Source organism: uncultured Caldilinea sp. (assembly GCF_937128415.1).
Lineage (GTDB): Bacteria > Chloroflexota > Anaerolineae > Caldilineales > Caldilineaceae > Caldilinea.
Genome location: NZ_CAKZMJ010000007.1, coordinates 1 through 45,000, shown reverse-complemented (window position 1 = coordinate 45,000; position 45,000 = coordinate 1). Strand labels below are relative to the sequence as shown.

Sequence of the window (45,000 nt, the reverse complement as noted above, 5' to 3'; positions counted from 1 at the left end):
GCAAATTCCGTCATCTACTTGTGACGAAAGCCGCGCACGCCGGCATCGTCACCTTCGATCTGGCCGGACCATTGGAAGAGCATCTGAGTCGCGCGCTCGACATGGAGCCGCTGCAACAGCCTGGACTGTATCATCAGATGCGCCGCGCCTATTTTGAGCGCGTCGAGGCGATCGAGTTCACCGTGGCGCACGACGACGGCAAACGCATCGAAGACCTGCCGCAGGCGGAGATCGTGCTGGTCGGCGTCTCCCGCGTCGGCAAGACGCCGCTCAGCATGTATCTCTCCATCATGGGCTGGAAGACGGCCAATGTGCCCTTTGTGCCCGGCGTTCCACCGCCGCCGGAGCTCCTGCAAATTCCCCCGCACAAAGTGATCGGCCTGACCATCGAACCGGCGCAGTTGATCGCCCATCGCCGCTACAGAGCCTCGCGCTCGGGCATCCCTGAAGAGGGATACGTCGACCGCGCTTCAGTCGTTGAAGAGCTGCGCGCCGCCAATCACTTCTTCTACAAATATGGATTTCACGTGGTGGACACGACCGATAAGCCGATCGAAACGAGCGCAGAAGAGATCATTGGCCTTGTCACACACCGAAAGGCGGCTTCCTGAAGCGGTGTGAAGCCAGAAAAAGGGGAAATTTCCTCTAAGCCGGGCTTTTGTCCACAACCTGCTTCGCCGTCCAGTAGGGGGCGAGACGGCCGATCAACTCGACGGGCAGACGGCCGACGATGTGGGTGCCATGCTCATCATGGCTCTCAGACTCGACCACTCCGTGTTCATGCATCAACGCCACCAAATCTCCGCGCTCGTAGGGAATCACCATGTCGACGGCGATCATGCGGTGGCTGAGGGCGTCGTCGATGGCCTGGAGGAGGCGATCAAGCCCTTGACCGGTGAGGGCGCTGATCGGCACGGCGTTGGGATTTTCCGCCAGCGCCTGCTCGATGCGGCGGGCGTGCTCGGGGTTGGAAAGGTCGAGGCGGTCCACCTTGTTGAGCGCCGCCACGATCGGCTTGTCGGCGGCGCCCAGGTCCTCAAGGATTTCCTCCACGGCGGCGATCTGCTCTTCCATGTTGGGATGCGAGACGTCGACGACGTGCACCAGAAGGTCCGCCTCGTTGACTTCCTCCAGCGTAGAGCGAAAAGCGGCCACCAGCGTCGGCGGCAATTTCTGGATAAAACCGACCGTGTCGGAGAAGAGCGCCAGGCGGTCGCTTGGCAGCCGCACGCGTCGCGTCGTTGGATCGAGCGTGGCAAAGAGCTGATCCTCGGCCACCACGTCGGCGTCGGCGATGGCGTTGAGCAGCGTGCTCTTGCCGGCGTTGGTGTACCCGACCAACGCAATTAACGGCAGGGCAGATTGTCGGCGCTGGCTGCGATATTGTTCGCGATGCTTGCGGATTTCGGCCAGCTCCTGCTTCAAAAAGGCGATGCGGCGATTGATCTCGCGGCGATCCACCTCCAGCTGCGTCTCGCCGGGGCCGCGCACGCCCACGCCGCCGGTCGCGCCGCCGGCGCGGCCGCCCGCCTGCCGCGCCAGGTGCGTCCAGGCGCGCGTCAGCCGCGGCAGGCGATATTCATACTGCGCCAGCTCCACCTGCACGGCGCCCTCGCGCGTGCGGGCGTGGCGGGCGAAAATGTCCAGGATCAGCGCCGTGCGATCGATGATTTTGATCTCTTCGCCGAGCGCCTTCTCCAGCTCGCGCTGCTGGCGAGGAGAGAGTTCTTCGTCGAAGATCACCATGTTGGCACCCAGCTCCGCAACGGCGGCGCGCAATTCTTCGAGTTTGCCCGCGCCGATCAGCGTGGCCGGGTTGGGCGCCTCCAGCCGCTGCGTCAATCGACCGACGACGCGTACGCCGGCCGTTTTCGCCAGCAAGGCCAGCTCATCCAGGGAATCTTCCAAGGAGAGCAAGGAGGGATGGTTCTGAAGCTCGACGCCGACCAGAATGGCGCGCTCCTCCGGCGGCGCCGTCACCACCAGGCCGGCTTCGTCGCGAATGATGCGATCTCGCCCCCGATAGTCGCTCGACAAAGGATTATGATGGGAGTGGGATGAACTTGATGAGCTCATGAACCTCCATTCTGTAGGTTAGACATTTCCAGCGCCTCGATGCGGTTGCGCATTTCGGCAGGCAACTCCGCCTTTTGCTTCGTCCGATAATTGTAACTCACGATCACCCCATCGCCTTCGGCGGCCACTCTGTCGTGACGAGCGCTCACGATCCGGAAGTGCATCGTGAAGCGATCGGAGCCGATCTCGCCGACGCGCGTGCCGACCAATACGCGATCCGGGTAAGTGAGTGGAAATTTGAATTTGCACGACGCCGAAGCCAGAATGGGGCCGACGCCGCTTTCCGCCATTGCCTCCATGAGGCCGGCGCGCTCGAAGTAAGCGATGCGCCCACTCTCGAAATAGCGAAAGTACACGATATTGTTGACGTGCTGAAACGCATCCATCTCACCCCAGGCGACAGGAATTTCAATCACCACCGGAAACTCGGCGAGCAGCGCGTGCATCAAAGGCTTTGCGTTGTCGTCTATGGGGTTTGGGGTTGCGTGTTCCGTCGGCATAAATGGGCCCACCTTATAAGCATAAAGAACGTGCGCGGTTTCGTCAACCGACGCCCAGAGGAAACGCGTGGCTTCTGAGGGACGCAATCGAGCGGATTGCATCCCTCAACGTTCAATTCGGGCGATTTCTTCAGGCCGTCACGCGCACTGCGTTCGAGCGGGCGACATCGACATCGTCCGCCGCCGACGCATCGGCGCCTGCGACGTCAGTCTTGTCGGCGCCGGAGACTTGCTTCGCCTGTTGCTGCTCCGCCTCCGCCAGCGTCCGTTCGCCGGCTTCGTAGCGAGCGCGCGCTTCGGCGAATTCCTCGTCCGACATCCCCAGCGGTTTATCAAGGTCGCCAAGCGCCTTGTGCAACCCAAACTTCAAGGTGCGCACCGCCTGTTCCAGCGGACGCTCGCTGTGCACCTCGGCAAAGGTGGAAACCGCTGCGTCCGGCGATAAAGGCGCCAGGCCGTACCGTTGCGCAAGCTGCTCTCGATGATGCGCGATCCACAGATAGAGGTCGGCCTCGGTGCGAGAAGGGAAGCTCTCCAACAACCTGTGCCGACGGATCGCCTCGACGACCGGCAGGTAGACGTTGTCGTACCAGCTCGCCACCGCCTCCTCCCAGGAGAGACGATGGTCGCTGCCTTCGCGCGCCAGGTCGAGGTTGCGCAGGTATTGATGCACCTGAATGTGGCGCAGCAAAATCTGATAACGCCCCGGCTCCGTAAACTCAATGCCGTGACCAGGGCGAATTTCATCGAGCTTCGTTTCTTTAAGGAACTCTGCGCGCTCGATCTTGATGATCCATTGATCGCGCTCGAAGTCTTCCATGTGGAGAGGCACATCGGTCGGGATTTCGGTCACATAGGCCTCGATGTGCGTCAGCCCGTTGGCGCGGGCTACGCTGACGCGGTGGTTGCCGTCGCGGACAAAGTAGACGTCGCCGATCTTGTACACTTCAATGGGTGGAAAGCCTTCCAGCGAGTTCATCACGGCGTCGACGCGCGCCCATCGCTCCGGGCTGACGCCCGCGCGCGGCAGGAAGGTGCGCGTGAAATCCCGGTAGCGCCCAACGCTGCCCACGATTTTATCCAACGGGATCATCTGTGTGCCCATCTCGATCTGCTGTCGCGATTTGATCCGTTTCGCCACCTCGTCGTAGCTCAGCAGATCGACTTTGCCGCCCGTCATCTTCGCCATCAGGTCGGCGATTTGCGCTTTGCTCACATTGCGGCGGAACTTTTCCAACGACTCATATTGAACTGCCTGTGCATCCGGCATAACCCGTTTCCTTTCCCTCCTGGGCTAAACAGCCCTCATGGCGCTTGCGATGAAAATCAATCGCCATCGCAGTCGCCTGCAAACCAGCAGATCAATTAACTCCACAAGTATAACAGAGGTTCCGCCAAAAACAAAGTGTGTTTCTGACAATAAGCTTGCAGTCGCCAGACGGAATCTGTCATAGGATTGCCGTCGGGGCGCGTCGAAGGTCTTCGCCCGTCAACCCGTTGGCGCAGGCGCGCTGACCAGGGCGACGCATTCATCTGCGCGCAGCGCCATGCAGTGGACGCCTTGCACGACGCCTTCTTTGGCGGGCGTCTCGCCGGCGCGGAAGCGAATAATCTTCCCCAGCCTCGAGATGATGAAGACGTCGCTGTCCTCTTCAACGGCTGCTGCGCCGACGACGGCGCCGGCTTTCATGGCAACCTTGCCACCGGCGCCGGGCGATTTGTTTGCGGTGAAGCCGCTCATCAGGCGGATTGTGCCTTTGCCGTCCTCACTCAGCAGAAAGACGCCTCCCTCCGGCTTTGTGGCGACGACCGAAACCACACGATCTCCCGGCTCCACGCGGATGCCCAGGCAGCCGCGCATCGGCGCCAGGCGCTCGGCGAAGCGAATCGCCAGCCCCGCGCGCGTGACAAGGAAGAGATCATCGGCGCCGCTGCTCCAGCAGGCGGCGGCTGGCGCGCCGCCCTCGCGCGGGTCGAGCAGCACGACGCCCGGCTGCAGGCTGGCGCCCATGTACTGACGGGCGATTCTCCGCACCTGGCCGCGCTCGGTGACGAGCACCAGAAAGGCGCTCTCTGCGCTCCGATCCGGCAGCACAACGGCCAGCCGTTCGTCCGGGCGCATGGGGAAACGCGCCAGCAACGATTCTCCCTTGCTGCGCACCTCTCGCTCGGGGATGTCGGCGACGGCGACGCGGAAGACCCGCCCCTGATTGGTCAACAACAGCAGCGAATCGCTTGCATCCGCCACTGCCAGGAAGGCGGGCGCATCGTTGGCCGGCGCCTCCAGGTCAAAGACGCCCATGCCGCCGCGGCGTTGACGGCTGTAAAGATGGCGCGGGGTGCGTTTGGCGAAGCCGCCGGCGCTGACCGTGATCACGTTGACGGTGGTCGGCGCTTCATCCGGCTCGAACGAGGTCTCACGGCGCTCGCCGCTTGTTTCCGCCGCCTCGAATTCGGCGAGCCGGGCTTCCAGCGCCTCGATGTAGGCAATCACTTCAGGCGACGCACCGCTCAGGTCAGGCCGTTCCATGCAAACACCTCCAGACGGATGGGCATTTTCACTCCTCTTCGCTCATCACGATCAACACTTCTCCGCCAACTTCGACGCGGTCGCCAGGGCGCAATTTGCGGCCGCGCCGCGTTTCGACCTCGCCGTTCACGCGCACTTGACCGCTCTGGATCAGCAGTTTCGCCTGCCCTCCTGTGGGCGTGATGCGGGCCAGTTTAAGGAATTGCTCCAGCTTAATCGTCTCTTCCACGTTTCGTCACTCCATGGCGCGTTGAAATGTACGTGCGCTGAACCAGATGCTCAGGACAGCGGTGGCGACCAGCACGGCCAGACACAGGAGCGGATCCAGCGCGTCGCCGCCGAAGAGCCACCTGCGCATTCCCTCCACGGCGTAGGTCGTGGGGTTGACCACCGCAACGACCCGCATCCAGACCGGCATGGCGTCGAGCGGATAGAGCGCTGAGCTGAAAAAGAGCAGCGGCAAGTTGAGGAGGAACAGGATGGTGTGGTAGCCGCCGATCGAGCGGCTGCGCAGCGCCATCGCGTTGGCGAAACCGACCATGGTCACCACAAAGGCTGTCAACACGAGCGCAGCGCCCAGCGCGCTGCCCGGCGAGGCCGCCAGCCGCGCGCCGAAGAGCAGGGTCACCAGCACGATCAAAATCGACTGCGTCACCGTCTTGACCAGGCCGCTGGCCGTCGCCGCCAGCAAAATGCTCAGCCGTGGGATCGGCGCCACCATGTATTCTTTCATGACGCCTTTGATTTTTTCCTCCAGCAGTGGCATGCCCGCGTTGATGGCGCCGCTCAGCGCCGTGAACGCAATGATGCCCGGCGCAATGAACGACAGATAATTGAGCCCGGCGATGGCCTCCGTCGTCACCAGCCTTTCCATGCCCAGCCCAAAGGTCGCAGCAAGCAGGATGGGCGCCGCCAGGGTGCCCCCCACTTCCTGGCCGTTGTGCAGAAATTTGTGCATATGTTTGGTGAAAATCACCCACGTTCCCCGCCACAGCTCGGCCCCATGCCGGTGTTTGACCGCCGAACTTGTGATCAAGGTCTCTTGTTGCAATTGATGGTGCATTCTGCGCGCTCCTGAACGGAATCAATGATTGCTTTGTCCTTACGTATAGATTTTGTCCTTACGTATAGATATAGTGTAAACGGGCGCTGCAGCTTGCGAAAAATGATCGAAACCCCCGCGCGCTCGGCGCCTCTGCTGCAAGACTTTGCCCGGTCGCCGCGCTCTTTTGAAGTGATTGCATTGGGAAGGCGCATGATATAAAGTAGATAGTGCAAGTGTGAAGCGGAAAGATCGAGCAAAGGAGGAGAAACTCATGAATGCATCATCTCGTCTCAGTTTCACCCAAATTCAGTGGGGAATCATCGTTCTGACCGTCATTACCGCGGTGATCCATATCTGGCTGGGCGCCGGCTTTTTGGATTCCGGCGGCCTGCTCTTCGTGCTCAATGGACTGGGCTATCTGGGGCTGCTGGTGCTGTTGCTTGCCCCCATCGCAGCGCTGACGCCCTATCGCACCTGGATCCGCTGGGCGCTCATCGCCTACACGGCAGTGACCGTGATCGCATGGGTTTTTATCGGAACGCGCTCGCTGATCGCCTATATCGACAAAATCGTGGAGATTGCGCTGATCGTGTTGCTCTGGCTGGATGGTCAGCGGCAACGATGATTCCCTCTACCTTTTCCACTTTGCCTTGAGCGCGTCGATGCGCCGAATGGACGCGTCGATGCGCTCAAGGCTGAGCCTGCCGTCCTGCACCGCAGTCGTCAGGACGTCGATCACGCGGCCGGCGACGTCAGGGTCGTAGGTCAGGTTGTTGCCGATGGCGATCACATCCACGCCGGCTATTACGCTCTGCACGACCGCCTCCTCGAAGCCGTAGACATGGGCGATGGCGCCCATCTGCATATCGTCGGAAACGATCACGCCGTCGAAGCCCATCTCCTCGCGTAAAAGGCCGGTGAGGATGGCGGGGGAGAGCGTCGCCACGTGGTCGGGATCGAGCCGAGCGTTGAAGACATGCGCCGTCATGATCGAGTCCACCAGCCCCTCTGCAATCAGGCGACGATATGGCTCCAGCTCTACAGCTCGCCACGCGTCGGTCACGTCGACGAAACCCAGATGCGAGTCGTCGCGGCTGCTGCCGTGGCCGGGGAAATGTTTGAGCGTGGTCGTGACGCCGTGCGCCCGGTGGCCGCGGATAAAGGCGGCCGCCTGGGCAGTCACCACATCCGGATCCGCCGAAAAACTGCGCCCCAGCGCGCCGATGATGGGGTTGTCGGGGTTGAGGTTGAGATCGACGACCGGCGCAAAGTTATGGTTGACGCCGACCGATCTGAGCGTGCGCGCCATCTGCTCGGCGACGGCGTAGGTGAACGCCGGATCGTTGCGCTCTCCCAGGGCCTGGGCGGAGAGCGTCGACGGGAAGCCATGGCGTTCATCGAGGCGGGCGACGAGGCCGCCCTCCTGATCGACGGCGACGATCAACGGCGTTTCGGCCATCGCCTGCAGTTCGGCGGTGAGTGCGGCGACCTGCTGTGGGGATTCGACGTTGCGCAGGGGGCTTTGCAGCGCCGCGTCGTAGCTGAACAAAATCACGCCGCCGAGGCCGCGTTCGCGCACATCGGCCACAATCGGGTTGGCGGAATCGAGCCTCAGCCCGCGGAAGCCGACGAGCACCATCTGCGCCAGCTTGCGCCGCAGCGTCCTTTCCTCTGGAACCGGAGGCGCGGCGGTGGGCGTTGGACTTTCGGGCGAAGCGGTTGTAGTCGGCGGCGCAGGCTTCGGTTGTTGAGGAGAGGGCGCCTCCTGTCTACAGCCCCCTGCAAGGCTCCAGGCAAGGACTGCGCCCGCAGCTAAGACCTGCCGGCGCGTCCAGGTGCGACGATGCGCGCATCTGTTGTGCGCGGCGGAAAGAAATTCACCCACCGATGATCGGATCATCCACCACCGGCAGATCCCAGTGGGCCAGCAGAATCTCGAAGCGGCGGCGCTCCTCGCGTTGGAAAGTCTCCTGGTCGGGGTACAGCTCGCGTTTGATCGCCGCCTCACCCTCCGGCGGTTCGTGCGCAGCCAGCACGTTCTTAAAGACGATGGTGACGCGGTAGTCCCAGCGCCCATCCTCGGTCGTGTGATAGCGCGGCCGCGTGCAGGTGACGGAGAGGAAGCGTCCACGCTCCACCTGCTTCAACAGCACGGGCAGGTGGTTCTTCTTGAAGAGTTCAATAAACTCTTCGGCGTGCCCCCACTTCGCCTTGTAGTAGTATTCGATCACATAGGGTTTGTTGAGCAAATCCTGGGCATGATCCGACATTTTTCCATCCATCTCCCTTGTCTCAAACGCTGCAATCCGCCGCTCCGAGCGGCGCCTACGGAATCATGATGGTTTCTCGTAGGTGCGGCTGCAAGCCGCACACCCCTCTCAACCTCCTTGACACGGCGGGCAATTGGCGAAGTCTGGGCGATCGCATAGCCAAGGGTCAACCAATTCATCTGGGACGGGGCAGCGGTCATCTTCACCACCTCCACCATCTCCCCCGCCACCTCCGCCGGAGGAGCCGCCGCCAGGAGGCGCCGGAGACCGCGGACAGGGCGGGCCGACGTCGATCGGCGCACTGGCGTCGGAGACCCATCCGGCGAACTGGCCGTTGACGCGATAGGCGATGCGCGCGACGGCGATAGCGTCGCACTGCACGCGGAAGGGTTCGGCCTGCCAGACGAAGAAAGGGCCGTCGCGGGTCACCTGCCCGGGTTCGGCCACGAAGACGCGATAGGGCAAGGTCTCGCCCTTGAAAAAGAGCAGCAGGTCAAAGTACCAATCCAGGCCGCGCAGGCGCCCCTGATCGCCGTACCACTGCCAGCGGAAGACGCCGCTGTTGAAGTCGACCAGGTCGGGCGCTTCCACCTGAATGGATTCAGCCGGGTATGCAGGCGTTGGGGGAGGCGGCGGCGCCGGTCGAGCAGGCTGTGCAGGCTGCGTTGCAGGGCGAGGCGTCGGCGGCGGCGCCGGGGGCTGAGGCGCCGGCTGCCCATCGAGCTGCACGAAGCCGGCGTTCACCCACGCCAGGCCCACCGGCGCAGCAGGGTAGCGGATCAGATACCAGCCGCCGCTGCGTCCGACCACGGCCACGCGCGCGCCTGTATCGAGCTTGCCCAGGATGCGTCCGTTGACGCTCGGTGCATCGCGCACGTTGAGCCGAGGAGACGCAATCACCGTGCCGCCGAAGACGAGAAAACCAGATGGGCTGGGGGCGGCGGGACCCACGCCTTGCTGAAGGGCGGGGGTGGCGGTCGCAGGCGCAGCCGGTGCAGTCGCCAGCAGCAGGGCGGCGACCAGCGCCAAGGCGGCAAAATGAACGTAGCGATGGGAGAGCAGTCGAGCCATAGCTTGTTTCTCCTTCCCCCTCAAACGGGTTCCTTCGGATGCACCGCGTTGATTATTTGAGAAGCACAAATGTACCATACCACCGAAGCAACGCACTCGCCAAATGGGAGAGGACGATCAGCGGGTGCTCGACTGCGCCGCCGGCTCCGTCCGATTCTTCAGCGACGGAGGGCCATCGACGTCGTTGCAGCGTTGCGCAGCGCCTGCACCGAGGCTGCGATATCCCCCGCAAACGCAGCGCTGCCCACCGCAAAGAAGTCTGCGCCGGCGGCGACGCACTCGCCGATGGTCGTCAGGTTGACGCCGCCGTCCACGCCGATGGCGAAATGCAGCCTCTGCGCGCGGCGCTGTGCGTGCAGCCAGCGCACCTTGTCAAGCACGCTTGCATCGAAGGGCTGCCCGCCGAAGCCCGGCTCCACCGCCATCACCAGCAGCAGATCGACCTGGGGCAGAACGGACGCCAACGCCTCGACGCTGCGGCTGCGGTTGACGCCTACGCCGACCTGACAGCCCAACCTGCGCACCGCTGCAACGGTCGCCGCCAGGTCGGGTGTCGTATCCTCCTGGACGATGATCATCTCCGCCGCCGCGAAGAGAGAGAGGACGTCATCCGGGTTGCTGACCTCCAGATGTGCGTGCAACGGCAGCCTCGTCACCCGGCGCAGATCGGCCAACGTCTTGGGGCTGAAGGCGTAATTGGCCACGTAGTGCCCATCCATGACGTCGACGTGCAGCGAGTCTGCGCCGCCTGCTTCGGCGGCGCGCACGGCTGCGGCCAGGTGGGCGGTGTCGGCGGCGAGGATGGAAGGGCTGATGTGAATCATCGCGCGCGCCTCGCCACGTGTCGCGTGGTCTCCTGGATCAAATCCTGGATGCGCCCGTAGGTGGCGATGTACTGATCGACATAGAAGCGATATTCTTCGTGCGCATCGGCGTTGGGCTCGATGCGGTCGCGTACATGCACCATCTGCCGCGTTGCATCAGGCACGCCGGGGAAGAGATTGGCTGCGACGGCGCCGAGGATCGCCGATCCCAGCGTGGGCGCGTCGGCGACTTCGGTCAACGTGATCGGCGTGTTGCTGACGTCGGCGTGCATCTGCATCCACAGCCTGCTTTTGGTCGGGCCGCCGGCCGCCACCACTTCCTTCACCTCGAAGCCGTTGGCGTGCATAGTGCGCAGGATGTGCTCTGTGCCGTAGCAGATGCCTTCCAGGATGGCGCGAAAGACATGGCCGGTGGTGTGTCGCAGCGAGAAGCCGCGCATGACCCCGCGCGCCTCTGGATCGACGTAGGGCGTGCGGTTGCCCTGCCAGTAGTCGAGCACAATCAGGCCGTCCGAGCCGATGGGAACTTGCGCCGCCAGCTCGTTCAGCACGGTGTAGACGTCCACTCCGCGCTGAGCGGCGAGCGTCGCCTCCTTGCCACAGAAATTGTCGCGGAACCACTTCACCACCGAACCGGTCGAAACCTGGCCGCCCTCCACCGTGTACTGGCCGGGCATGACGGCGTCGGTGTAAGCGCCGAAGATGCCTTTGGCGTGAAACTGCGTGGCGCTCTGTCCGAGGATCAGGTGAGACGAGCCGGTGATAAAGGCCGCTTTGCCCGGCGCCACCACGTCCAGGCCGAGCATCGCCACATAGGCGTCGGCGCCGCCTTCCGCCACCGGGATGCCGGGCTTCAGCCCCAGTTCGGCGGCGACGTCGGCGCGCAGCGCGCCGGCCACCTGGCCCATGTCGAGAATGCGCTGGGGAAAGCGTTCGATCACGTCGCCCAGCCCGATCTTTTCATAAAAGCTGACCGGCCAGCCGCCGGCGTTGCGGTCATAGTACCAGCGAATGCTCACATTGTTGATGCTGCCCACCCACTCGCCGGTGAGCCGATGCGTCAACCAGTCGATAAATTCGCCTACGTAGCGCGCCCTGGCCCACGTCTCCGGCTCATTTTCTTTGAGCCAGAGCGCCTTGCAGGGCATCCATTCGGCGGAGACGTTGCCGAAGCCGTTGTACTTGCGCGCAGGGTCGTCGATTTGCGCGATGCGGTTGGCCTGATCCGCCGCGCGCACGTCCATCCAGATGATGGCGGGCCGCAGCGGCGTAAAGGCTTCGTCCATCAGCACGACGGTGCAGCTCGTGCAATCTGCGCCGAGGCCGACGATGGCGTCGCCGGGCGCATTGCTCTGGGCCAGCGCGCGTCGCGTGGCGGCGACAAAAGCCTGCCACCATTCATCCGGCTTCTGCTCCGCCCACCCGGGATGGGGATGGTAGAGCGGATATGGCTCCGAAGCAAAGGTGAGCGGGCGGCCGTTCAGGTCAAAGATGCCGACGCGCACGCTCTCCGTGCCGAAATCGACGCCAAGCACATAGGGACCTTGAGTCATAACGCCTCCAGAATTGTTGTGTGAAAGTTTGTGCAGGTGCATGGAAAAGTTGCAGGTAAGTATACCATGGTTGGCTCACTGCGCGCCATGATTGGGTTGTCGTAGGTAGGGCCTCTGGCCGGGCAGCGGGTGGATCGGAATGCGGCGTTGGACGGATCGAGATGTCACGCCGGAGGCGTGACGCGGGAGCATTGCATGTCGGTTTATCCACTCCCGATGCCGGGAGAGGGGGCAGGGGGTGAGGGCTTGCTCTCTCACCGGTTTCCGGGCCTGTCGAGGACGTGCGGCTGGGAGCCGCACCTACGAAAAACCATCCTCACTCCGTAGGCGCCGCTCGTAGCGGCGCCGCCTCGGTTCACCAAATCCCCGGCGCTCCGTCCTCCCCCTCTCCCAGCATTGGGAGAGGGGGCCGGGGGGTGAGGGCCTTCCCCACCGGCGCATGGGCCTGCTGAGGATGTGCGGCTGGGAGCCGCACCTACGAAAAACCATCCTCACTTCGTAGGCGCTGCTCGTAGCGGCGCTGCCTCGGTTCACCAAATCCCCGGCGCTCCGTCCTCCCCCTCTCCCAGCATTGGGAGAGGGGGCCGGGGGGTGAGGGCCTCGCGATCTTGCCGCTATACTCCCAGGCCAATAAAAGAAGGACCGGGGTTTCACCGGTCCTTCTTTCCAGAGCGCTGTTTAGGGGCGCTCAGTGGGTTCGATATAGCGAGACGCTAGATCAAATCTTCTGCACGTTGGCGGCGGAGGGGCCTTTGGGGCCGTTCTCGATCGAGAACTCGACCTTATCGCCTTCGGCCAGGGTGCGGAACCCGTTGGAGATGATCGCCGTCTGATGCACGAAGACATCTTTGCGGCCGGAGTCCGGCGTGATAAAGCCGTAGCCTTTTTGGTCGCTGAACCACTTGACGGTGCCTTTTTCGCGAGTTGCCATTTGGAGACTTCCTTTCTTCCAAAAACAAAAATGTTGATAGTGCTATGAAATGTGGTCGTTTCCAACGGCAAAACAATAAGCCGCTCAAACGTAAGGTCTGAGCGGCTGACTTTCACTCGCTGACTGACTTACATTCTAGCGTAGTGAAGCATATCGTGCTTTGGCGAAGCTGTCAAATTCGGAAAGGTGCGCAATCCATTTATTTCACGCGCTGTTCAGCATTGTCCACAAACTGGCGAACAGTTCGCTCACGCTGGCGTAATGCGTCGGCGCGCCGCCATTGCAATCGATCGTCGTCGCGCGCCAGGGCGCAGTTTCGTTCTCTCGCCAGAAGCGCACCATCACGGTGCGATAGTTGCGCCGGTAAGCGCGTTCTGCATAGGCGGCGCTGAGATAAGCGGGAGGTTGGGGGTTTTCTATTGCGTTATTCATGGTCGTCCCTTTCCGTCGAAATGATGATCTGGCCGCAATGCGCAAAGCTGTATAATCGATGAAGCGAATGTCCGCCAGCAATGATGCACGATGTCCGTTAGCAACGCGTTAGCGCATGCGTCGTCCGCCGCCTTTGGAAGCGGAGGCGATGGGCGTGCTTAGCCCTCTCCCTCGGCCCGCCGCTTGTGTCTGGGCCTGCTGTTTTGATCGCTGCTTTCGACAAGACTGTATCATTATGGAGGATCGGGTTTCTGAGTCTCCACGGACAAATTGGTGAAATTTGGCTGACTGCATTTGACGCATGATGGATCGATGACAATGCTTACGCTTCATCTTTTTGGCGGATTCGAGGCGCGGCTCGCCGATCGGCCGTTGCAGGGGTTTCGCTCTGTGAAAAACGAGGCGCTGCTCGCCTACCTGGCGCTGGCGGCGAACCGTCCTCACTCTCGCGCGGCGCTGGCCGGGCTGTTGTGGCCGGAGGAGCCGGAGGACGCCGCGCGACGCAATCTGCGCCAGGCGCTGTTTCAGTTGCGCCGTGTGTTGGGGCCTGCCGGCTCGGCGTTGATTGCCGATCAGAACACGGTGCGTTTTGAAGACGCCGGCGTCTGGACGGACGCTGCGGCGTTCACCCATCTGCTGCACACCTGCGGCCATCATGAACACGCCAGACCGGACCATTGCGCCGCCTGCATGATGCGCTACGCCGAAGCGGTTGCGCTCTATCGGGGCGAGTTCTTGCAGGGGCTTTTTGTCGATGACAGCCCTGCGCTCGAAGAATGGCTTCTCATGCAGCGCGAATGGTTTCACGCTCGCTGCATGGAGATGCTCGACGCGCTCGCCGCATGGCATGAGGCCGGCGGTGCGTTTCAGGTCGCTCACCGCTACGCCCAACGGCAGATCGAGCTCGACCCACTGCGCAAAGAGGCGCACCGTCGCGCCATGCGCGCGCTGGCATTGGCAGGACAACGCAGCGCCGCTCTGGCTGCCTACGAAGCCTGTTGGCGACTGTTGGAGAGGGAGCTGGGCGCGCCCCCTTCTCCGGAGACGGAGGCGCTGGCTGTGCAGATTCGCGATGGGACGCTGACGGCAACCGCAATCGCCCCTGCACCGCGCCGCGTCGCCGCCCCACTTCACAATCTTCCCCCGCTCTCGACGAATTTGATCGGTCGCGAAGACGAACTGACGCAGCTTCGACAATGGCTGCTCGATGCGGCGCGACGGCTCATCACGCTGACCGGACCAGGCGGCGTCGGCAAAACGCAGCTTTCTCTGGCTGCAGCTACAGAGATGCGCGGAGCCTTCGCCGACGGTGTATGGTTTGTTTCGCTGGCGGGCGTGGACGAGCCGGATGCGTTGGTGACCGCTGTTGGACGCGAGATGGGGCTGAACATCCAACCGACGCCGGAGCCGTGGCAGCAGTTGATCGACTTCCTCGCCCCGCGCGAGGCTTTGCTCATCCTGGATAACTTTGAACACCTGTTGTCGTCGGCGCCTCTGTTGAGCGACTTGCTCGCCAAAGCCCCACAGCTCAAGGTGCTGGTCACCTCACGCGCGCGGCTGAATCTGCAGGCGGAGCATGTGTTGTCGCTCTCCGGGCTGGCGTGGCCGGAAGAAGAACCCGCTCCGTCGCCTGAAGCGCTGCGACAGTGGAGCGCCGCGCAGTTGTTTCTCGAATGCGCGCAGCGCATCGACCCGCATTTTGCGGCGGACGCCTCCAACGCATCCGCCATCGTCGCCATCTGTCGTCTGGTCAATGGGATGCCTCTCGCCCTCGAGCTGGCGGCAGGCTGGGTGGAGATGTACACCTGCGAGGAGATCGCCCGGGCGATTCGCTCCAACCTGGATTTTCTCGCCACCGATAGGAGCGATGCGCCTGCGCGTCAGCGCAGCGTGCGCGCCGCCTTCGACTATTCGTGGCGTCTTCTTCAACCTGCGGAGCAGCGCATGCTCGTCCAGTTGTCGGTCTTCCGAGGGGAATTCGGTCGCGAGGCGGCGCTGGCGATCACAGGGGCGCCGTTGACGACGCTGACGGCATTGGTGCGTCAGTCGCTGCTCCAGGTTGTGAAGTCAGGGCGTTTTGTGATGCACGAACTGCTGCGCCAGTTCGCCGGCGATCAGGCGGTTCGTCTTGCCGATGAAGGGCTTCTATTGGCGGTGGAAGAGGCGCACGTCCGCCATGCGCATTTCTACCTCCAGCAGCTGGCTGCGCATGCAAAGGCTCTGGTTGGGACGACGCCTCAGTTCAGCGCAGCCGCCATCGCCGCCGATCTGGACAATATTCGCGCCGCATGGCGTTGGGCGGTCGAACATGGCGAAGAGGCGCTGCTGGCGCGCGCCTTGGACGGGCTGGCGCGTTTTTACGAGATCCGGGGGTTGCATCAGGAAGCGGCGCAGCGGTTCAGAGAGGCCATCGATGCGGTTCAAAGCGAGCGACTGCGCGCTGCATTGCAGATCGAACAGGCGCGTGCGTGCATCACGCTGGCGCGCTACGACGACGCCGTTGCGGCCAGCCGCGCCGCGCTGGAGCGCGCGCGGCGGATGGACGATCCAGGGCTGGCCGCCGCTGCGCTGCTGCAGTTGGGGATCGCCGCCAACGTCATGGGCGACGCCCACGAGGCGGAGCAATATCTTGAAAATGCGTTGCCCCTCGCCCACGCAGCGAAAGACGAGCCGTTGATCGCCGAAATTCTGGCCGCCCAGGCGCCGGTGCGCGCCTATTTAGGCCAGGACGGCAGCCCTCTGCTGCATGAAGCGTTGGCTATTTATCGCAAATTGGGCAATCGTCGCCGCGAGGGGCTGACGCTCAACGACCTCGCCATGGTCGCCACGCGCACGCATGACTGGGACGCCTGCATCCGCTACGCCTCCGCTGCATTGGAGGTGGCCCACGTCCTGGGTGAGCCGCGGTTTGAATCGATGACGTTGAACATCCTCGCTGCCGCGCATGCGGAACGCGGGGACTACGCCGAGTCGGATCGGGCGTTGTTGCGCTCCGTGCACCTGGCGCGGGCGATCGGCTATCAGATCGGCGAGGTCAATGCCCTCAACAGCCTGGGGCTGAACCATCTGGATCGGCATGAACGTCGCCAGGCGAGAGAGTACTTTGAGCAGGCGCTGGCCATCGCGCGACGCACGAACTATCGCCGCGGCATCGGCGTGTTGTTGGCCAATTTGGGCAACCTGGCCTGCGACGAGGAAGAGTACGCCCGTTCGGAGACGCTTCAGTGCGAGGCGCTTGAAATTGCCCGCGCGGCGGAAGACCGCTATTTCATCGCGTTGCGCCTCAGCAGCCTGGGCGAAGTTCGGCGCTGGCAAGGCGATTATGCCGGCGCGCTGCGATGTTTTGTAGAAGCCGCCGACCTGGCCGCTGCGCTCGGCGCCTCCAGCATCGAAGCCAAGGCGCGCGCGGACGTCGGGCTGCTCTATGCACTGTTCGGCGACGACGCCCGCTGCGAACAGGCGCTGAACCGCTCCCTGTGGCTGGCGCGTCGCGCCCAGTCGTTGGGAAGCGAATATCGAGCGGAGGCGGCGCTGGCCTGGCTCGCCTTTGGGAAGGAGGATCCAGAGGGCGCTGTCACGACGTTGCGCAGCGTCGCAGAACGGGCGCGCACCGCAGAGCAGAAAGCGGCGGAAGCGCAGGCGTTGACTGCGCTGGGCGCAGCGCTGATCGAGCTAGGGAAACCTGAGGAAGCCGAAGCGGCGCTAGAACGCAGCCTTGCGCTGCGGCAGGCGTTGCCGGGCAGGCTCATGACGCTGGCGCCGTTGGCGCATCTGGTCGATCTCAAATATCGCAACGCCAGGCTGCGCGAGGCGATGCGTTTTCTGGAAGAGATGTTGCTGATCTTGGGAGATCATCTCGTCGGCGGCGTGGACGATCCGCTCGTGGTGTACGTCATCGGAGGGAAGGTGTTGCAGGCTGTCGGCGACGCCCGCGGGGCTTCGTTTCTCCACCGCGGGCGTCAGCATCTGCTCGAACAGGCGAGCGTTTTTCCCGGAACAAAGCTCCAGGAGCGTGTGCAAGCGCTGTTGGGCGATTCGTCGCCCCTCGACTTTTGCTGACGCACGGTCAGCTTTTCCAGCGGACGCCTCAGCCGCCGCCGGTGGAGCAGTTGTCGCCTGTGGCGAGGCCGCCCCCGACGCCGCCGCCTTTGACGCCAAAGGTGGAGAATTTCTTATCCACCCTGGCGCTCTGACAATGGGGGCAGACAATCTCTTCTTTCACAGAGGCGCTGCGCACCCACTGCTCGAACAGGGCGCCGCAGTTGGCGCAGACATATTCATACAACGGCATATTCTTTCCCTCCTCTTTTCTTTAAATGACGCCCATCTTCCAGGCGTTGTCGATCAACAGAAAGATGGCGAGCGCAATCACGAAAAGCGCAAAGCCTTTGCGCAGATGGTCGGGATGCAGGATATGCGCCAGACGGGCGCCAACCAGCGCTCCCGTCAACCCTGCAGTGACGAAAATCGTCACCACCTGCAGGTCGATCGCCGCAGCGTGCAGATGCCCTAAAAAGCCGGCAAGGCTGTTCATGGCAATCACCACCAGCGACGTCCCCACCGCCTGACGCATCGGCAGACCGACCAGCATCACCAGCGCCGGAACGATCAGAAAACCGCCGCCCACGCCCAGGAAGCCGGTCAGCAGGCCGACCGCCGCGCCGCTGGCGACGGTGGCGAGCCAGCCGCGCCGGCCGTTTTCGCCCTCCGTCGGCTGCGGCTTGAGGATCATGAACAGCCCGACCACCAGCATCAAGAGTGCAAAGAGCGCCATCAACACCGCCGGCGGAAGCAGTTTCGACCAGCCAGCGGCGAGATAGGCCGTCGCCATGCCGACGCCGCCGAAGAGCAGTGCCACCCGCCAGTTGAGCGTGCCCTGGGAACGGTGCATGAAGGCGCCCATCATGCTGTTGGCGCCTACGATCACGAGCGAAGCGGTCACCGCCGCCTGCGGCGACTGCCCGACGACGTAGACAAGCGCAGGCACGGTCAGAATCGAGCCGCCGCCGCCCAATAATCCCAGCGAGAGGCCAATGGCAAAACCTAACAACACGTCAATGACAATTTGCTCGATCACAACAAGACCACCCTGATTTCAACCAAAATGCTCGAATCTCTGTCGTCGGTTCGCCGACCGTTCGGTTTCTCGGCTACGCCGTCACCGTCTCCATCCTCACGCCGCTCTCGGTGGGCAGGAACTTCGACCAGCACTCTGTGCCTTCGTTCAACGCAATCACATTCTCAAAGCCGGCGGCCTCGAGCAGGCTGGCGGCGATCTGCGAGCGATAGCCGGTGGCGCAATGCGTCACGATCGTGCGGTCTCTAGGCAGAGTCTCCAACTGGTCGGGAAGGTAGCCTAGCGGAATGTGGCGCGCGCCCACGATGTGTCTTTCGGCGTACTCGGCCTTGTTGCGTACATCCAGAATGAGGATATTGTTCTGCGGCAGCCGTTTCGCCAGCTCGCGCGCCGTGATGACCGGCAACGCCTGCGTGCGATGGGCGAGCACATCGGGGGTGAAGTAGCCGGGCACATAATCGACGCCGATCGAGCGCAGGTCGGTCAAAATTTGCCGCTCAGAATCCACCGAGGGCAACAGAATGTAGACCGGCCGCTCATAGTCCACCAGCCAACCCATGTAGGTCACGAAGCTGTTGTTGTCCGCCGGCACGTTGACCGTTCCCGGGACGTGCGCCGCAGCAAACTGGCCCCGGTTGCGCAGGTCGAAGACCTGGCCGCCGTCCTCGATGATGGCGTCCAACGTGGCGCGGTCATAGTTGACGGGCGTCGGCAGCGAAGTGGTGAGGGGCGGCCCCAGCTTGTTGATCTTCTTCATCTGTGCAAAGTACTTGGGCGGCTCCGGTTGCCCCTCGAGGAGCCAGGCGACGAAGGCGTCCTCGTCTTCAAACTGGAAGGCGGGGTTGAAGAGTTTCTCGTAGCCCAGCGTCGTCGAAGGGATGGCGCCCAGCGCCTTGCCGCACGCGCTGCCGGCGCCGTGCCCGGGCCAGATCTGCAGATAATCCGGCAGGGCTTTGAAGCGCTGCACAGTGTGAAACTGCTGTCGCGCGCCAACTTCTTTGGTGCCCTTGTAGCCCGCCGCTTCCTCCAGCAGGTCAGGTCGACCGACGTCGCCTACGAAGAGAAAATCGCCGGTGAAGACGCCCATGGGTTTGTCGGCGCCGGCCGTGTCCGTGATCATGAACGAAATGTGCTCCGGCGTGTGGCCGGGCGTGTGCAGCACTTCCACCTTGATGTTGCCCACCATCCAACTGTCGCCTTCGCGCACCAGGATCACGTTCGGCTCATCTGCAAAGGCGTATTTCCAGTTGGCGTCCCCCATGTCGCTCAGATAGATCGTGGCGCCGGTGACTGCAGCCAGCTCGCGGCTGCCGCTCACAAAGTCGGCGTGGATGTGCGTCTCGGTCACATGGGTGATGCGCAGCCCTTCCTTCTCGGCGGCGCGCAAATAGGGCAAAATATTGCGCGCCGGATCGACCACCATCGCCTCGCCTGTGGCGACGCATCCCACCAGATAGCTGGCCTGCGCCAGTTTTTCATCGTAGAAATATCGAAGCAGCATCTGTTTTCCTCCTTGAAACGAGCGGAATTTCTTACCTCGTCACCGGCAAGCCCTGCCGCACCCAGTCGATAATGCCGCCCAAGTCGTACACCTCGGTGTAGCCCGCTTGCATCAACATGTTGGCGGCAAAGGCGCTGCGATTGCCGCTGCGGCAGTAGACGATCACCGGCTGATCTTTTGGGATGCGGTTCATCTTTTGCTGCAGCTCTTGCAGGCTAATGTTGATGGCCCCCGGAATATAGCCGGCGGCGAACTCCTCCGGCGTCCGCACATCCACCAGGGTGTGCGGCGTCTTGGCGTCCATATAGCGAGCTTTGTATTCCGCCGGCTGCACGAGCTGATGCCCTGGAGCGCCCATCCCACTGAACAATCTCGTGAAGAAACTCATCCTGTTCTCCTCATTGCCATAATTGATTTTGTTTCTCCTACTGTACCCCGTTTCTATTTGCGCAACGCTGGCGATTTGCTTATCATTGATATAAGTTAAAACTTATGATTAGTTTGTATAAACTCGAGATTTTCGCCGTCGTCGTGCAGACGGGAAGCTTTAGCGCTGCGGCGGAGCGGCTGCTGATGACGCAGCCGGCCGTCAGCCAACATATTCAGGATTTGGAAGCCGCGCTCGGCGCCAAACTCTTCGAGCGCGGGCGACGCGGGGTCACCCTGACGGAGGCCGGGGAGACGCTGCACCGCTACACGCAGGAAATTCTCCGACTGGTGGCCGAGGCGGAAAGTGCGGTCACGGATGTTCGCCATCTGGCAAGCGGACAGGTGCGCGTGGCCGCCACGCCAGGGGTTGGCGTCTACCTGTTGCCGGACTGGGTGCAGGCCTTTCGCCAGACGCATCCCCATTTGACCGTGACGGTGCAGACCAGCATCACGCCGCACATCGTGGCGGGGCTGCGCCGGGGCGAGATGGACCTCGGCTTTGTCGAAGGAGAGCTGGAGAAGCTTGATCTGGATGACGTCGCTGCGCTCGAGCTTGAGGTCAATGAGCAATTCGTCATCGTGGGGCCGAAACATCCCTGGTGGGAGCGCAGCTCCGTGCGGCTCGCAGAGCTGGCCGGCAGAGGCATGGTGATGCGTCAGCGCAACAGCCAGACACGCATCTGGTTGGACGGCGAGCTGCAGCGCGCCGGCGTGCAGGTGCAGGTGGTGGCCGAATTTGACAACGTAGAGTCGATCAAACGCGCGGTCGCCAAAGGGAGAGACATCGCCATCTTGCCCGAATACGCTGTGCGCAGCGAACTGGAAATGGGACTCTTGCGCGCGTTGCCTGTAGAGGGCAAACCGTTGCAACGAACGCTGAAGCTGGTGTGGAACCGCGCCCAGCCCTTTTCCGCCGTCACCCGCGCATTTTTGCGATTTCTGGCGCGGGAGGCGCCTGCTGTGAACGCGCTGCTCGATGAACGACGAATCTCGCGTTTCGGCAAGTCCACCTCAGGGTCAGACGTTCTTCGTCGCTAACCGACGGGAAGCGCGTCTGCCGTTTCGACGCGTCGTTGGGCCGGTCTTACGGCTGCGGCGTGGCGTTGAGCGTCGCCATCAGCTCATCCAGGACGTTGACAGGCTCCATTACATCGGCGATCAGAGTGGCGACGACGCCGGGGTCCACCGCTTGGTCGACGACGGTTAAATCATCGGCGCCGAAGAGCGACAGCTGACCGGCGGGCGTCCACCCGAAGACTGCATTCTCATCGTACACAGAAAGCCAGCGACCATCCGCCGAAATTCCGGTCACATTCAAGACGCCGGTGGGAGGAGCTTGCTTCAGAATGCGGCCGCCGGGCCGGTCATAGATGGCGGCGCCGCCCGTCGCAATTCCGATGGCCGAAGGCGGCTGCTCGATGGCCAGGAGAGCCGTCCAGCCCGCCGGCCCCCGACGAACGGCGCTCAGCGCCTCCAGCGCGGGCGTCGGCGTCGGCGTGATGAAAATAGGCGTCCCTTGCGGTGTGTTCAGGGTGAAAATGTCGGCGCGCGCCGTATAGACCGGCGTAGGTTGAACCGGGCGCACGACATCGGCGGGAATGGGCGTCGGTGTTGCCAGCGTTGGGCTGCTACAAGCTGCGAGGATCAGAAAGGTGCCCAGCAGCACAATCCACAGGCCATATTGCCGAACGGATGAACGCGTGAAGAGAGGCGATCTCTGTTTATTCATAGCGCAGCGCATCGATGGGGTTGAGGCGGCTGGCCCGAAACGCCGGAAAGATGCCGAAAAACAGCCCGACCGCCGTCGCCACGACCAACGAGGTGACTACGGCGTCGGCGCCCACGACAGCCTGAAATTCGCCGAAGAAGGTGCTGACGATCTGCGCCAGTCCCCAGCCCAGGGCGACGCCGATCATGCCGCCGATGGCGGCCAGCGTCATCGCCTCAATGAGAAACTGGATGAGCACGTCGCCGCGTTTGGCGCCGACCGCCTTGCGCAGCCCGATCTCGCGCGTGCGCTCGGTGACGCTCACCAGCATGATGTTCATGATGCCGATGCCGCCGACCAGCAAGCTGATGGCGGCGATGGCGCCCAGGAAGATCGTCAGCGCGCCCAGAATGTCGCCGAACACGGAGATCAGGTCGTTTTGGCTGATGATGGTGAAATCGTCCTGATCGAGATATTTGATGCCGCGGCGCTCGCGCATCAGCTCGGTGATCGCTTCCTGCGCAGCGGGAATATTGGCGCTGTCGTCGATCGAGGCGTAAATCACCGTGACCCGATACTCGCCGTTGGGCGTCTTCTGCTTGAAGAGGCGATCCTGGCCTGTGGTCAGCGGCAAGAAGACCGAACGGTCGAGATTGCCGCCGGGCCCGCCGCCCTTGCTCTCCATGACGCCGATCACGCGGAAGTTCATGCCGTTGATCTGCACGGTTTGGTCGATCGGGTATTCGTTGTTGGGAAAGAGCTGTTGGTAGGTCTCCGACCCGAGCACGACCACGCGCTGACGTTCGTCGCTGTCGAGCGTCGAGAAGTAAGAGCCGATCGTGGTGTTCCAGTTGCGCACGAGCGGATATTCGGGCGTCGTGGCATTGGCCTGCACGGTGACCGTCTTGCCGGCGCGCGAGACCTGCACGCGCGTCTGAAAGTCCGCCGCCACCGCCGCAACGTGCGGCACGCGGCTGCGGTCGGCGATGGCGAGCATATCGCCCAGGGTCAGCGACCGCACCGGATTGGCGCGCAGCGAGGGCGGCCCTTCGGTGATTTGCCCCGGCGCAATAAAGAGCAGGTTGCTGCCCAAACCGGCGAACTGATCCGTAACATATTTCTCCACCCCGCGGCCGATCGACATCAGCGCAATCACGGCGCCGACGCCGATGATGATGCCGAGCATGGTGAGCACGCTGCGCAATTTGTTGGCCGCCAGGGCGCGCATGGCGATGCGCAATGCTTCCAGCACTTTCATCGTTCGCGCTCCTTCACCATCACCGCCTCATGCCCGTTCGACGAGACTGCATGTGTCTTGGCTGCATGAATGCCGGCCGTCGCCTGTCGGGTTTCATCCGACTCGATCAGCCCGTCTCGGATGCGCACAACCCGGTTGCAGTATTCGGCGGTCTCCGGGTTGTGGGTGACGAAGACGATCGTGATGCCGCGTTCCTGGTTGAGGCGTTGAAAGAGCTCCATGATCTCAATGCTGGTCTTCGTGTCCAGGTTGCCGGTCGGTTCGTCGGCCAGGATCATGGAAGGCTCGTTGACCAGGGCGCGTGCGATGGCCACGCGCTGCTGCTGGCCGCCGGAAAGTTCGTTCGGCTTGTGGTCGAGGCGGTCGCCCAGGCCAACCAGCCGCAGCGCATCCTCCGCGCGCTTGCGGCGCTGCCGGCCGCCCATCCCTGCATAGATGAGGGGCAGCTCCACGTTGGCGACTGCGGTCGTGCGCGGCAGCAGGTTGAAATTTTGAAAAACAAAGCCGATCTTGTGGTTGCGAATGGCGGCCAGCTGGTCGTCCTTCAGACGACTGACGTCTTTACCGTCGAGCTCATAGGTTCCAGAAGTCGGCACATCGAGGCAGCCGATGATGTTCATCAGCGTCGACTTGCCGCTGCCGCTCGGCCCCATGATGGCGATCATTTCGCCGGGATAGACTTCGAGGTCGATCCCGCGCAAGGCGTGCACCTCGACGTCGCCCATCTGATATACTTTGGTGATGTCGCGCAAGGCAATGACCGGAATCTGACCGTTCGTTCGCCCATTTTTTGGCATCATGGCGTTCGTTTCGCCTCTCTTTCCTTCAGGGTCTGCCGCTAGTTGCCGCCGAAGAGTGCGCCGCGCAGCCGTTCTTCGCTGGTCTGCGTCACGAGAGCGATCTGATCGCCCTCCTGCAGACCGGCCAGAATCTGGCTTTCGCGCTCGTTGCGCAGGCCCAGCTCCACCTGCTGTCGCACCGGTTCGCCGTTCACCATCTTGAACACATAGGCGACGCCGGTGTTGCGATCGATGGTGATGAAACGGTTGGGCGCCAACACGACGTTGTCCACGTTCGCCGTGGTGATGATGGCGGTGGCGCTCATGCCCACGCGCAGCGGCTCGTCCGTCGGGTCGGGCACGACGGTCACCTCGTAGGCGACAACGCCGCCGACGTTCGAGGCCGTCGGCGAAATTTCGGTGACTTTGCCGGTGATTTCGGCGCCGGGCAAGGCGTCAACGCTCAGGCGCACCGGTTGACCAACGGCGACCTGACGCACGTCGATTTCATCGACCAGCACCTTCATCTTGAATTGGCTCAGATCGGTCAACACGACCGCCGGCCTGGCGTTGTTGGCGATCTCGCCTGCCTTGATGTTCACCTGGCTGACGACGCCGTCAATAGGCGCGACCAGGCGGGCATTGGCGAGGGCGTTCTCCGCCTGCAGCACGTTGAGCTGCGCCTGCTTGAGCTGGGCGCGCGCAATTGTCAGGTCTTCTTCCTTGGGGCCTTCGAGCAGCTTGTTGAGGTTGTTGCGGGCGTTGACCACCTGCGCCTGCGCCTGTCGCAGCGCGGACTGCGCCTGCGCGATCTGATTCAGCGCCTGGGCGCGCTGCGCCTCGCTCACCGGCTCGTTGGTCTTGGCGACCTGGGCTTTGGCCAGCTCATAGTTGGCCGTCGCCTGCTCTAGCTGCTGCGCCTGCGGGTACATGCCGGCGTCCGGTTGGTCCTTGATCTTGTTGTACGCCTGTTGCGCCTGCTTGAGCGCAATCTCGGCCTGGCGCAGCTGCGCCTCGTTGATCACCTGCTGCGCCTCGCTCGGCCCTGCAAAAAGGTTGCGGTAGTTGGCCTGGGCGCTGGCCAGCGCAGCTTCGGCGCTGGCGACGCCCGCCTGCGCCACTTCGACCGCCGCCTGCGCCGCCGCCACATCCATCGGATCGGGAGGCGCCTCCAGTTTGGCCAACTGCGCCGCTGCGATCTCCTGGGCGACCTTCGCATTGGCAAGCGCAAGCGTCAGCTCGGTGACGTCTAGTTGCGCCAGAAGCTGGCCGCGCTGCACGCTCTGGCCGACCTCGACCAGCACTTCGCTGACCGTGCCGATGTTGCGAAAGACGAGGGAGACTTGATCGTTTGGCTCGATGCTGCCGGTGGCGCTCACCGTGCTGGCGATGGAGCCGCGCTGCACGACGATGGTTTCGTAGGTCGGCGCGTTGCTTTGCGCCTGAACCGGCGCTACATAACGATCGTAGACATACCATCCGCCTGCGCCGATCACCGCAACAACCATCAAGACCACAAAAAATCGCTTCATAGTGTCATCTAGCTTCCTGGTAAGAAAGGCTCGAACAACGCTTCATTTTTTCTTTTTTAATACGATAATTTCTGTACACAAGTTTTATTGTACCCGGTTTTCGTCAGACCAAACAGTAAGTTTGTATGGAATACAGGACCGTGGATTTTCACTTTAGATAGAGGTTGCGCAGTGCGGTGTGTTCTTATAGCAGGGGGCCAGGAAGCCCATGCAATTTACCGATAGAAGTTGCACAGTTGAACCCGGGAATTGATAGAGTGGATTGTGCCTGCGGCTCGCAGCCGCGGGCCCTCACCCCCTGGCCCCCTCTCCCAGCATCGGGAGAGGGGGCCGGAGATTCTCTGGATTCACCGTCGCTGCGGCTGCAAGCCGCACGTTCTCGATGAACGCAAGGTCTTGGGGAATTCGAGCAAGCGCAGCTTGTGAAGCTCCCCGGAAAGGGGGAGGATCGCATCCCCTGCGGCCTGTCAGGAGGCAGGCTCGATCTGAAAGCCGGCCAGATGTTCGAGCGCCTTGATCAGCGCATGATTGCCTTCGTTGCCGAGACCGCGCGCCTGGAGGGTGCGATATAACTGAAAGACCAGGCTGGTGATCAGCACCGGCGCGCCCAGTTCGTCGGCGGCCTCCAACACCAGGCGCAGGTCTTTCTGCTGGAGGTCAATGGTGAAGCCCGGCCGCCAGTCGCGCGCAATGATCTGCGGCGCGCGGTGGGTGAACATCCAGCTCCCGGCTGCGCCCTGGCTGATGGCGTCGTAGGTCTTCCGGAGGTCGACGCCGCCCGCCTGTGCGAACATCAGCGCTTCGCACATGGCGATGCAGTTGCCGACGACCAGCACCTGATTGACCAGTTTGACGGTTTGACCGGCGCCGTGTCCGCCGACGTGGGTGATGGTCTTGCCCATGGCCTGAAACACGGGCAGCGCGCGTGCGAACTGTTCGGCTTCGCCGCCGACCATGATGCTGAGCGTGCCTTTGGCTGCGCCCTCGCTGCCTCCGCTGACGGGAGCGTCGAGCATGAAGACGCCTCGTTCGGCCAGTTTGTCGGCGATTTCGCGCGTCGCCTTGGGGCTGATCGTGCTGCAGTCGATCACCAGGCTGCCCGGTCGCGCGCCGTGGATCACCCCGCGCTCTCCCAAGATCACTTCCTGGACGTCCGGCGTGTCGCTGACGCAGATGACGACGATGTCGCTGCGCTCCGCCACGTCGGCCGGACTGGCGCCGGCGTGTGCGCCTTCCGCCACCAGCTCTTGCATGCGCGTGGTGGTGCGATTCCACACCGTGAGCGGAAACCCCGCCTTGAGCAGGTTCGCCGCCATGCCTCTGCCCATGATGCCGAGGCCGATAAAACCGATTCGCTCCGCCATAAGATCAATCCTTTGCGCTTTTAGGGTTGGCTTGATGATAGGGTCGTTGGGTTGGGCGTTTGCAGCAACCGGCGCAGCGTGGCTGCATTAATCTTTCTGCATCTGGGTCGATGATCCAGTCTTCGCGCACGCCATGGGTTGCATAATCCTCAAATTTCACGCCGCAATCGATCGCTTCGATGAAGATTTCAGCAGTTGTTCGACCGGTTGCGCTCCCTGTTGAGAAGCCATGTGTGCGCTCACCTCCTTTTTCTTCAGGCCGTCGTTTCTTCATTATAGCGAACAATATCGGCTGCAATGAAAAACCCCCGACGTCACCTCTCAGATGACGTCGGGGGTTGTCGCCTCGGGGATGGGAGCATCAACCCTATTGAAGCAACGCCTCGAATTCGTCGGTCTCCTCCGAAGATTTCGTCACGTCCTTGTGCGCTGTGACCTCGAAGACGAACTGCTTGGTCGCTACGCCGTCTTCGCCCACCACCTCGCGGTAGTCCACGGTGATGGTGTCGCCCGGCACGAATTTTTCGGCCAGCATGCCCTCGCTGAGCGGGTCCTGAATTTGGTTCTGAATGACGCGGCGCAGCGGTCGGGCGCCGTACTCCGGATCGTAGCCTGCGTCGGCGATGGCGCGGCGCGCAGCTTCGGTCAGGATCAGCTCCATTTCGTGCTCGGCCATCTGCATGCGCAGCGGGCGCAACTCCAGCTCAACAATCTGGGCGATCTCCTCCTTGGTGAGGCTGCGGAAGACCATGATGCCGTCCAGACGGTTGATGAACTCTGGCCGGAAGGTCTTCTTGAGCGCGTCCATCACCTTGGCTTTCATCTTCTCGTATTCGCTCTCGCGGCGCTCTTCGTCTTCGTCCTGCGAGATGACGAAGCCAAGCCCCTTGGCGCCCTGGATCAGTTTGGCGCCGATGTTGCTGGTCATCAGGATCAGCGTATTGCGGAAGTCGACGCGGCGTCCCTTGGCGTCGGTGAGGTAACCGTCCTCCATGATTTGGAGCAACATGTTGAACGCCTCAGGATGCGCCTTTTCGATCTCGTCGAGCAGCACTACGCTGTAGGGGCGGCGACGCACAGCTTCGGTGAGCTGGCCGCCTTCTTCGTAGCCGACGTATCCTGGCGGTGCGCCGACCAGACGGCTGACGTTGTGGCGCTCCATGAATTCGCTCATGTCGAGCTTGATCAGCGCCTCTTCGCTGCCGAAGAGGAACTCCGCCAGCGTCTTGGCGAGCAGCGTCTTGCCGATGCCCGTGGGGCCCAGGAACATGAAGCTGCCAATCGGACGTTTGGGGTCTTTCAAGCCGGCGCGCGCGCGGCGCACGGCCTTGGCAATCGCCCGGATCGGCTCATCCTGGCCGATGATGCGCTGATGCATCACGCGCTCCATCTCCAGCAGACGCTCGCGCTCCTCGCCGGCGATGCGGCTGACCGGGACGCCTGTCCACATCGAGACTACTTCGGCGATGTCCTCCGCCGTCACTTTCGGCTGATTGGCGGCTTCGTTCCAGCCTTCGCGCAGCTCGCTCAGCCGCGCCTCCAGCTCGACTTCGCGATAGCGGAGGTCGATGGCGTCGTCGAAGCGCTGCATGTCAAGCGCCTGCTCTTTTTCCTTCTGCAGCTTCTTGAGACTCATGAAAGTCTCGCGCAGATTGGCGGCGTAGGGTGCCTTGTACATGCGCACGCGGCTGCCGGCTTCGTCGATCAGGTCGATTGCTTTATCCGGCATGAAGCGATCGGGCACATAGCGCGCGGCCAGATGCGCGGCGGCGTGCAACGCTTCGTCCGTGATGATGAGTTTGTGGTGCTCCTCATAGCGAGGTCGAACGCCGCGCAGGATTTCGATCGTCTGCTCAATCGAAGGCTCCTCCACCAAAATCGGCTGGAAGCGTCGTTCGAGCGCTGCGTCGCTCTCGATATATTTGCGATATTCGTCGAGCGTGGTGGCGCCGATCACCTGCAGCTCGCCACGGCTGAGCGCCGGCTTCAAGATGTTGGCGGCGTCCACGCTGCTGCCCGCCGCGCCTGCGCCGACCAGCATGTGCACCTCATCGATGAAGAGGATCGACTGTGAGTTGATCACCTCTTCGATCACCTTCTTGAGGCGCTCCTCGAACTGGCCGCGGTACATGGTGCCGGCGACCAGGCTGCCGACGTCGAGCATCAGCAGGCGTTTGTTGAGCAGCGGTTCGGGCACATTGCCCTCCACGATGCGCTGCGCCAGCCCTTCGACGATGGCGGTCTTGCCCACGCCCGGCTCGCCAATGAGGGCGGGGTTGTTTTTGGTGCGCCGGCTCAGGATCTGGATCACGCGTTCGATTTCGGCTTCGCGTCCGATGACGGGGTCGAGTTTGCCTTCCTCGGCCGCGGCCGTCATGTCGTAGCCGAGCTGATCCATCAGCGGCGTCTTGGACTCTTTCTTTTGTTTATCTTTGGTCTGCGCCTGGCTCTGCAGGATGTTGCGCGCCGTCTGCGTGCGCACGCGGTCCAGGTTGATGCCCAGCCCGCGCAACACATTGACTGCGATCCCCTCGCCTTCGCGCACCAGGCCAAGCAGCAGATGTTCGGTGCCGATGTAGTGATGACCCATCAGGCGGGCTTCATCCACCGCCAGCTCGATGACGCGCTTGGTGCGCGGGGCCAGGGTCGGCTTGCCGAAAGGCGGTCGCTCGCCCCTTCCGACCGTGCGTTCGACCGCACGGATAATTTGGACCGGCTCCACGCCGAGCTCGCGCAACACCTTCACCGCCACGCCGTTCTCTTCTCGCACCAAACCGAGGAGAAGGTGCTCGGTGCCTATGTAATTGTGATTCAGCCGGAGCGCTTCTTCCTGCGCCAGCGTCAGCACGCGGCGCGCTCGCTTTGTAAAGCGATCTAATTTGTCAGACATAGATCTTCCCTTGTACAACTATCACCGTCGGTTTCCCCGACACCTTCCACTGTAGCAGAAAGCGAAGATACCTGGCAGTAAGTGCCGTTCCTCTTTTTCGCCTCCAGAAAACGCAACCTGCCGAACCAAAGTGAATGTTTACATGAGCGGGTCATACTTCCATTGTAACGAGGCATTTTGCAGTTTGTCAATTCGCTTTTGAGGGATGCGTCTGCATCCGTTGGCAGGGGCGTCCCTCGGGGGAATGGTGCAAAAGGAGGAAATTCGGCGACGCCGCCGATGAAAAGCTCGACGGGCTGGTGCAAAGCGGCGCCCCTACAGACGTTTATTCTCCTAGCGCACGATACGCGTGCCCGTCTCGCCGCGCAGCGCGCGCGCCAGATTTTCTGGATTGGTGATGAGGGTGTAAGCGTTCGGCTTGCGGCTGTTCTGCAAAAAGCGGATGCACGCCTCGATCTTCGGCAACATGCTGCCGGGGGCGAAATGGCCTTCGGCGATATATTGCTCCGCCTCGGCGATGGTCATTTCATCCAGGAAGACCTGGTTGGGTTTGCCATAGTTCAGCGCCACCTTTTCGACGGCCGTGCTGATCAAGAGCAGATCGGCGTCGATCTGCGAGGCGAGCAGGCTGCTGGCGCGGTCTTTGTCGATCACGGCGTAGACGGAGCGCAGCTCGCCTTTGGCGTTGCGCACGACCGGGATGCCGCCCCCGCCCACCGCCACGACGATCCAACCCATGCGCACCGCCTGCGCGATCGCTTTTTCTTCGACGATGGCGAGCGGCTCCGGCGAGGCGACCACGCGACGCCATCCGCGGCCCGCGTCTTCGATCACCCGCCAGCCCTGACGTTCAAAGTTGCGCGCCTGCGCCTCGTCCATGAAGCCGCCGATCGGCTTGGAGGGATTGGCGAAAGCCGGATCGTTGGGATCCACTTCCACTTGGGTGACCAGGGTGATGCACTGGCGATCGATGTTGCGCTGAAAGAACTCGTTGTTGAGCGTCTGCTGCAACATGAAGCCGATGCTGCCCTGGGTGTCCGCCACAATCAGGTCGAGGGGCGTGGGGTGAACTTCATGCGCCGCCAGCTCGTTGCGCCGCAAGATAAATCCCACCTGTGGCCCATTGCCATGGGTGATGGCGATGGACCAGCCCGCTTCCACCATGTCGGCGATGTAGTGGGAGGTCTGGCGCACGGCGTCCCATTGATGCGGAACGTCGGCGTGTCTGTTGTCGGTGATCAACGAGTTGCCGCCGATGGCGACCACAGCGAGGGGCCCGCGATTGTCCGAGGACATGAGTAAAGCTCCGTTGCTTGTGAAGGAAATGCTCTCGTTAGCGAATCAACGCCGGCAGCACTGCATAAAACTCAGCCGCCTTGACGACGTCGGAGAGAAGCACGCTGTCCATCACGGTGTGCGCCGTCTCTTCCTCGCCGGGGCCGAAGCCGATCGACGGGATGCCTGCCTTGCCCATCCAGTAGGTGCCGTTGGTGCTGAAGTTCCATTTGCCGGAGGGATGATCCGGCAGGCCGATCAGGCGCGCCGCCTCGTGGCCGGCCTGGACAAGCGGGTGATTTTCATCCAACGCCCAGGCGGGAAAATATTTATCTACCGGAAAGACAAAACCGGTGTAACTTGGCTCGGCGTATTTCATCATTTCCACCGTGACCTCGCCGCTTTGGAGTTGGCGCTCCGGGACAAGGGCGCGCACCTGTGCAATCGCCTGCTCTGCGCTTTCGCCGAAGGTGAGGCGACGGTCGATGTAGAGGCGCACCAGATCGGGCACAGCGTTGATCGAGGGAGTCGACACCTTCATGTCGGTCACCGTGATTTTGCCGTTCCCGAGGAAAGGATCGTCGCCGAGCTGCGGCTCCATTTTGCTGACGCCATCGATGATGGGCAACGCCTTGTAGATGGCGTTGTCGCCGAGGTGGTTGCTGGCGGCGTGCGCGCTGCGCCCGCGCACCGTGACTTCGATTTCGACGCGGCCTTTGTGCCCCCGATAAATTTGCATTTTGGTCGGTTCGCCGATGACGACGTAGTGAGGGCGGATGCCCTCATGCTCGACCAGCGCGTGCGGGGCGATGCCATCGCACCATTCCTCCATGTTGCCGAAGTAATAGACGGTCCATCCGTCGAGCAGCCCCAACTCCCTGGCGATGGCGAGGCCGTAGATCATCGGCGGCGTGCTGCCCTTTTCATCGCACGCCCCGCGGGCGTAAAAGCGCCCTTTCTCGACCTTGCCGATGAACGGATCCCAATCCCAGTCGTCGCGATTGCCGATGCCCACCGTATCGATGTGGCTATCGTATAACAGAATGCGCGGCCCGTCGCCGATGCGCCCCAGCGTGTTGCCCATCGAATCGAACCAGACGGCGTCGAAGCCGAGTTTGCGCATCTCCGCCTGCGCTCGCTCGCCGACCGGTCCGATCTGAGAATCGAACGAGGGGATGGCGCACAGCTCGCGCAGGAAGCGGATGATGGCGTCGCTGTGTTGGTCAACCAACCGACGCACAGATGCCACGTCAATGGTGCTCATAGACAAAATCCTTTGCTGCTTTACGATGAGGCGGAAGCCTCTCGCACAGATGATGGGAAGAATGTCTTGTGAATGAAACCAAGTATACCACAATGCGCTGCTTTCTAAATCAACCGCCGCGCATTGCTAATGGAGGCGCACCCTTTGCGCCTGCTTCCCCTTCACCCCTTTCTCTGCCGCGATCAATCCGTATGCGCATCGCTTCCGCGGCTTTATTGTTATTGCAGTGACCTTTTTCGGAGTAGCGGCCAGAGCGAAGTGTGAGAGCTGGGGACTATGCCTGGCGTCTGGCTCACCCATGCCTGCGGCGCCGGTGTATTCGACTCACTGCACCTGGAAAAGGGTCGCAGGCTCCGGGGATGGGATGTGCACAGCGAATACAAGCCATACGAAGTGGGCCTGGAACGCACTGTGCGCCTGGACAAAGGCTATTTCCTTGGACGCGATGTGCTTCTCAAGCGAAAGATAAGGTGCGGTGTAGGCTTTGCTGCATGACCTTCAATGAGCCTGACGTTGTGGCGCCAGGCGGAGGCGTTCCACGATCATCTCGATGCAACGCTCAAGGCCCATCATCACCGCTGCGCTCACCGGCCGGCCAGAGGTCAGATTGCGGCCTTCGATCCCGAAGAGCCAGACTTCCGGCGGCAGCTGATGCAGCGTGCGCGCCAGCTCAATGAGCGTCGCCAGGTCCAACGAATGCGTCGAGCAGCTCGAAACCAGGGTCGGCAACGGCGTTTGGCTGAGATCAAACCAATGAACGGCTCCCGGCGCAGCGTCGCTGATCACTGCGTCGATCAGGATGAGTCGGTCGAAGTCTTGCCAGAGAGGGATGAGAGCGGGATCGACGGTTGAGGCTTCCATCACCGTGACGTCCGGCAGGTCATATGCTCGCAGTGCCTGGGCGACCAGCAACCCCACGGCGTCATCCCCCCGCCAAGCGTTGCCAATGCCGAGCACAAGCGTCTTTGGGATAGAAGCCTCGTTTTTCACAACTTCACAACCTTGAGCGTTGCGCCTGACCGAACCCGGTGGATTGCTGGCGAGCAGCCAGACGTTCACAGTGCAGCCAGCAGCCATCGGCCTCCATCGCTGCGCGCTCCGCCGCGCACAACCCAGCCAGATAGCAAAGCAGCGCCGGGTCTGTAAAATGCATTTTCGGCGCCTTGACCCGCCGTTTGCCCTTGTGGACAAAATACGGTCGCAACAAAAATCTGAAAGGACGCCCCCCACAAGACAGTTTTCCCGCAACTCCCAGCTTTTGCCCTAGACGCGTTCGATGTTCAGCCGCAAAAAATGCGTCGAGCAGGAGATGCAAGGGTCGTAGTTGCGGATGGCCTGCTCGCACTGCCAGGTCAACTCGTTGAGCGGCAAGTGCACGCGCGGTTCAACGAAGGCGCGCAGATCGGCCTCGATGGTGGCCTGGTTCTGCGCAGTCGGCGGCGTGATGCGGGCGGAGACGATCACGCCGTTGTCGTCGAGCACGTAGCGATGGTAGAGGATGCCGCGCGGAGCCTCTGTGCAGCCGTGGCCGACGCCGCCGCGCACCTCATACTGCACATAGGGGGCGTCCGGCTCCGGGTAATCTTCCAAGATGCGCAGCGCCTCGTCGATGGCGTAGAGCGTCTCCACCCCGCGCACGATGATGCTCTGGAAGGGGTTGTTGCACGTTGGCCCCAGGCCGGCGGCGCGAGCGGCCTCCTGCACCGGCGGCGACAGGCGATCGAAGTTCAAGTTGTAGCGCGCCAGCGGCCCGACGAAATACGCTCCCCGATCCTTGATGTGGGCGTGCAGCGACGTGCTGTGCGGAAGATGCTCCTCCACCATGAACTCCTCGAATGCGGAGATGGGGATGTCCAATCCTCGGTTGGAGACGAGGCGGCCCTCGTTGAAGGGATATTCCTCAGGGTGGCGCAGCGCCACGAACTCATACGGCTGTTCAAATTCCGGGAAGGGCAACAGACCTGTCCATTTCACTAGCTCTGCCATGGCGTCACGCGCCCATTTCAACTCTTCGACGATCCGGCTCCATTCTCGTCGTTTGGGGATGTGATAGAAGCCGCCCACGCGCACGTTGATCGGATGAATCTCGCGTCCGCCCAGCAGCGCAACGATATCGTTGCCCACTTTTTTGATGCGCAGCGCCTGCAGCACCAGGTCAGGATGGTCGGCCGCCATCTGAATGGCGTCGGCGTAGCCCAGAAAGTCGGGCGCATGGAGCATGAACATGTGCAAGGCGTGGCTCTCGATCCACTCGCCGCAATAGAGCAAGCGCCGCAGCTCGCGCAGCGGCCCTTCGACTCGGACGCCGAAGATCGCCTCCATGGCGTGCACGGCGCTCATCTGGTAGGCGACCGGGCAGATGCCGCAGATGCGCGCCGTGATGTCGGGCGCTTCGGCGTAGGAGCGCCCGCGCAGGAACGCCTCGAAGAAGCGCGGGGGCTCGTAGATGCGAAGCTGTGCATCTTCGACTTTGCCTTCTCTGACTTTGACGTAAAAGGCGCCTTCTCCCTCCACGCGCGCCAGCGCCTCGACGCGCACCGTCTTAGTCGTGAGCGTGTTCATAAGCTTCACTCTCTTTGCGGAATACCTCATTGCCCGCGTTATAGGTGCGCAACGCCCGTACGATGGTCTGCGGCGACGCCCCCAGTTGTTCGCGCCACCATGTCATTAGCGAAGCGGTGTTGGGCGTCTCCATCGGGCCGTAACAGCCGAAACAGCCGCGTCCGTAGGCAGGGCAGAGCGCATGACAGCCCGCCTGCGTCACCGGTCCGAGACAGGCGACGCCCGCCGCCACCATGACGCACGGAGTTCCGCGCAATTTGCACTCGATACAGACGCTGTAAGTCGGAATATTGGGCTTGCGGCCGTGCAGGTAAGCAGCGATCACCTCGAGCAGCTGATGTTTGTTGATCGGGCAGCCGCGCAGCTCAAAGTCTACAAAGACGTGTTCGGCGATCGGCGCAGAGCGCTTCAGCGTTTCGATGTACTCCGGATGGGCGTAGACGGCGGCGGCAAACTCGCGAACGTCGCCAAAGTTGCGCAGCGCCTGAATGCCGCCCGCAGTCGCACAGGCGCCGATAGCCACCAGGAAGCGCGACGCTTCGCGGATCTCGCGAATGCGTTCGATGTCCGCCGGCGTGGTGATCGAGCCTTCGACCAACGAGAGGTCGTAGGGTCCTTCCACCACGGCGCGCGACGCCTCCAGGAAATAAGCGATCTCCACCTGCTCTACGACGGCGAGCAGCTCCTCCTCACAGTCGAGCAGGCTGAGCTGGCACCCGTCGCAGGAGGCGAATTTCCAGACAGCCAGGCGTGGTTTGCGTTGGGTCGCCATCTCAGACCTCCCCTCGTCCAAAGAAATGTTCGATCTGATCCATGCGAAACACAGGCCCATCCCGACATACGATGTGCGGACCCAACTGGCAATGGCCGCACATGGCCACGCCGCACTTCATGTTGCGCTCCAGGGAAAGCCAGGTCTGGGTTGCATCGACGCCGCGCTTTTGCAACGCCTGCACGGCGTAGCGCATCATGATCTCCGGGCCGCAGATCAACGCGGCTGCGTTGCGCGGCTCAAACGGCGCGCGCGGGATCAAGGTGGTTACGACGCCGACGTTGCCGCGCCAGTCGCCCGTCGCCCGATCGACGGTGACGTAGACTTCCAGGTCGAAGCGGGCGCGCCAGCGCTCCAGCTCGCTGCGATAGAGCAGATCCTCCGGCGTGCGCGCGCCGTAGAGCAGGACGACGCGTTCGTAGTCTTTGCGGTGCGCCACCAGATAGTAGAGCGCCGGCCGCAACGGCGCCAGCCCAATGCCGCCGGCGACAATGACAATGTCTTTGCCTTGAAGCGCCTCCAGCGGCCAGTGCGTGCCGAAGGGGCCGCGCACGCCGATCACGTCGCCCTCGCGCAGCTTCGCCATGGCGCGCGTCACGACGCCGACGGCGCGCGTGGTGTGGAGCAGGCGATCCGGCTCGGCGGGGTCGCCGCTGATCGAGATCGGGATTTCACCCACGCCGAAGATGTAGAGCATGTTGAACTGCCCCGGCGCAAATGCGGCGTGGCGTCGGGCGCCCACCGGCGTCAGCTCCACGGTGAAGGTGTCGTCGTTCTCCTGCTGGCGTCCGGCCACGCGGCAGCGATAGGGTCGAAAGGCGTCCAGGCTCAAGATGGGCGCCTGCGCAGCCTGCGGCGAGACTGCAGAACCTCGCATAGCTTCTGGGAATGCCATTCTTTGCGCTGTCATTCTGTTCACCTCCTCTACACTGCAGCTGGCTCGGGTTGGAGCTGGCCGCTCTCCTCTGCGCGCAGGGCCGCAGCCTCCGCCGTGATGTCGATGCCGACCGGACACCAGGTGATGCACCGTCCACAGCCGACGCAGCCGATGGCGCCGAATTGATCCTGCCAGGCGGCCAGCTTGTGCATGAGCCATTGGCGATAGCGCGCTTTGGCGGAGGTGCGCACGCTGCCGCTGGAGATGAACGAAAAGGCCAGCGTGAAGCACGAATCGAAGCGACGCCAGCGCTCGGCGACCTGACCGGAGAGATCGGTTGCATCCTCGATGCTGAAGCAGAAGCAGGTTGGGCAGACCATCGTGCATGCGCCGCAGGTGAGGCAGCGCTGCGCCACCGCCTCCCAACGGGGATGGTCGATGTTGCGATAGAGCAGCTCTTTCAAGCCGGCAGTCTCCAGGCTGCGCCCCATGCGGCGGGCGGCCTGCGCAATCGTCGCTTCGGCGAGTGCGATGTCTGCATCCGTCGCCGACCGGTGAGGAATTGTCTCCAGAATTTCAGCCCCGCGCACGCTCCCCGCGACCGCGACAAAGCGATGCTCGCCGTCGAGCAGCTCGGTCAGCGCAATGTCATATCCCGGCCCGACGCCGGGACCGGTTCCCAACGATGCACAGAAACAGGTGTTCCCGGCTTTGCCGCAGTTGACCGCCACGATGAAGAGCGCTTCGCGTCGTCGCTGGTAATCTTTGTCTGTGGCAGCTCCGGCCATATAGATGGCGTCCAGCTGCTGAATGGCGTGCAGCTCGCAGGCGCGCACGCCGATGAAAGCGTAGCGGGGCGGCGGCTCCTCATCGACGACGAACTCGAAGCCATCCTCCGTCTTGCGCGCGCGCCAGAGCAGTCGCAGCGGCGGGCTGAGGAAGCGCTTCCAACTGTGCGGGCCGACGTTGTAGCCGAAGAGGGCGTCATCGTTGCGTCGCTCCAGCCGGTAGGAGCCGCCCTCCTGGACATCGGTCCAGCCGATGGGAAGCTCCTCGATGCGATGGAGTTCGTCGTAGACAATTGCGCCATGCTCGATCTGCGGCCCAACCGTCGTGTAGCCGTGAGCGCGCAGAACATCCAGAAGCTCCTGGAGTGCAGCGCGCTCCAAGGCGTACGGGCTGCCATCCAACTCGTATGCGCCCATATCTGGCCTCCTGAGATCATTTTGCCGACGCGGCGACGCAAGCCCGTGCAAATGCGCCTTACGCAAAGACGCGTTGTTGCGTCAGGCTTCTCACATGTGCGCCAGCAGATAGTTGATCAATCCTTCGAGTGTGCTGACCTTGCCATAGTCTTTTTCGGGAATCTCTACGCCGGTCTCTTTCGCCAACCCGATCAAGAAATTGAGAAAGTCGAACGAATCGATTTCAAGGGTTTCACGGATGTCATCATAAGGACGCAAGTCATTCAGATCGGCTTCCGGCGCAAGGCCGCGCAACTGGTTCAAGATGAGCTGGCGTAGTTCTTCCTTATTGAACGTTCGCGTTGCAACCATGATCGCCTCCTGTTTCCCTGGCGCTGCACAGTTTTATGATCTGTCGGGGCTATGCGGCTGCGAGTCGCACTTAACCACAAACCGATGCCACTTGCGTAGGCGCTGCTCGTAGCGGCGCTTCCTCGTTTTTTCCCAAGGCGCATGGGCCTGCCGAGGACGTGCGGCTGGGAGCCGCACCTACGAAAAATCATCATGATTCCGTAGGCGCTGCTCGTAGCTGCGCTTCCCCGGTTCGCCAAATCCTCGGCCCCCCTTCTCCCCCTCTCCTAAGGCTGGGAGAGGGGACCAGGGGGTGAGGGCCTGCACGGGCCCGTCGAGGACGTGCGGCTGGGAGCCGCACCTACGAAAATCATCATGATTCCGTAGGCGCTGCTCGTAGCAGCGCTTCCCAGGTTCGCCAAATCCTCGGCGCTCCCTTCTCCCCCTCTCCCACCATTGGGAGAGAGGGCCAGGGGGTGAGGGCCTGCACGGGCCCGTCGAGGACGTGCGGCTGGGAGCCGCACCTACGAAAAATCATCATGATTCCGTAGGCGCTGCTCGTAGCAGCGCTTCCCAGGTTCGCCAAATCCTCGGCGCTCCCTTCTCCCCCTCTCCCATCATTGGGAGAGGGGGCAGGGGGTGAGGGCCTGCGGCTGGGAGCCGCACCTACGCAAATTTATGCGTTGAAAAGCGCCTCCGGCTCCTGCAACAGCCGGTTCAACACATCCAAAAATTCGGCGCCGGTGCGACCGTCGGTGGCGCGATGGTCACCGGCCAACGTGGCGTGCACAACCGGACGCACGCCGATCATGCCGTTTTCGACCCACACCTCCTCCGTCACCTTGCCAAAGCCGACCAGAGCCACCTGCGGCGGGTAGATGACGCCGAAGACTTTCTCGACCCCCATGTCGCCCAAACTCGTCACGGTGATGGTGGCGTCGGTCAGCTCCGAGCTGCGCAGACGCCCCGCGCGCGTGCGCATGATCAAGTCGCGCAGGGTCTCCATCAGCTCGTCTGCGCTCTTGAGGTCGGCGTGATGGATGGCGGGCGTGACCAACCCGCCCTGGCGCAGGGCGATGGCGAAGCCGATGTGAATCGCCTCGGCGACCTGTAAGGCGTCGTCCACCCAATAGCCGTTGAGCTGCGGAACGTGCGTGAGCGCTTTGGCGACGGCTTTGATCAGCAGCACGGCGGGCAACAGACGATTCTGAATCGGCCGCTTGAGGTTCTCCGCCTCCAGCCACGCCAGCGCCTTTGCCATGTTGATGCGTGTCTCCAGATAGTAATGCGGGATGTCGCGGTTCGACCGCGCCATCGCCAGCGCAATGGCGCGACGCATGCCGGCCTGAAACTCGGCGCTGCTCTTGTCCACCGGCTTTGCGGGGGAAGGGGGCGCCTCCGCAACTTGGGCCGGCGCCGCTTGCTGCGCCTCCCTCTGCGCCTTGAGCGCCGCAGCTGCGCGCTCGACGTCCGCCTTGTCGATGGCGCCCTGTGGGCCGGTTCCTTGCACCTGGCTGAGATCGACGCCCAGCTCTGCGGCCAGCTTGCGCGCCAGCGGCGAGACGCGGATGCGATGGCCGTTGGCGGCGCGCGCGACAGGCTCGGCGGCTTTGACGGCAGGGGTGGGCGCGGCGGCCATCTTTGCTTCGGCGGCGGGCATGGCCGCAGGCGCAGCGACCTTTCCCGCCTCCCCAACCGCCTCGATGACGGCGATCGGCGCGCCGACCGGCATTTCTGCGCCCGGCGCGGCCAGCAACGCACGCACCACGCCCTCCTCGAAGACCTCCACCTCGATGTCGCCCTTCTCGGTGCCGACGACTGCGATCACCTGTCCGCGTTTAACGACGTCGCCCGGCTTGACCAGCCACTCCAGCAGCTTGCCCGACTGCATATCGGCGCCCAGACTGGGCATCAGAAATTCAGCCATGGTTCACCATCCCTTTCACAGCAGCCACGATGCTCTCGACCTGCGGAATCGAGGCGTCCTCTAGCTGCGGCGCGTAGGGCATCGGCACTTCGGCGCCACACAGCCGCTCGACCGGCTGATCGAGGTCATAGAAAGCCTGCTCCATGATGCGGGCGCTGATCTCCGCAGCGAGGCTGCCGCTGCGCCAATCCTCATCGACGATCAGGGCGCGATGCGTCTTGCGCACCGAGGCCATGATGGTCTCATCGTCGAGCGGTCGCAGCGTGCGCAGATCGATCACCTCGCAGTCGATGCCTTCCGCCGCCAGCTTCTCTGCAGCCTCCAGCGATTTAATCAACGCCATGCCGTAGGCGATGATGGTGAGGTCCTTGCCTTCGCGGCGCACCGCCGCCTTGTCGATGGGGACCGGGCCGGCGTTGACCGGCAGCTCCGCTTTGTTGTTGTAGAGCAGCGTGTTCTCGAAGATGAGCACCGGGTTGGGATCGGCCAGCGCGCTCTCCAACATGCCGCGGGCGTCCTCGACCGTGGCCGGCGCCAGCACCTTCAGGCCGGGAATGTGAGCGTACCAGCCGTCGAAGGTGTGCGAATGCTGTGCAGCGAGCCGCTTGCCCCCGCCCGTGCCCATGCGGATGACGAGCGGCACGTGGAAAAGTCCGCCCGACATGTGCAGGATGGTGGCGGCGTTGTTGAGAATCTGGTCGAGCGCCAGCAGGCTGAAGTTGCAGGTCATGATCTCCACGATCGGCAACATGCCGTTCATGGCCGCGCCGATGCCTGCGCCGGTGTAGGCGGACTCCGAAAGCGGCGTCCCGATGATGCGCTCCTCGCCGAACTCCTGGAGCAGCCCCTTGCTCACGGCGAAGCAGCCGCCGTAGCGGCCGACGTCGGCGCCCATCAGGAAGACGCGTTCGTCGCGCTGAATGGCGGAGCGCATTGCCTCGCGCACGGCCTCGCGATAGGTGATCTCGCGCGTCTCTGCGGCGGGCGGCTCCGGCGGGGGCAGGCGATAGAGCTCATCCGGCGGGATATTCTCCGCATACACGAAGCGCTCCAGCTCTTCGACCGGCTCCCAAGTGCCGGCTTCGGCGAAGGCCACCGCCTCGTCGATCTCCGCCTGCACCTGCGCCTCGATCTCCTCGATGTCTTCGTCGGAGAGCAAGCCCTCCTGCTTCAGAAGCGCCTGGAAGGTCGTGATCGGGTCGCGCTTGCGCCACTCCTGCACCTCGCTCTTGTCGCGGTAAAGCTCGGCGTCGAACATCGAGTGCGCGCGGAAGCGATAAGTGCGGCACTCCAGGAACTGCGGTTCTTCGCCCGCCTTGATGCGCGCCACCGCCTCGCGCGCGGCGGCTTCAACCGCCAGCACGTCCATGCCGTCCACAGCGCGGGCGTCGATGCGATAGGAGGCGGCCTTTTTGGCGATGTCCGGCTCCGACTGGTGCAGCTCCAACGCCGTGCCCATGCAGTAGTAGTTGTTCTCGCAGATGAAGAGCACGGGAAGCTTCCACAGCGCCGCCAGGTTGAGCGACTCATGGAACTCGCCCTCGGCCACGGCGCCGTCGCCGAAAAAGCAGCAGGTCACGCGGTTAAGGCCGCGCAGCTTGTCGGCCAGGGCGATGCCGACCGCCATCGGCAGATGGCCGCCGACGATGCCGTTGCCCCCGTAAAAGCGCGTCGCCTTGTCGAAGAGATGCATGGAGCCGCCGCGCCCGCGTGCGCATCCTTCTTGCTTGCCATACATCTCCGCCAGAATGGCGCCGGCCGAAATGCCGCGCGCCAATGCCTGGCCGTGCTCGCGGTAGGTGGCGATCACGGCGTCCTCCGGCGTCAGCGCCTGCATGACGCCCACCGCTACGGCCTCCTCACCGTCGTAGAGGTGCATGAAGCCGCGAATTTTGCCCTTGGTGTACAGCTCGTAACACTTTTCCTCCAGCCGGCGGATGCGCACCATTTCCTGCAATAGGTGCAGCGCATGCTCTCGCTCCAGCGCCGGCTTATCGCGCGCTTTGGTCTGAAGTGCAACGGTCGTCATGGCGCTTCCCTCCTTTCTCGTCGCCGGTGCGTTATTGCACTGCCTTCTCTTCTTCCTCCGCCGCCTTCTCCAGCGTCGAAAGGTCGCCCTCGGGCAGCCCGAGCTCGCGCGCTTTGAGCAGACGGCGCATGATCTTGCCGCTGCGCGTCTTGGGCAGGTTGTCCTGAAACTCGATCATCTTGGGCGCGACGGCCGAGCCGAGCCTCGTGCGCCCCCAGCCCAGCAGCTCCAGGCGTAGCTCCTCGCTGGGTTTGTAAGGCGGCTTGAGCGAAACGAAGGCCTTCACCACCTCCCCGATCACGGGGTCGGGCACGCCGATGACGCCCGCCTCGGCGACGGCGGGATGCTCCATCAGCGCGCTTTCGACCTCGAACGGCCCGACCATATGGCCGGCGGTCTTGATGATGTCGTCGGCGCGGCCGATGAACCAGAAGTAGCCGTCCTCGTCCAGCTCGGCCAGGTCGCCGGAGATGTACCAGCCGTCGATGAAGCACTTGGCGTAGCGCTCCTCGTCGTGTAGATAGCCGCGGAACATCGAAGGCCAGCCGGGTTTGAGCGCCAGATGCCCTTCGACGTTCGGCTCGGTCACGACGCGCACGTGGCCGTCCTCCAACTTTTCGACGATGGCGGCCTCTACGCCGGGCAGCGGCTTGCCCATCGAGCCGGGGCGGATGTCCATGGCGGCGAAGTTGGCGATCATGATGCCGCCGGTCTCGGTCTGCCACCAGTTGTCGTGGATGGGTAGATGGAGCTTCTTCATGCCCCACGCCACAGCCTCTGGGTTGAGCGGCTCGCCCACGCTGGCGATGAAGCGCAGGTTGCTGAGGTCGTACTGCTCGAGCGGTTCGATGTCCATGCGCATCAGGCGGCGGATGGCGGTCGGCGCCGTGTACCAGACGGTGACCTTCTGCCCCTCGAGGATGCGATACCAGCGTTCGGCGTCGAATTCGGCCTCATCGACGATCATGGTCACGCCGTGGCAGAGCGGCGCGCTGATGCCATAGGAGACGCCCGTCACCCAGCCGGGGTCGGCGGTGCACCAGTAGATGTCCTCCGGGTGCAGGTCGAGGGCGTAGAGCGCGGTCATGTAGTGCATATAGACCGCCTTGTGGACGTGGATGGCGCCTTTGGGCCGCCCGGTCGTGCCACTGGTGAAGTGCAGAAGCGCCATGTCCTCCGGATCGGTGGGCGGGATCGTGAATTCCGGCGAGGCTTCCTCCATCAGCCGCGGCAGCGACAGCACATCCTCGTTGACGTGGCTTTCGGCGTCGGTCAGCAGCACGAACTCCAGCGACGGCAGCCGCTCCCACATCTCGGCGATCTTGCGTTGCCGGAAGAGGCGCTCGGTGGTCACCAGCACTTTCCCCTCGCCGATCTTCAGCCGCTGTTCGACCGGCTCCGGCCCGAAGGCGGAGAAGAGCGGACAGAGCACGCTGACGTTTTTGAGCGTCCCCAGCACAGTGATGTAGAGTTCGGGGATGCGGCCCGCCAACACGAAGACGCGCTCCCCTTTGCCTACGCCCAGCCTGCGCAAGACGTTGGCGAAGCGGTTGCTCTGCTCGGCCAGATCGGCGTAGGTGAAATCGCGCACGTCGCCATCCTTGCCCAGCCAGCGCAGCGCCAGATGGTTGCGTCTTGCGCCGCGGGCGTGGCGATCCACCGCTTCATGGGCGATGTTCAGCCCCTGTCCGTCGGGCAGCCCATCCAGCATGCGCTCGATGGTCTCCCAGGTGAAAGTGCGATAGGTCTCTTCATAGTTGACAAGATTGGGCGGAACCCGCAACATCTGTGGGGTCTTGCGAATCGGCTCCCATTGCATGGCGCTTTCCTCCTTTCCCGGCGGAGATGAACCCAGGCCGACCCATACAAAAACGGCGTCCTCGATGGATGAAACCAACGCAGACGCCGTGTACACAGCGAAATCGGTGGGATATGCGCAGAGTACGACCGGCGTCGTTGCCGAGTCCTCCTTCCGGCGGCGCTTTTCCTGGAGGATTGACCAGGAGCTGCGCACGCCCAATCACTCCCGCGCGCTGCGGGAGTTTTGTGTTTTTAAGTGTAGCAAACTTTGCGGCTTCGTTGAATAGCCAGATGACCAGGTTTGTGAAAAATTTTACGAGCTTGAAGGATCATCGATCCATACACCGGTTAGAATCCGACGCCTGGCAGGAGGAGGCGGCCGATGGAGATCGATTGGTTCTCTTCGCTCTGCTGGGCGTCAGGTCAGGCTACGGTCAGGGGCGATGATGGCAGGCCCTCACCCCCTGACCCCCTCTCCCAAGGCTGGGAGAGGGGGAGAAGGGAGCGCCGGGAATTGGGCTAACCGGGGAAGCGCCGCTACGAGCGGCGCCTACGGAATCATGATGATTTTTCGTAGGTGCGGCTCCCAGCCGCACGTCCTCGGCAGGCCCGTGCAGGCCCTCACCCCCTGACCCCCTCTCCCAAGGCTGGGAGAGGGGGAGAAGGAGCGCCGAGGATTGGGCTAACCGGGGATGCGCCGCTACGAGCAGCGCCTACGGAGTGATGATGGTTTTCGTAGGTGCGGCTCCCAGCCGCACGTCCTCGGCAGGCCCGCAAGTGCAGGCCCTCACCCCCTGACCCCCTCTCCCAAGGCTGGGAGAGGGGGAGAAGGAGCCCCGAGGATTTGGCTGATCGGGGAAGCGCCGCTACGCGCAGCGCCTACGGCGCAATGATGGTTTTCGTAGGTGCGGCTCCCAGCCGCACGTCCTCGGCAGGCCCGCAATTGCAGGCCCTCACCCCCTACCCCCTCTCCCAAGGCTGGGAGAGGGGGGAAGCTTTCAATGGCCCGCAAAACCTTGGGAAACTCAGGGAAGCGCAGCTACGAGCTGCGCCTACGGGTTGCCAGAATCTTTTGCGAAATTCCGTCCAGCTTCTTGGAAGTTTGCAAGCGTTGACGCCGACCAAGTCGCCGGACTGCGTATCTCCAAAATTTGTCACCCTGCCTGATGACGTAGAGGCAGGGTGACAA

The 45,000-nt window shown here is 62.9% G+C and carries 40 protein-coding genes (1 of these 40 only partly in view); 4 read left to right on the top strand and 36 right to left on the bottom strand.

What is annotated here, in order from left to right:
- Positions 1–611 carry the 3' portion of a pyruvate, water dikinase regulatory protein gene (locus Q0367_RS01100; RefSeq protein WP_297640801.1) on the top strand. Its footprint begins 244 nt before the window's first position, so 611 of the gene's 855 nt are visible here — the last part of the coding sequence; the start codon falls outside the window, past its left edge; its stop codon occupies positions 609–611.
- Between the two features lie 34 nt (positions 612–645).
- Here Q0367_RS01100 and hflX read toward each other — a convergent pair whose 3' ends face one another.
- The 6 genes from hflX to Q0367_RS01070 form a co-directional block, all read right to left on the bottom strand.
- Positions 646–2,076 carry a GTPase HflX gene (gene hflX / locus Q0367_RS01095; RefSeq protein ID WP_297640799.1) on the bottom strand — a complete coding sequence of 477 codons (1,431 nt, stop codon included), beginning with the start codon at positions 2,074–2,076 and terminating at the stop codon, positions 646–648.
- Positions 2,073–2,576 (bottom strand): thioesterase family protein, encoded by a 504-nt coding sequence (locus Q0367_RS01090; RefSeq protein ID WP_297640797.1) that lies wholly within the window; start codon positions 2,574–2,576, stop codon positions 2,073–2,075. Before Q0367_RS01090 ends, hflX begins: the two co-directional genes overlap by 4 nt.
- Before the next feature lie 130 nt (positions 2,577–2,706).
- Positions 2,707–3,846, bottom strand: coding sequence for a hypothetical protein (locus tag Q0367_RS01085; RefSeq protein WP_297640795.1), 1,140 nt, complete (start codon positions 3,844–3,846; stop codon positions 2,707–2,709).
- A gap of 219 nt (positions 3,847–4,065) precedes the next feature.
- A complete protein-coding gene (locus Q0367_RS01080; RefSeq protein WP_297640793.1) occupies positions 4,066–5,106 on the bottom strand; it encodes a DNA gyrase C-terminal beta-propeller domain-containing protein in 1,041 nt (346 codons plus the stop codon).
- Positions 5,107–5,134: 28 nt separating this feature from the next.
- A complete protein-coding gene (locus Q0367_RS01075) occupies positions 5,135–5,335 on the bottom strand; it encodes an RNA-binding S4 domain-containing protein (protein WP_297640791.1) in 201 nt (66 codons plus the stop codon).
- Positions 5,336–5,341: 6 nt separating this feature from the next.
- Positions 5,342–6,169 carry an ABC transporter permease gene (locus Q0367_RS01070; protein ID WP_297640789.1) on the bottom strand — a complete coding sequence of 276 codons (828 nt, stop codon included), beginning with the start codon at positions 6,167–6,169 and terminating at the stop codon, positions 5,342–5,344.
- 253 nt (positions 6,170–6,422) lie between these two features.
- Here Q0367_RS01070 and Q0367_RS01065 point away from each other — a divergent pair, with 253 nt between their 5' ends.
- Positions 6,423–6,776, top strand: a complete 354-nt coding sequence (locus Q0367_RS01065; RefSeq protein WP_297640787.1) for a hypothetical protein — start codon at positions 6,423–6,425, stop codon at positions 6,774–6,776.
- A gap of 6 nt (positions 6,777–6,782) precedes the next feature.
- Here Q0367_RS01065 and Q0367_RS01060 read toward each other — a convergent pair whose 3' ends face one another.
- The 7 genes from Q0367_RS01060 to Q0367_RS01030 all read right to left on the bottom strand — a co-directional run bounded on the left by Q0367_RS01060 (position 6,783) and on the right by Q0367_RS01030 (position 13,232).
- Positions 6,783–8,051: a glycoside hydrolase family 3 protein gene (locus tag Q0367_RS01060; protein WP_297640786.1), complete on the bottom strand. Its 1,269-nt coding sequence runs from the start codon at positions 8,049–8,051 to the stop codon at positions 6,783–6,785.
- Complete coding sequence (locus Q0367_RS01055) at positions 8,029–8,421, bottom strand: hypothetical protein (protein WP_297640784.1); 393 nt, start codon at positions 8,419–8,421, stop codon at positions 8,029–8,031. Before Q0367_RS01055 ends, Q0367_RS01060 begins: the two co-directional genes overlap by 23 nt.
- A gap of 108 nt (positions 8,422–8,529) precedes the next feature.
- The gene (locus Q0367_RS01050; RefSeq protein ID WP_297640782.1) at positions 8,530–9,492 is read right to left on the bottom strand and encodes an SH3 domain-containing protein; all 963 of its coding nucleotides are present in this window, start codon (positions 9,490–9,492) and stop codon (positions 8,530–8,532) included.
- A gap of 158 nt (positions 9,493–9,650) precedes the next feature.
- Positions 9,651–10,316, bottom strand: a complete 666-nt coding sequence (locus Q0367_RS01045; RefSeq protein ID WP_297633075.1) for a ribulose-phosphate 3-epimerase — start codon at positions 10,314–10,316, stop codon at positions 9,651–9,653.
- Entirely contained in the window at positions 10,313–11,869 is a 1,557-nt protein-coding gene (locus Q0367_RS01040; protein WP_297633078.1) for a ribulokinase, read from the bottom strand. The genes Q0367_RS01045 and Q0367_RS01040 overlap by 4 nt, the downstream gene beginning before the upstream one ends.
- A 718-nt stretch (positions 11,870–12,587) precedes the next feature.
- On the bottom strand, positions 12,588–12,800 hold the full coding sequence (locus Q0367_RS01035) for a cold shock domain-containing protein (RefSeq protein ID WP_297633081.1): 213 nt from the start codon (positions 12,798–12,800) through the stop codon (positions 12,588–12,590).
- 204 nt (positions 12,801–13,004) lie between these two features.
- On the bottom strand, positions 13,005–13,232 hold the full coding sequence (locus tag Q0367_RS01030) for a hypothetical protein (RefSeq protein WP_297633084.1): 228 nt from the start codon (positions 13,230–13,232) through the stop codon (positions 13,005–13,007).
- A 312-nt stretch (positions 13,233–13,544) separates the two neighbouring features.
- Here Q0367_RS01030 and Q0367_RS01025 point away from each other — a divergent pair, with 312 nt between their 5' ends.
- Complete coding sequence (locus tag Q0367_RS01025) at positions 13,545–17,291, top strand: tetratricopeptide repeat protein (RefSeq protein WP_298980666.1); 3,747 nt, start codon at positions 13,545–13,547, stop codon at positions 17,289–17,291.
- 28 nt (positions 17,292–17,319) lie between these two features.
- On the opposite strand, the gene Q0367_RS01020 is transcribed toward Q0367_RS01025, so the two are convergent.
- The 4 genes from Q0367_RS01020 to Q0367_RS01005 form a co-directional block, all read right to left on the bottom strand.
- Positions 17,320–17,523: a zinc ribbon domain-containing protein gene (locus Q0367_RS01020; RefSeq protein WP_297633090.1), complete on the bottom strand. Its 204-nt coding sequence runs from the start codon at positions 17,521–17,523 to the stop codon at positions 17,320–17,322.
- Positions 17,524–17,544: 21 nt separating this feature from the next.
- Positions 17,545–18,309, bottom strand: coding sequence for a sulfite exporter TauE/SafE family protein (locus tag Q0367_RS01015; protein WP_297633092.1), 765 nt, complete (start codon positions 18,307–18,309; stop codon positions 17,545–17,547).
- Positions 18,310–18,382: 73 nt separating this feature from the next.
- Positions 18,383–19,810 carry a rhodanese-like domain-containing protein gene (locus Q0367_RS01010; RefSeq protein ID WP_297633095.1) on the bottom strand — a complete coding sequence of 476 codons (1,428 nt, stop codon included), beginning with the start codon at positions 19,808–19,810 and terminating at the stop codon, positions 18,383–18,385.
- A gap of 31 nt (positions 19,811–19,841) precedes the next feature.
- Positions 19,842–20,198, bottom strand: coding sequence for a rhodanese-like domain-containing protein (locus Q0367_RS01005; protein WP_297633098.1), 357 nt, complete (start codon positions 20,196–20,198; stop codon positions 19,842–19,844).
- A 104-nt stretch (positions 20,199–20,302) separates the two neighbouring features.
- Here Q0367_RS01005 and Q0367_RS01000 point away from each other — a divergent pair, with 104 nt between their 5' ends.
- A complete protein-coding gene (locus Q0367_RS01000; RefSeq protein ID WP_297633101.1) occupies positions 20,303–21,277 on the top strand; it encodes a LysR family transcriptional regulator in 975 nt (324 codons plus the stop codon).
- A gap of 46 nt (positions 21,278–21,323) precedes the next feature.
- Here Q0367_RS01000 and Q0367_RS00995 read toward each other — a convergent pair whose 3' ends face one another.
- The 19 genes from Q0367_RS00995 to acsA form a co-directional block, all read right to left on the bottom strand.
- Entirely contained in the window at positions 21,324–21,968 is a 645-nt protein-coding gene (locus tag Q0367_RS00995; protein ID WP_297633104.1) for a hypothetical protein, read from the bottom strand.
- Positions 21,961–23,205, bottom strand: a complete 1,245-nt coding sequence (locus Q0367_RS00990; RefSeq protein ID WP_297633107.1) for an ABC transporter permease — start codon at positions 23,203–23,205, stop codon at positions 21,961–21,963. The genes Q0367_RS00995 and Q0367_RS00990 overlap by 8 nt, the downstream gene beginning before the upstream one ends.
- A complete protein-coding gene (locus Q0367_RS00985; protein WP_363325820.1) occupies positions 23,202–24,002 on the bottom strand; it encodes an ABC transporter ATP-binding protein in 801 nt (266 codons plus the stop codon). Before Q0367_RS00985 ends, Q0367_RS00990 begins: the two co-directional genes overlap by 4 nt.
- A 41-nt stretch (positions 24,003–24,043) precedes the next feature.
- Positions 24,044–25,516 (bottom strand): efflux RND transporter periplasmic adaptor subunit, encoded by a 1,473-nt coding sequence (locus Q0367_RS00980; RefSeq protein ID WP_297633113.1) that lies wholly within the window; start codon positions 25,514–25,516, stop codon positions 24,044–24,046.
- A gap of 467 nt (positions 25,517–25,983) precedes the next feature.
- Positions 25,984–26,880: an NAD(P)-dependent oxidoreductase gene (locus Q0367_RS00975; protein WP_297633116.1), complete on the bottom strand. Its 897-nt coding sequence runs from the start codon at positions 26,878–26,880 to the stop codon at positions 25,984–25,986.
- A gap of 4 nt (positions 26,881–26,884) precedes the next feature.
- Entirely contained in the window at positions 26,885–27,154 is a 270-nt protein-coding gene (locus Q0367_RS00970) for a Uma2 family endonuclease (RefSeq protein ID WP_297633119.1), read from the bottom strand.
- Positions 27,155–27,247: 93 nt separating this feature from the next.
- Positions 27,248–29,770: an ATP-dependent Clp protease ATP-binding subunit gene (locus Q0367_RS00965; protein WP_297633122.1), complete on the bottom strand. Its 2,523-nt coding sequence runs from the start codon at positions 29,768–29,770 to the stop codon at positions 27,248–27,250.
- A 333-nt stretch (positions 29,771–30,103) separates the two neighbouring features.
- Positions 30,104–31,066: a carbamate kinase gene (arcC, locus tag Q0367_RS00960; protein ID WP_298980663.1), complete on the bottom strand. Its 963-nt coding sequence runs from the start codon at positions 31,064–31,066 to the stop codon at positions 30,104–30,106.
- A 37-nt stretch (positions 31,067–31,103) separates the two neighbouring features.
- Positions 31,104–32,309, bottom strand: coding sequence for a YgeY family selenium metabolism-linked hydrolase (locus tag Q0367_RS00955; protein ID WP_297633128.1), 1,206 nt, complete (start codon positions 32,307–32,309; stop codon positions 31,104–31,106).
- A 498-nt stretch (positions 32,310–32,807) separates the two neighbouring features.
- Positions 32,808–33,299 carry a hydrogenase maturation protease gene (locus tag Q0367_RS00950; protein ID WP_298980662.1) on the bottom strand — a complete coding sequence of 164 codons (492 nt, stop codon included), beginning with the start codon at positions 33,297–33,299 and terminating at the stop codon, positions 32,808–32,810.
- A 4-nt stretch (positions 33,300–33,303) separates the two neighbouring features.
- Entirely contained in the window at positions 33,304–33,462 is a 159-nt protein-coding gene (locus Q0367_RS00945; RefSeq protein ID WP_297633134.1) for a hypothetical protein, read from the bottom strand.
- A gap of 110 nt (positions 33,463–33,572) precedes the next feature.
- Complete coding sequence (locus tag Q0367_RS00940; protein WP_298980661.1) at positions 33,573–34,871, bottom strand: Ni/Fe hydrogenase subunit alpha; 1,299 nt, start codon at positions 34,869–34,871, stop codon at positions 33,573–33,575.
- On the bottom strand, positions 34,852–35,643 hold the full coding sequence (locus Q0367_RS00935; RefSeq protein WP_297633139.1) for an oxidoreductase: 792 nt from the start codon (positions 35,641–35,643) through the stop codon (positions 34,852–34,854). Before Q0367_RS00935 ends, Q0367_RS00940 begins: the two co-directional genes overlap by 20 nt.
- 1 nt (position 35,644) lies before the next feature.
- Complete coding sequence (locus Q0367_RS00930) at positions 35,645–36,520, bottom strand: FAD/NAD(P)-binding protein (RefSeq protein WP_298980660.1); 876 nt, start codon at positions 36,518–36,520, stop codon at positions 35,645–35,647.
- A gap of 47 nt (positions 36,521–36,567) precedes the next feature.
- A complete protein-coding gene (locus Q0367_RS00925; RefSeq protein ID WP_297633145.1) occupies positions 36,568–37,725 on the bottom strand; it encodes a 4Fe-4S dicluster domain-containing protein in 1,158 nt (385 codons plus the stop codon).
- Between the two features lie 90 nt (positions 37,726–37,815).
- Positions 37,816–38,076 carry an acyl carrier protein gene (locus Q0367_RS00920; RefSeq protein WP_297633149.1) on the bottom strand — a complete coding sequence of 87 codons (261 nt, stop codon included), beginning with the start codon at positions 38,074–38,076 and terminating at the stop codon, positions 37,816–37,818.
- Between the two features lie 655 nt (positions 38,077–38,731).
- The gene (locus Q0367_RS00915) at positions 38,732–39,982 is read right to left on the bottom strand and encodes a dihydrolipoamide acetyltransferase family protein (protein ID WP_297633152.1); all 1,251 of its coding nucleotides are present in this window, start codon (positions 39,980–39,982) and stop codon (positions 38,732–38,734) included.
- Positions 39,975–42,011 (bottom strand): pyruvate dehydrogenase (acetyl-transferring) E1 component subunit alpha, encoded by a 2,037-nt coding sequence (pdhA, locus tag Q0367_RS00910; RefSeq protein WP_298980659.1) that lies wholly within the window; start codon positions 42,009–42,011, stop codon positions 39,975–39,977. The genes Q0367_RS00915 and pdhA overlap by 8 nt, the downstream gene beginning before the upstream one ends.
- A gap of 31 nt (positions 42,012–42,042) precedes the next feature.
- Complete coding sequence (acsA, locus tag Q0367_RS00905; RefSeq protein ID WP_339777921.1) at positions 42,043–43,830, bottom strand: acetate--CoA ligase; 1,788 nt, start codon at positions 43,828–43,830, stop codon at positions 42,043–42,045.
- Between the last annotated feature and the right edge of the window lie 1,170 nt (positions 43,831–45,000).

Excerpts from the sequence above, each read along its gene's own strand:
- Q0367_RS01060 (WP_297640786.1), bottom strand. The coding sequence starts at position 8,051 with ATGATCCGATCATCGGTGGGTGAATTTCTTTCCGCCGCGCACAACAGA.
- Q0367_RS01090 (WP_297640797.1), bottom strand. The coding sequence starts at position 2,576 with ATGCCGACGGAACACGCAACCCCAAACCCCATAGACGACAACGCAAAG.
- Q0367_RS00970 (WP_297633119.1), bottom strand. The coding sequence starts at position 27,154 with ATGAAGAAACGACGGCCTGAAGAAAAAGGAGGTGAGCGCACACATGGC.
- Q0367_RS00940 (WP_298980661.1), bottom strand. The coding sequence starts at position 34,871 with ATGAACACGCTCACGACTAAGACGGTGCGCGTCGAGGCGCTGGCGCGC.
- Q0367_RS00935 (WP_297633139.1), bottom strand. The coding sequence starts at position 35,643 with ATGGCGACCCAACGCAAACCACGCCTGGCTGTCTGGAAATTCGCCTCC.
- Q0367_RS01005 (WP_297633098.1), bottom strand. The coding sequence starts at position 20,198 with ATGAGTTTCTTCACGAGATTGTTCAGTGGGATGGGCGCTCCAGGGCAT.
- Q0367_RS00915 (WP_297633152.1), bottom strand. The coding sequence starts at position 39,982 with ATGGCTGAATTTCTGATGCCCAGTCTGGGCGCCGATATGCAGTCGGGC.
- Q0367_RS00965 (WP_297633122.1), bottom strand. The coding sequence starts at position 29,770 with ATGTCTGACAAATTAGATCGCTTTACAAAGCGAGCGCGCCGCGTGCTG.
- Q0367_RS00995 (WP_297633104.1), bottom strand. The coding sequence starts at position 21,968 with ATGAATAAACAGAGATCGCCTCTCTTCACGCGTTCATCCGTTCGGCAA.
- acsA (WP_339777921.1), bottom strand. The coding sequence starts at position 43,830 with ATGCAATGGGAGCCGATTCGCAAGACCCCACAGATGTTGCGGGTTCCG.
- Q0367_RS00945 (WP_297633134.1), bottom strand. The coding sequence starts at position 33,462 with ATGCATTTTACAGACCCGGCGCTGCTTTGCTATCTGGCTGGGTTGTGC.
- Q0367_RS01085 (WP_297640795.1), bottom strand. The coding sequence starts at position 3,846 with ATGCCGGATGCACAGGCAGTTCAATATGAGTCGTTGGAAAAGTTCCGC.
- Q0367_RS00975 (WP_297633116.1), bottom strand. The coding sequence starts at position 26,880 with ATGGCGGAGCGAATCGGTTTTATCGGCCTCGGCATCATGGGCAGAGGC.
- Q0367_RS01000 (WP_297633101.1), top strand. The coding sequence starts at position 20,303 with ATGATTAGTTTGTATAAACTCGAGATTTTCGCCGTCGTCGTGCAGACG.
- Q0367_RS00980 (WP_297633113.1), bottom strand. The coding sequence starts at position 25,516 with ATGAAGCGATTTTTTGTGGTCTTGATGGTTGTTGCGGTGATCGGCGCA.
- hflX (WP_297640799.1), bottom strand. The coding sequence starts at position 2,076 with ATGAGCTCATCAAGTTCATCCCACTCCCATCATAATCCTTTGTCGAGC.
- Q0367_RS01050 (WP_297640782.1), bottom strand. The coding sequence starts at position 9,492 with ATGGCTCGACTGCTCTCCCATCGCTACGTTCATTTTGCCGCCTTGGCG.
- Q0367_RS00985 (WP_363325820.1), bottom strand. The coding sequence starts at position 24,002 with ATGCCAAAAAATGGGCGAACGAACGGTCAGATTCCGGTCATTGCCTTG.
- arcC (WP_298980663.1), bottom strand. The coding sequence starts at position 31,066 with ATGTCCTCGGACAATCGCGGGCCCCTCGCTGTGGTCGCCATCGGCGGC.
- Q0367_RS01035 (WP_297633081.1), bottom strand. The coding sequence starts at position 12,800 with ATGGCAACTCGCGAAAAAGGCACCGTCAAGTGGTTCAGCGACCAAAAA.
- Q0367_RS00955 (WP_297633128.1), bottom strand. The coding sequence starts at position 32,309 with ATGAGCACCATTGACGTGGCATCTGTGCGTCGGTTGGTTGACCAACAC.
- Q0367_RS01065 (WP_297640787.1), top strand. The coding sequence starts at position 6,423 with ATGAATGCATCATCTCGTCTCAGTTTCACCCAAATTCAGTGGGGAATC.
- Q0367_RS01055 (WP_297640784.1), bottom strand. The coding sequence starts at position 8,421 with ATGTCGGATCATGCCCAGGATTTGCTCAACAAACCCTATGTGATCGAA.
- Q0367_RS00920 (WP_297633149.1), bottom strand. The coding sequence starts at position 38,076 with ATGGTTGCAACGCGAACGTTCAATAAGGAAGAACTACGCCAGCTCATC.
- Q0367_RS01025 (WP_298980666.1), top strand. The coding sequence starts at position 13,545 with ATGACAATGCTTACGCTTCATCTTTTTGGCGGATTCGAGGCGCGGCTC.
- Q0367_RS01040 (WP_297633078.1), bottom strand. The coding sequence starts at position 11,869 with ATGACTCAAGGTCCCTATGTGCTTGGCGTCGATTTCGGCACGGAGAGC.
- pdhA (WP_298980659.1), bottom strand. The coding sequence starts at position 42,011 with ATGACGACCGTTGCACTTCAGACCAAAGCGCGCGATAAGCCGGCGCTG.
- Q0367_RS01020 (WP_297633090.1), bottom strand. The coding sequence starts at position 17,523 with ATGCCGTTGTATGAATATGTCTGCGCCAACTGCGGCGCCCTGTTCGAG.
- Q0367_RS00990 (WP_297633107.1), bottom strand. The coding sequence starts at position 23,205 with ATGAAAGTGCTGGAAGCATTGCGCATCGCCATGCGCGCCCTGGCGGCC.
- Q0367_RS00930 (WP_298980660.1), bottom strand. The coding sequence starts at position 36,520 with ATGCGAGGTTCTGCAGTCTCGCCGCAGGCTGCGCAGGCGCCCATCTTG.
- Q0367_RS01070 (WP_297640789.1), bottom strand. The coding sequence starts at position 6,169 with ATGCACCATCAATTGCAACAAGAGACCTTGATCACAAGTTCGGCGGTC.
- Q0367_RS01080 (WP_297640793.1), bottom strand. The coding sequence starts at position 5,106 with ATGGAACGGCCTGACCTGAGCGGTGCGTCGCCTGAAGTGATTGCCTAC.
- Q0367_RS01030 (WP_297633084.1), bottom strand. The coding sequence starts at position 13,232 with ATGAATAACGCAATAGAAAACCCCCAACCTCCCGCTTATCTCAGCGCC.
- Q0367_RS00925 (WP_297633145.1), bottom strand. The coding sequence starts at position 37,725 with ATGGGCGCATACGAGTTGGATGGCAGCCCGTACGCCTTGGAGCGCGCT.
- Q0367_RS01010 (WP_297633095.1), bottom strand. The coding sequence starts at position 19,810 with ATGCTGCTTCGATATTTCTACGATGAAAAACTGGCGCAGGCCAGCTAT.
- Q0367_RS01045 (WP_297633075.1), bottom strand. The coding sequence starts at position 10,316 with ATGATTCACATCAGCCCTTCCATCCTCGCCGCCGACACCGCCCACCTG.